The following is a 57,671-nucleotide window of genomic DNA, read 5'->3' as shown; positions in this document are numbered from 1 at the left end:
GAGCGCCCAGTACCGACCGGCACCCGCCGGCCGCACCCAGCCCCCTGCCGAACGCGCAGGTGCGGCGCTGGATCGAGATCAACGGCACCCGCCATCAGATCTCCCGCCCGACGCTGGTGCTGGGACGCAGCACCGACGCCGACGTGCGGATCGACGACCCCGGCGTATCGCGTCGGCACTGTGAGATCCGGACCGGAACGCCCTCGACGATCCAGGATCTCGGGTCCACCAACGGCATCGTGGTGGACGGGCAGCACACAACCCGCGCTACGCTCCGCGACGGCTCGCGGATCGTCGTGGGCAGCACCACCATCGTTTACCGGCAAGCCGAAGGGTGAAGCGGGGGCAATGTCAGAGCTGACCCTGACGGTCATGCGGCTAGGATTCCTGGCTGTTCTGTGGCTGTTCGTAATCGTGGCCGTCCAGGTCATTCGCAGTGACCTGTTCGGAACGCGCGTCACGCAGCGCGGCTCACGCCGCACCGCAAGCGACGCACGACCGCCACAGGCACGCCAGAATGCCGCGGCACCGCCGCAGCAACGCCAGCAGCCCGGCCGCCAGCGCCGGGGGGCACCCACAAAGCTGGTCGTCTCCGAGGGCACCCTCACCGGCACCACGGTGGCGCTCCAGGGACAGACCATCACGCTGGGCCGGGCCCATGACTCAACGATCGTGCTGGACGACGACTACGCGTCCAGCAGGCATGCCAGGATCTACCCCGACCGTGACGGCCAGTGGATCGTCGAGGATCTCGGGTCCACCAACGGCACGTATCTCGACCGGACCCGACTCACCACCCCGACGCCTGTTCCGCTGGGCGCGCCGATCCGGATCGGCAAGACCGTCATCGAGCTGCGGAAGTAGTACGACAATGAGCGAGCGGAGCGAGCGAGCCGCGACGGCCCGGGCAACGGACCCGGCCCGGCTCCCGACCGGAGGGTGGGCAGTGTGGCTCGAGACCGGCTGTACCCCGAGCCGACGGGCGAGGTGCGCATGAGTCTTTCCCTGCGCTTCGCCGCCGGATCTCACAAGGGCATGATCCGGGAGGGCAACGAGGACTCCGGCTACGCCGGTCCGCGCCTTCTCGCCATCGCCGACGGCATGGGCGGCCAGGCGGCCGGTGAGGTCGCCAGCTCCGAGGTGATTTCCACGCTCGTCCAGCTCGACGACGACGTCCCGGGCTCGGACATCCTCACTTCGCTCGGTACGGCGGTCCAGCGGGCCAACGACCAGTTGCGCATGATGGTCGAGGAGGACCCCCAGCTGGAGGGCATGGGCACCACGCTCACCGCCCTGCTCTGGACCGGCCAGCGCCTCGGCCTCGTCCACGTCGGCGACTCCCGCGCGTACCTGCTGCGTGACGGCGTACTCACCCAGATCACCCAGGACCACACCTGGGTGCAGCGGCTGGTCGACGAGGGCCGGATCACCGAGGAAGAGGCCACCACCCACCCGCAGCGCGCTCTTTTGATGCGCGCGCTGGGCAGTGGCGACCACGTCGAACCCGATCTCTCCATCCGTGAGGTCCGGGCCGGCGACCGCTATCTGATCTGCTCCGACGGGCTCTCCGGCGTCGTCTCCCACCAGACGATGGAAGAGACCCTCGCCAGTTACCAGGGCCCCCAGGAGACCATCCAGGAGCTGATCCAGCTCGCTCTGCGCGGCGGCGGCCCGGACAACATCACCTGCATCGTCGCCGACGTCCTCGACGTCGACGGCAACGACACCCTGGCCGGACAGCTCAACGACACCCCGGTCATCGTCGGCGCGGTCGCCGAGAACCAGGCCGCCCAGCAGAACGACGGCGGCGCCATGCAGACCCCCGCCGGACGAGCGGCCGGCCTCGGCCGTCCCGTACCGCCGCCCGCGGGCGGCTTCGGCCCGCCCGGCAGCGGTGACGACGTCGGCTACGGCGGAATGCCGGACGGCTCCTTCGACGCGTACACCGACGACGACTTCGTCAAGCCCCGCGGCGGTCGCAGGTGGCTCAAGCGGTCCTTCTACATCGTGCTCGCGCTCGCCGTCGTCGGCGGCGGTCTCTACGGCGGCTACCGCTGGACCCAGAACCAGTTCTATGTCGGCGCGAAGAACGAACACGTCGCGCTGTTCCGCGGCATCAGCCAGGACCTGGCGTGGATCTCGCTCTCGAAGGTCGAGACGGACCACCCCGAGATCGAACTCAAGTACCTGCCGCCCTACCAGCGCAATAAGGTCGAGGCGACCATCGCCGAGGGCAACCTCACCGCCGCACGCGAGAAGATCGGCGAACTCTCCGTCCAGGCATCCGCCTGCAAGAAGGACGCCCAGCGGCGTGCCGCCGCGAAGGCCAGCTCCGACGAGGGCCAAGCCAGTGGCACGGACTCGGACGCCGCCAAGACGTCCGGCACCTCCGACGCCACCAAGACCAAGCCGACCGCAGCGACTCCCACTCCTGGTCCCAGCCTCTCGGAGGAAGAGAAAAAGCTGGTCCCGCAGTGCGGTAAGCAGTAAGCCGTAGGGAGCCTTCAGCACCATGAGCGTTGTCACCAACACGACCACGATCGGCGCGATCGACGCACCGAGCCGTCGCAACACCGAACTGATGATGATGGTCTTCGCCATCGCCATCTCGGTGTTCGCCTACGCCAACGTCGGACTCGCCATAGACGGCAGTCTCCCGTCCGGCATGTTCGGATACGGAGCGGGACTCATCCTGCTCGGAGGCGTCGCCCACCTCGTGGTGCGCAAGTTCGCGCCGTACGCGGACCCGCTGCTGCTCCCGCTCGCCACCCTGCTCAACGGCCTGGGGCTGGTGCTGATCTGGCGGCTGGACCAGTCAGAACGGCTGATCAGGCGTGCGGAAACCTACTACGGGGCGTACAGCCCCGACGCCCCCAAGCAGCTGCTGTACTCGGCGATCGGCGTCGCTTTCTTCGTAGCCGTGCTGATGATCCTCAAGGATCACCGCATCCTCCAGCGCTACACCTACATCTCGATGGCTGCAGCACTGGTCCTGCTGATTCTGCCGATGTTCTTCCCCGCGGTGAACGGCGCGAAGATCTGGATCAGCCTCGGTCCGTTCTCCATCCAGCCGGGAGAGTTCGCCAAGATCCTCATCGCGGTGTTCTTCTCGGGCTACCTCATGGTGAAGCGAGATGCGCTGGCGTTGGCCAGTCGCCGTTTCATGGGGCTGTACCTGCCACGCGGGCGTGACCTCGGACCGATCATCACGATCTGGGCCCTGTCGATCCTGATTCTGGTCTTCGAGACCGACCTCGGCACCTCGCTTCTGTTCTTCGGTCTGTTCGTCGTGATGCTGTACGTCGCCACTGAGCGGACCAGCTGGATCGTCTTCGGTCTGCTGATGTCGGCGGCCGGCGCAGTGGGTGTCGCGTCCTTCGAACATCACGTCCAGGAGCGGGTGAACGCCTGGCTGGACCCGTTCTCCAAGGCGACGATGGCGCAGAGCGACCAGATCGCGCAGTCCCTCATGTCCTTCGGTTCCGGCGGCACGCTCGGCACCGGACTGGGCCAGGGCCACTCGGACCTGATCCTGTTCGCCGCCAACGCCGACTTCATCCTCTCCACCGTCGGCGAGGAGCTGGGTCTGGCCGGAATGATGGCCGTCCTGCTGGTCTACGGCCTGATCATCGAGCGAGGCGTCCGCACGGCGCTGGCCGCGCGCGACCCCTTCGGCAAGCTGCTCGCCATCGGGCTGTCGGGAGCCTTCGCCATCCAGGTCTTCGTGGTCGCCGGCGGCGTCATGGGGCTCATCCCGCTCAGCGGTATGACCATGCCGTTCCTTGCGTACGGCGGTTCGTCCGTGCTGGCCAACTGGGCACTGATCGCCATTCTGATCCGGATCAGCGACACCGCCCGCCGCCCCGCCCCGGCACCCGCCCCGTCCTCGGACGCCGAGATGACCCAGGTGGTCCGACCGTGAACAAGCCTCTTCGCCGGATCGCGATCTTCTGCGGCGTCCTCATCCTCGCCCTGCTCGTACGGACCAACTACCTCCAGTACGTCCGTGCCGACGAGCTGAACAGCCGCGACGAGAACCGCCGCGTCCGCATCGAGCGTTACGCACACGAGCGCGGCAACATCATCGTCGACGGCGACCCGATCACAGGTTCCGTCGAGACCAAGGACGTCGACTTCAAGTACAAGCGGGTCTGGAAGAACGGCCCCATGTGGGCCCCCGTCACCGGCTACTCCTCACAGGCCTTCGGAGCGACACAGCTCGAAAACCTTGAGGACGGCATCCTCACCGGCAACGACGACCGGCTCTTCTTCGACCGGACACTGTCCATGTTCACCGGTGATAAGAAGCAGGGTGGCAACGTCGTCACCACCCTCAATGCCGCCGCCCAGAAGGCTGCCTTCCAGGGGCTCGGCGACAAGAAGGGCGCGGTAGCCGCGATCGACCCGCAGACCGGCGCCATCCTGGCACTCGTCAGCACCCCTTCGTACGACCCCTCTGTCTTCGCCGGCAATTTCGACAAGGACACAAAGGCACGAAAGAAGCTGCTGGACGACAAGGACAAGCCGATGCTCAACCGGGCATTGCGCGAGACCTACCCGCCGGGCTCGACGTTCAAGGTCGTCACCGCCGCGGCCGCGCTGGAGAACGGGCTGTACACCAGCATCGACGAGCCCACCAAGTCGCCGCTGCCCTACCGGCTCCCGCTGACCACCGGCAACCTGGACAACGAGGGCAACATCCCGTGTAAAAACGCCTCGCTCCGGGAGGCGCTGCGGTGGTCCTGCAATACCGTCTTCGGCAAGATCAGCGATGACCTCGGCAACCAGAAGATGATCGACGAGGCCAATAAATTCGGCTTCAACAAGGAGATCTTCACTCCGGTACGGGCCGACGCCAGCGTCTACCCCAAGGACAACCGGCCGCAGAACGCCATGGCCGGGATCGGCCAGGCGTCCAACCGCGCCACGCCACTGCAGATGGCGATGGTCGCCGCCGCGGTCGCCAACGACGGCAAGCTGATGCAGCCGTACATGGTCGCCGAGCGCCAGGCCTCCAACCTGGATCCGATCTACACCCACGAGAAGGAGCAGCTCAGCCAGCCCCTCTCGGGTGAGAACGCCCAGAAGCTCCAGCAGATGATGGAGACCGTCGTCGAGAACGGCACGGGGCAGCGGGCCAAGATCCAGGGCGTCACCGTCGGCGGCAAGACGGGTACGGCCCAGCACGGTCTCAACAACAGCGAGAAGCCGTACGCCTGGTTCATCTCGTACGCCAAGACCGACAGCGGCTCCCCGGTCGCCGTCGCCGTGGTCGTCGAGGACGGTCAGGCCAACCGTGACGACATCTCCGGTGGTGGTCTGGCCGCCCCGATCGCACAGGCTGTAATGAAGGCGGTCATCGACAGCAGGAGGTGATGCCCATCACATCGGGTGCCATATCTGCACATTGGGATACCGGTCAGATATCAGGTCCGGACACCGGGCCGATCAGGTAGTGCGCGGCCGGTAGCGTATGCGCGAGCAGCACACCGCCGGACCACACACCGGTGCGGTCGGGACTGACGGAGAGGGCTGGAACAGTTATGGAAGAGCCGCGTCGCCTCGGCGGCCGGTACGAGCTGGGCTCGGTGCTCGGCCGTGGTGGCATGGCCGAGGTCTACCTCGCACACGACACCCGGCTCGGCCGCACCGTAGCTGTGAAGACGCTGCGGGCCGATCTGGCCCGCGACCCGTCCTTCCAGGCCCGGTTCCGCCGTGAGGCCCAGTCCGCCGCCTCGCTCAACCACCCGGCGATCGTCGCGGTCTACGACACCGGTGAGGATTACGTCGACGGGGTCTCCATCCCGTACATCGTCATGGAGTACGTCGACGGGTCGACGCTCAGGGAACTTCTGCACTCCGGCCGCAAGCTGCTGCCCGAGCGCACCCTTGAGATGACCGTCGGCATCCTCCAGGCGCTGGAGTACTCGCACCGCGCGGGCATCGTCCACCGCGACATCAAGCCGGCGAACGTCATGCTGACGCGCACCGGCCAGGTCAAGGTCATGGACTTCGGCATCGCTCGCGCCATGGGCGACTCCGGCATGACGATGACTCAGACCTCGGCCGTCATCGGCACCGCCCAGTACCTCTCCCCGGAGCAGGCCAAGGGCGAGCAGGTCGACGCGCGCTCCGACCTGTACTCGACCGGCTGCCTGCTCTACGAGCTGCTGACGGTCCGGCCGCCGTTCATCGGGGACTCACCCGTCGCGGTCGCCTACCAGCACGTACGGGAAGAACCGCAGCCGCCGAGCAACTTCGACCCCGAGATCACGCCCCAGATGGACGCGATCGTGTTGAAGGCTCTGACCAAGGACCCCGACTACCGCTACCAGTCGGCCGACGAGATGCGCGCCGACATCGAGGCCTGCCTCGACGGCCGGCCGGTCGCCGCCACCGCGGCGATGGGCGCGCCCGGTTACGGCGGCTACGACGGATACGGCAACGACCAGCCGACCACCGCACTGCGTGCCGCGGACCAGAACGGCGCACCCACGTCCATGCTGCCACCGGTCAACCCGGACGACGGTGGCTACGGCTACGACGACCGACCGGACCGCAGGCGCCAGAAGAAGAGCAACATTTCGACGATCCTGCTGATCGTCGCGGGCGTCCTGGTGCTGATCGGCGCGATCCTGATCGGCCGGGAGGTTTTCAGCGACAACAACAACGACAGCGGCAAGGTCGATGTGCCGAACATGGTCGGTTTGACCGTGCAGCAGGCGGAGAAGCGCGCCGAGAACGCCGACGTCGTCCTCAAGGTCGGCTCGAACGAACCCTGCGAGGACCAGCCCAAGGGCAAGATCTGCAGCCAGAGGCCGCCCACCACGGACGGCAAGATGGCGAAGAAGGACACCGTCACGGTCGTCGTCTCCACCGGCGCGCCGAAGGTCGAGGTCCCGGACGTCACGGAGAAGTCCGAGGAGAACGCCCGCAAGTACCTTGAGGAGAAGGGCTTCACGGTGAACGTCACCACCGTCGAGTCCCAAAAGACCGCGGATACGGTCATCGAGCAGGACCCCAAGGGTGGCACAAAGGCCGAGAAGAACTCCGAGGTCACCATCACGGTCGCCAAGCAGGCCACCCAGAACGTGCCGCCTGTGACCGACCGGGACTACGACGCCGCAGTGGCTCAGCTCAAGGCCGTGGGTTTCGAGAACATCCTCCGGACCGACGAAGATTCGGAAAAGCCGGCCAACACGGTCATCAGCCAGACCCCGCCCCCGAACTCGAGGCAGCCGCTGACCGCCCAGATCGTTCTGACGGTCTCGAAGGGCCCGCAGCAGCCGGCGCAGGTCCCGGTTCCCGAAGTCAGGACCAGCAAGCTCTCCGAAGCCAAGCAGAAGTTGGCGGAGGCCGGCTTCACGAATATCCAGTTCGCGAACGGCAGCTCCCAGGACGACAACGCCATCGTCTCCGGCATCGACCCCCAGCCGGGCACCCCCGTGGATCCGAACGCTCCCATCACACTCACGACGGTGGGCGGCAACGGAAACGGCAACATCTTCGGCGGCCCGTCCGGCTCACGCCGGCACTGACCCCGAATCGTCCCGACTGCCAAAGGGCCCCGGCACCGCAACGGTGACCGGGGCCCTTTGCTGTGTCCTGCCACGATGCCTCCGGCCCGGCATACCGCACATGCAGCCGTAAACCGATCGTGTCTTCATATGTGCTGATTCGTTGATCAGGTGGGGCGGGGTATCGGACTCCGGCCGCACAGACGGCTAGACGAAGGGTCAAGAGCGTGATCAATGAGGTCGCCCTGGTGGAATCACAGGCGCTGCGTCAGAGCTTCACCGAACGCACAGAGGCACTCGACCGAATCAAAACGCTGTCCTTGCTACCGAACGGTGTGCACGTGACCACCGCCATGGTCGCCACCTACTTCGAGGTGGCGGAAACCGTCGTCAACAACCTCCTCAGCCGTCATCGAGAAGAGCTCGAATCGAACGGCCTGAGGGTGATCCGGGGCGCTGATCTGCAGAAATTTAAGAAACTCATCCTGAGTTCCTATCCGGAAAGTTATCCACAGCCCCGTTCGAGCATGGCCCTCTGGACCCGGCGGACCGTTCTGAACGTGGCCATGCTGCTCCGGGACAGCGAGGTCGCGCGTCGCGTACGTACGTATCTGCTCGACGTCGAACACTTCTCTCGGGCCCACCCCTTGATCGTGGACACCCCGCAGCGTGCCAATGACGTCGAATCACTCGACGCCCGCATCACGCGGCTCGGTGAGGAGAGCTTCACCCGCCTTCTCGGCACCACCGTCGTGCCCGTACTGAACGCGCTCATCGAGACCTCCGGCGAGCAGCGGCGGGAACTCATCGGCCTTCGCGAAAACGTCCAGCAGATCGAACGGAGGCTCGTACGGCACGACGCCCAGTTGCGTCGGCTTCAGCACGCGCAGGAGCAGCGTCCGCTCACCGGAGTCATGGCCTCGATCGACGCCATGAACTGGCGGGAGTTCGAGCAGCACATCGCCGGGCTGCTGCGCCGGGACGACTGCACCGGTATCGAGGTACACGGCGGGAGCGGCAACCGCGGGGCCGACATCACCGGGTACACCGCCGACGGACGCCGGCTGGTCGTCCAGTGCAAGAACTTCGCCCCGTACCGCTCGGTGTGGAGCGGCGAGATGCAGAAGTTCGTCGGCACCAGGACGCTGCACCGGGCGGACGTGGCCGTGTACGTGGCGACCTGCCCGTTCTCCCGCGAGGCGCTCGACATCGCGATGCAGGTCGGCGTCACAGCCGTCCATCGCGGCCTGCTGGAGGCCTGGAGCGCGGGCGCGAGGCTGCAGGTGCTCAAGTAGGCCCGCAGGCCAGGACAGCACAGGGCCCGAAGTCGCAAGGAATGGTTGCGACTTCGGGCCCTGTTCAGCATATCGGCTAACGCAGCTCTGCCGGCTTCGTGCGGTCCTTGTCCACCCTCTCCGTACGCACCAGCTCGCCCCACACGATGTAGCGGTACTTCGACGTGTAGACCGGTGTGCAGGTCGTCAGCGTGATGTAACGGCCGGGCTTCTTCGCGCCCGATCCCTTCGGCACCGCCTGCAGTACATCGACGTTGTACTTGGACGTCTCGGGAAGCTCCTTGAAGACCTTGTAGATGTACCAGGTGTCCCTGGTCTCGAAGACGACCGCGTCTCCCGTCTTCACCTTGTCGATGTTGTGGAACTTGGCACCGTGCCCGTCGCGGTGCGCCGCCAGGGTGAAGTTGCCCAACTTGTCCCAGGGGAGAGCCGACTTCACCGGGTCCGTGTAGTAACCCGCGATGCCGTCGTTGAGGTTCTCGGTGTCGGTGCCCTTCTTGACGAGCACCTCGCCGTTCTTCATCGACGGAACGTGCAGGAAGCCGATGCCGTCCTTGGTGTCCAGCGCACCCGGTCCGCCCGCCCAGCGGTCGCGGACGGTGTGGCCCTGCTTGGTGGCCTCGCGGTCGGCGAGCACGTTCGTCCACCAGAGGGAGTAGACGACGAAGAGTCCCAGCACCAGGCCTGCGGTGATCAGCAGTTCGCCGAAGAAACTGACCGCTGTCGCGACGGGGTGGCGTTCTCTGCGCCGCGGCGGGGGCGCGGACTCCCCGATTCGCTCTTCGTGCTCGGTCCTCGCTGTCACCGCACCCGTCCCTGTCGTGATGATGTTTCAGCCGACGAGCGCGTCGGGCTTGCCCTTGCTGCGCGGTCGTTCGTCGACCATCTTGCCCCAGACGATCAGACGGTACGTACTCGTGAATTCCGGCGTACAGGTCGTCAGAGTGATGTACCGGCCCGGCCCGGTGAACCCCGAACCGGGCGGCACCGGGCCGATCACCGAGACGTTGGACGGCGAAGTCTGTGGAAGGGTCCTCGTCGCCTCGTACGTGTAGTACGCGTCCCGCGTCTCGACCACGATCAGGTCGCCGGGGCGCAGCCTGTTGATGTAGCGGAACGGCTCGCCGTGCGTATTGCGGTGGCCCGCCAGCGCGAAGTTGCCCTTCTTCGCGGACGGCATCGCGGTACGCAGCGTGCCCTCGCTGTAGTGACCGACCATGCCCCGGTCGAGGACCTTCTCCTTGCTGATGCCCTCGGCGATCGGAGCGACCACATCCAGTTTGGGGATGTGGATGATGGCGAATCCCTGCCCCGCCTCGAACGCACCCGGGTTGCGGTCGCCCTTCGCCCAGTCGTCCTGGATCTTGTGCGTCTCCTTGCCGGCGTACTGGTCGGCACGCACATTCGTCCACCACAGCTGGTACGTGACGAACAGCAGCATCAGCACACCGAGCGAGATGAACAGCTCTCCGACGACCCGGCTGGCGACAACGGCCGGGCTGTCCTTGGCCGCGCGCGCCGCGCGCCGTGCCTCGACGCGCGACATCGGCTTGGCGGGCGCCGCGGATGCCGTGGCCGACGCCGTGGTCTCCGGCCGCGGTTCGGCACGTCGGCGGCCACGCCCCTTCGCGGCGCGTCGGCGCTCGGCACGGCCTCCGGTACGCGGTTCCGGATCGGCCTTCTCCGGGCCTGTATCCGGCTCCGAGCCCAGGTCCGGCTCCGGCACGGGAACCGGCTGCCGGGCCGTCAACGCCTGATCGGCCAGGTGGCGGGGGTCCGCAGTCCGCAGTCCGACCGTCTCGTCGTCCGGCGGGAGGGGAACGGGGGCGGGCACGGGCTGCGCCCGGGGTACCGGCGCGGGCGCCTGCTGCCCGTACCAGTCCCGTTCGAACCCCTCGGGGTCGTACCACTCCTGCGGCGTCTGCTCGGGCGTCTGCGCCCCTTGTGGCGCCTGTGAGTGTGCCAGTCCTTGCGTCTGCGCCAGGGACGGCTGATCCGGCGCCCGGTGCAGTCCCCGCCCCGGCTCCTCCGCCGGAATGCCGTCGGAACCGGACCACTGCGAGGCATGCTGCCCGGGCAGCGGATCGTTCAGCGGATCCGCCAGCTGGTCGACCGCCGCCTCGAACGCGCCTGCGGCCTCGTACGCTCCATGCTCGTACGGGCCGTCCTGTCCGGCGTCGTGTTCGGGACGGAGTGCGGTCACGCGGCGGCCTTGCCCACCACCGGCGCGAGCCCCGCCGACCTCGCGACGGCTCCTGTGTCGCCGCACTGCGCCAGCCAGTTGGCCAGCATCAGGTGGCCGTGCTCGGTCAGCACCGACTCCGGGTGGAACTGCACGCCCTCCACCGCCAGTTCCCGGTGGCGCAGCCCCATGATGATGCCGTCGGCGGTACGCGCCGTCACCTCCAGCTCCGCCGGGACCGTGTCGGGTTCGGCGGCGAGCGAGTGGTAGCGGGTCGCGGTGAAGGGGGACGGCAGTCCGGTGAAGACCCCGGTGCCCTCATGGGTCACCAGCGAGGTCTTGCCGTGCAGCAGCTCCGGGGCGCGGTCCACCACACCGCCGTACGCCACGGCCATCGACTGCATTCCGAGGCAGACCCCGAAGACCGGGACGCCCGTGGCCGCGCAGTGGCGGACCATCTCGACGCAGACGCCCGCCTGCTCGGGGGTGCCGGGGCCGGGCGACAGCAGGACCCCGTCGAAGCCGTCCTGGGCGTGTGCCGTGGTCACCTCGTCGTTGCGCAGCACTTCGCACTCGGCACCGAGCTGGTAGAGGTACTGGACGAGGTTGAAGACGAAGCTGTCGTAGTTGTCCACGACGAGGATGCGGGCGCTCACTGGCCGCCCCCCGTTCCGGTCGAGCCGTCCACCGTCACGTCGCCGAACGGAAGCAGCGGCTCCGCCCACGGGAAGACGTACTGGAAAAGCGCGTAGACGACAGCCAGCGCCAGCACGAGCGAGATGAGCGCACGCACCCATGCGTTGCCCGGCAGATGCCGCCAGATCCAGCCGTACATGCTGTCCCCTCCATTCGGTACGGGACCAGACTAAAGGGCCGGGGCACGAGCGTGGGTCAGCTGTGGAAAGCTGCGGGCCTGCCGTCGCTCACAGGCTGGGTCGCGTCGAGGTGCGCCCAGGCGATCAGCCGGTGGCTGCTGCCCCATTCGGGGTCGCAGGTGGTCAGCGTCAGGTAGCGGCCCGGCCCGTCGAAACCGGACCTGCGGGGTACGGGGTCGATGACCCCGATGTCGCTCGGCACCGTCCGGTAGGGCTTCTTGTCGATGCGGTACGTGAACCACGTCGTCCCGTCCGTCAGCAGCACCGCGTCGCCCGGGCGCAGCTTCGGGAAGTCCTTGAACGGGTCCCCGTACGTGCGGCGGTGTCCGGCCACCGCGAAGTTGCCCGTCGCGCCGAGGCGGGCGCTCCCGCTGTAGTGGCCGAGTCCCTTCTGCAAGGTCCTGACCTCGGTGTTCTCCAGGACGGGCCACTCCCACCCCTTGCCGAAGCGGGGGATGTACAGCATCGCGAACGGCTTGCCGTCCCGGTACGCCGCGGGGGCGGGCGGCGCCGACGGACCCGGGGAGGTGCCCGGAGCGGGGGCGGACACCGTGCCCCGCGCCCACTGGTTCTGCAGGGTGTCGATCTGTCCCTCGGTCGCGTCGGCGGCCTTCACGCCGGTCCAGAACAGCACGTACACCACAAAGAGCACGATCAGGGCGCCGACGGTGATGCAGAGTTCACTGAACGTCCTCACGATCAGTCGCACCGACACCGTGTCGGCCTCCCCACAGCTGCTCGCTACTTCACCGGCTCCGCATAGTGGAGATCCACTGTGCCCGAGTAGCCGGGAAGAGTCACCGCCTCGTGCTCGTCGACTTTCCAGCCGAGCCCGTACGCCTTCACATACAGCAGGTAGTTGCTGATCGCCGGGGAGTCGTCGAGTGCCCGCTTGAGCGCGGCCGGGTCACCCACTGCGGTGATCTTGTACGGCGGGGAGTAGACGCGGCCCTGGAGGATCAGGGTGTTGCCGACGCAGCGGACCGCGCTGGTGGAGATGAGCCGCTGGTCCATGACCTGGATGCCCCGGGCGCCGCCCTGCCAGAGGGCATTGACGACCGCCTGCAGGTCCTGTTGGTGAATGACCAGGTCGTTGGGTTGCGGGTCGGGGTAGCCGGGGTTCGCGGTGGCCCCCAGCGGTGCATCATTGAGCGTGACGGACACGGACCGGCCGGAGAGCTTTGTGGTGCCCGCGGCCCGCGTCAGCTCCTTGAGCCGGGCGTCCTCCGCCTCGGTGCTGCCGTGGTCGCGCCGTACAAGGGTGTCGATGTCCTCGCGCGCCGTGGCATTGGTCTCGTCCAGGTGGGCGTTCTTGCCGCTGCGCTGCTGGATGAGGTCGGAGAGCTTCAGCAGCGAGGAGTCGGTGCGGATGTTGGTGCCCTTGGCCGTGTTGGCGCTGGTGACGAAGATCAGTCCGGCGAGCGCGAAGACGGCGGCGGTGAGCACCCGGACCGGGTGCCGGAAGGCGCGCCGGACCGGCCCTCGGGAGGAGTCGGCAGAATTGCTCAACGTACCCTTATCTCCTTCGACGCCACGGAAGCACTACGCTAACGGACGCCCGGGGGAGGCAGCATCCCCCTCGCGCCCCGCCCCGGCGCAAGCCACAGTTCCCTGCGCGGTCACGCAGCGCATCGACAGGAGAGTTCCTCGTGCCGAAGTCACGTATCCGCAAGAAGGCCGACTTCACGCCCCCTCCGGCGAAGCAGGCAACCAACATAAAGCTGACCAGCCGCAGCTGGGTGGCGCCGGTGATGCTGGCGCTCTTCCTGATCGGTCTGGCCTGGATCGTCGTTTTCTATGTGACCGACGGCGATCTGCCGATCACGTCGCTGGGGAACTGGAACATCGTCGTGGGCTTCGGCTTCATCGCCGGCGGCTTCGGCGTCTCCACGCAGTGGAAGTAGGGCCGCAGGGCGGCTGATCCCACAGCGGAGCCCGGTTCCGCAACCCTTGCCCCGAGTTACCCACAGCGTTATCCACAGGCAGGGGAAAAGGTCAGACGATCTGTGGATAACTCCCTGGCCGTTGACGCCGATGTGACTGCAGCCTCCCTCATCGAGGGATGGCACGCCCCTTGTCCCTGCTGGAAAAACCCAGCTCAGCGACAAGGGGCACAGTTGTTCCCACAGAATGCACAAGATCCGGCACGCGCTGTGGACAAGTGACGCTGTGGACAGCCGGCCGAGCGAAGATCTACGGGAAACCGGGCCGGGTCCGTGGCGGCGTCGGCTCAGGTGAGCGCGGCCGTTCTGGCGACGACGATGGCGACCACGGCCACCAGGACCAGGGCGCAGGTGCCGTACTGCACCAGTGCGCGCCGCTCACGGGGGGCGTGCACCATGGCGATCGCGATCAGCGTGCCCGCGATCAGACCGCCGACATGTGCCTGCCAGGCGATCCCGCCCCAGGGGTTGAAGGTGATGACCAGGTTCACCGCGAGAAGCGCGAAGACCGGGCGCATGTCGTAGTTGAGCCGGCGCATGAGCACGGCGGTGGCGCCCAGCAGGCCGAAGATGGCCCCGGAGGCGCCGAGCGACGGCTGATTCGGTGCGGCGAGCCAGTAGGTGAGAGCACTGCCCGCCAGGCCGGAGAGCAGATAGAGCGCGAGGTAGCGGGCGCGGCCGAGCGCCGCCTCCAAGGGGCCGCCGAGCCACCACAGTCCCAGCATGTTGAATGCGATGTGCCACACCTCCTGGTGCAGGAACATCGACGTCACCAGCCGGTACCACTGGCCCTCCGCAACACCCTCCGGCGGGCCGCCGTAGTAGAGGTTGGCCCGGCCGAAGAGCGTCAGGTCCTGGAGCAGCGACCCCTTCACGTGCACCACGATGAACACGGCGACATTGAGAGCGAGCAGGATCTTGGTGATGAGCCGGGGGTCAGCCGTGACGGGGGCGCCGGCGACCGTGCGCGGCCGGGCGGCGCCCGGGCCGTGTCCCGTACCGGCTCCCTGGCGGACGCAGTCCGGGCACTGGAAGCCGACCGAGGCGTTGACCATGCACTCGGGGCAGATCGGGCGGTTGCAGCGGGTGCAGCGGATGTGCGTACCGCGACCGGGGTGGCGGTAGCAGTTCAGCGAGCCGTCCGTGGCGGCGGGCCGGTCCTGGTCTCCCGGCGGCTGCTGGTCCATCGGTCCCATGATTTCCCGGTCCCCTCGGTCCTCGTCGTGGCGGCAGCACGCACGACGCCGCCCTGCTCATCCGCTATGTAACAAGTACGGACGACCAGGGCGGTTGGTTCCCGAAAGGAGAATCAGAACGTGATCACGAGATGACCAGTAGTGATCATCGGTTCTCGATGACGACCGACTCGATCACGACGTCCTGCAGCGGGCGGTCTGTGCGCGCGTTGGTCTTGGTGGCCGCGATGGCGTCCACGACCTTCTGGCTGGCGGGGTCGACGACCTCGCCGAAGATGGTGTGCTTACCGGTCAGCCAGGCAGTCGGCGAAACCGTCACGAAGAACTGCGAGCCGTTGGTGCCCGGGCCGGCGTTGGCCATGGCCAGCAGGTACGGCTTGTTGAAGCCGAGGTCGGGGTGGAACTCGTCACCGAACTCGTACCCCGGGCCACCGGTGCCGTTGCCCAGCGGGTCGCCGCCCTGGATCATGAATCCGCTGATGACGCGGTGGAAGACGGTGCCGTCGTACAGCCGGTCCGTGGACTTCTTGCCGGTCTCGGGATGCGTCCACTCACGCTCGCCCCGGGCGAGCTCGACGAAGTTCTTGACCGTCTTGGGCGCGTGGTTCGGCAGAAGCCGGATCTCGATGTCGCCCTGATTGGTCTTCAAGGTGGCGTAAAGCTGCTCGGCCACGATCTGCCTTCCGTGAGTCTTCGGTGACGTCGGGTCCGCGAGGCGGGATGTCGGGTCCGCGGTGACGTTCCACCGATCCTCGCACGGACCTTCCGCTCCGGCGCCCGGCCGCCACCCCGAACGCTCTCCGCTCACCTTCTTGCCCGATAGGGCGCCCGCCGCGCCGAGGCCGTGTCCGCCCCCTTCGCCTGCGGCTTCCCCGAAGCCTCTTGCGTGCCGCTCCCCGCAGGAACAAATGCGGCCAAGTGCGTGACCAACCGGCGCGGGCTGTACCGAACCGTGGCATTGTCGTCGGCAAGCTCCCCTTGCACCGCATTGCCCGAAAATGTCAGCCATAACCCGGATGACCTGGATGACCCGGATGCCTGCCCCGCATGCCGTACAGGCCTTCGGCAGGCATGATCTCGAAATGGGTGGAAAGGCGGAGTACCTACCCGCCACCAAGGAGGAGGATCCCGTGACCCGCATCGACAGCGTGCGCGCCGCAACCGACTCGGCCAAGGACAGCGTGCAGCACGCCGCGGAAGTGGTGGCGCCCTACGCCGACTCGGCCAAGGACCAGGCCGCACATCTTGCGTACGAGGCCCGCACACGGCTCGCGCCGAAGGTGTCGAAGGCAGCCAAGCAGGCCCGCGTCCAATACGGCGCGCATCTCGCGCCACGTATCGAACTCGCCCGTGCCCATGTGCCCCCCAAGGTCGACGAGGTGGCCCAGCTCGCGGCGCTCCGCACCCGGCAGGTCGCGCGCAGCGCCGCGGACTACACCGTTCCGCGTGTCGAGCACGCGATGGCCGTCGCCCAGCCCGTGGCGGAGGAGGCCTCGGTCCGCAGCGCCGCCGCGCTGGCGGCACTGCGCGGACAGGTCACCGCGAAGGAGATCAGGCAGCTCGCCAGGAAGCACGAGCGGCGGGCGAAGACCGGCCGGTTCTTGAAGGGGTTCGCCGTGGCCGGCATCGTGGCGGGTGCCGTCTACGCCGCCTGGAGGTGGTGGGACAAGCAGGCCAACCCGGACTGGCTGGTCGAGCCGCCCGCTCCCACGGAGGTCTCCGACCGCGCACCGCTGACCTCGGTCGACGGCAGCGGTCCGTCTTCGCTCGACCCGGAGGCCGAAGCGGAGAGCAAGGGGACGGACGGTCCGGAGGGTGTGGACGGCACCGATCGCGACGACCGCCGCTGAGCAGTCCCCGCACGGCGGAGCGGGCGTCGGAAGCAGGCCTTGAGGTCTTCCGACGCCCGCTTCGCCGTCTGCGGGACGCGGGGGCGGAAGCGGAAGCGAGGGCGGCAGCGGACGGAAGCGGACGGCTCGCGAGGTCGGCCGCACGACGTCATCGGGGTGTTTTCGGGACGCCACCCACGCGGCGGGTCAGTTCGCGGGCGGTCTGCGCGACGTGCCCGGCGATCTCCTGGCGTTCGGCGGTATTCCCCGGCCGGCTCGGGAACGTGACGCACACGCCGGCGATCGGATGGGCGTGGTGATCGAACACGGGGGCCGCAATGGAGGACAGGCCGACGGTGATTTCGCCCTCCTCGGTGGCGTACTGCCGACGGCGCACCTCGGCCAGCAGGGCACGCAGCGCGGTCAACGAGGTGGGCCCCGCGTCGTTGCGCTGGACGAAGGTCGACCGGTCCGGAAAGAGCGCCCGTACCTGCGCGGCCGGCAGATGGGCCAGCACCGCGCGGCCGCTGGCGGTCAGCTGGGCCGGCAGCCGCACGCCCACCTCGCTGACCAATGGGGCGCGGCCGGGGGCCCGTTCCTCGATGACGTAGATGACCTCGCGGCCGTGCAGCACCGCGAGGTTGGCGTTGTGCCCGGTGCGGTCCACGAGCCTGGCCAGCGGCACTCGGGCCAGCCGCTGGAAGGGCTCCTGGCGCGCGTACCCGGAGGCGAGCTCGAAGGCGCTGACGCCGAGACCGTAGCGTCGCTCCTCGGGCAGGTGGGAGACGAAGCCGTCGGCGGCCAGGGTGTCCAGCAGGTGGTAGGTCGTCGAGCGGGGCAGCCCGACGTCGCGGCTGATGGCCGCCGCGGGCACCGGGGCGGCCTGGGTCGCCAGATAGCGCAGCACGGCCAGGACCTGCGCGGCAGCCGGGACGATGCTCATGCTCCGACGATAGACCCGGCGTCGCGTGGACCAGGTGTCTGGGATCCCAGACAAGGAGGCAGCAGGTGTCTGGGATCCCAGACACAACCTTCGGGCAGCCCGTCGCGGTACGGCCCCGCAACCGGCTTCATGGAGACATGACTGTTGATGTTGGTGTCGGCCCGCTCTCTGCCGACGATGTTGTGTCCGTTGCCCGCCTGGGAACTCCGGTGGCCCTGTCGCCGGAGGCGTTGAAGGAGATCGCCCGCAGCCGTGAGGTGATCCGGGGCCTGGCCGACGAGGTGGTGCCGCACTACGGCGTCTCCACCGGTTTCGGGGCGCTGGCCACCCGCCACATCCCTGGCGAACTACGCGCGCAGCTGCAGCGCAGCCTGGTGCGCTCGCATGCCGCGGGTTCCGGCCCCGAGGTCGAGCGCGAGGTCGTCCGTGCGCTCATGCTGCTGCGTCTGTCGACGCTGGCGACCGGCCGTACCGGTGTGCGCACGGAGACCGCCGAGGCCTATGCCGCACTGCTCAACGCCGGCATCACCCCCGTCGTCCACGAGTACGGCTCGCTCGGCTGCTCCGGTGACCTGGCCCCGCTCGCCCACTGTGCGCTCGCCGTCATGGGCGAGGGCACGGTCCGCGACGCCGACGGCACGCTTCTGCCGGCCGCCGAGGCGCTCGCCGCCGCCGGGATCACCCCGGTCGTGCTGGAAGAGAAGGAGGGCCTCGCGCTGATCAACGGCACCGACGGCATGCTCGGCATGCTGGTGCTGGCCGCCCACGATCTGCGCCGGCTGCTGCGCACCGCCGACATCGCCGCCGCCATGAGCGTCGAGGGCCAGCTCGGTACGGACGCCGTGTTCGCGGCCGACCTCCAGGCGCTCCGCCCGCACCCGGGCCAGGCCGACAGTGCCGCGAACCTGCGGGCCCTGCTCGCCGACTCGGGCATCGTCGCCAGCCACCGCACGCCGGAGTGCACGCGGGTGCAGGACGCGTACTCGCTGCGCTGCTCGCCGCAGGTGCACGGCGCGGTCCGCGACACCCTCGCGCACGCCGAACTGGTGGCCGCCCGCGAGCTGGCGAGCGCCGTCGACAACCCGGTGGTCACGCTGGACGGCCGGGTGGAGAGCAACGGCAACTTCCACGGCGCACCGGTCGCCTGTGTGCTGGACTTCCTCGCCATTTCCGTAGCCGACCTGGCCTCGGTCTCCGAGCGCCGTACGGACCGGTTCCTGGACCCGGCCCGCAACCACGGTCTGAACGCCTTCCTGGCGGACGACCCGGGCGTCGACTCCGGCCACATGATCGCCCAGTACACGCAGGCCGCGATCGTCTCCGAACTGAAGCGACTGGCCACCCCCGCCTCCGTCGACTCCATCCCCTCCAGTGCCATGCAGGAGGACCACGTCTCCATGGGCTGGTCCGCGGCCCGCAAGCTGCGCCACGCGCTGGACGGTCTCGGCCGTGTACTCGCGGTGGAGGTCTACACCGCGGCCCGCGCGCTGGACATGCGCGCCCCGCTGACGCCGTCGCCCGCCACCGCGGCGGTACGCGACGGCCTGCGCGAGACGGTCGAGGGCCCCGGACCCGACCGCTGGCTCGCTCCCGAGATCGAGGCCACGGTGCAGTACGTCGCCTCCGGCAGTGCGATCGCCGCCGCGGAGTCCGTCACCGGCCCCCTGGCCTGAACCACCTGTGCGCGCGGCCCGGCGAGTGACTCGCGGGGCAGCGCGCACAGGTATCACGGGGGCGTGCACAAGGCCCCCACCGCGCGGGGGCGGTGCGCCGGTGCGCGCCGTCCCCGCGGGCGGTCACACCGTGCGGGGCGCCGTGCTCCGTGAGGTCACCATGCGGTGGATCAGGCGCGCGCCGGCGCGCGCCGTGCGCTGGTCGACATCGAGGTCCGGGTTCAGCTCGGCGATGTCGCACACGGCGAGCTTGCCGCTCGCGGCCACCTTGGCGCAGACGCGCTCGATGACGTCCATCTGCACGCCGTAGGCGGCGGGGGCGCTGACGCCCGGTGCGACGGCGGCGGGGAGCACATCGAGGTCGATGCTCAGATGCACGACGTCACAGCTCGCGAGGAAGTCGTCGACGAACTTCTCGATACGGGGCAGGTCGAGCAGCCCGCACGCGGTGTCCGGAAGGTAGCGCACCCCGAGCCTGTCGGCGGTGCGGAACAGCCGTTCCGTGTTGCTCGGCTGGCTGACGCCGAGCACCCAGTAGTTCAGCTGCCGCCCGTACCGTTCCTCGCTCTGCGCCATCTGGAGGAACGGCGTGCCGGAGCTGGGCAGGGCGTCGTCGCGCAGGTCGAAGTGCGCGTCGAGGTTCAGCACCCCTGGGCGGCCGCCCTCGCGCAGCACGCGCGTCCGCGCCAGTCCGCGGTAGCTGCCGTACGCGACCTCGTGGCCGCCGCCCAGCACCATCACCTGCTGGCCGCGGTCGACGAGCGCGGCGACCGCACGGCCCAGGCGCTGCTGCGCGGCCTCCAGGTCGCGCCCGGCCACCTCGACGTCGCCGGCGTCCAGCGCGCGCAGCGGTCCCGGCAGCGCCATCGACGCGAGGGCGCGGCGCAGGGCGCCCGGACCGGCCGCCGCGCCCCGGCGTCCCTTGTTGCGGCTCACGCCTTCGTCGCTGCGGAAGCCGACGAACGCCACGTCCCCCGGTTCGGCCCGGTCGGGGTCGAGGTGGACGGCGCGGTGCCAGCGCAGGTTGTCGGCGCCGGCCCCGTCGTCCCGGCCGGTCCACGGCTCGGGCTCCACGTCGGTGAGGCCCATCCCGGTTTCCGTCCCCGTACTCACGACTTCCGTGGTCACCGTGTGCACGTCGCGTCGGCCTCCGTCATCGGGATCCGCACCCCGCGTTCCCCGGCGACCGAGGTGGCATGCTCGTAACCGGCGTCCACGTGCCGGATGACGCCCATGCCGGGGTCGTTGGTCAGGACGCGGGCCAGCTTCTGTCCGGCCAGCTCGGTGCCGTCGGCGATGCAGACCTGACCGGCGTGGATGGAACGGCCCATGCCGACGCCGCCGCCGTGGTGGATGGAGACCCAGGAGGCGCCCGAGGCGGTGTTCACCAGCGCGTTGAGCAGCGGCCAGTCGGCGATCGCGTCGGAGCCGTCGAGCATGGACTCGGTCTCGCGGTACGGCGAGGCGACGGAGCCGGAGTCGAGGTGGTCGCGGCCGATGGCGAGCGGTGCGGACAGCTCACCGGAGGCCACCATTTCGTTGAAGCGCAGGCCGGCGCGGTGCCGGTCGCCGTAGCCCAGCCAGCAGATGCGGGCCGGCAGCCCCTCGAAGGCCACCCGCTCGCCGGCCATCCTGATCCAGCGGTGCAGGTGTTCGTTGTCCGGGAAGAGCTCCAGGAGAGCCTTGTCGGTGGCCTCGATGTCCTTGGGGTCGCCGGACAGCGCGGCCCAGCGGAACGGGCCGAGGCCCTCCTCGAACAGCGGGCGGATATGGGCCGGAACAAAGCCCGGGAAGTCGAACGCGCGCCGGTAACCGGCCTTGCGGGCCTCGTCGCGGATGGAGTTGCCGTAGTCGAAGACCTCGGCGCCGGCGTCGAGGAAACCGACCATGGCCTCGACCTGCCGGGCCATCGACGCGCGCGCACGGTCCGTGAAGCCCGCCGGGTCCTTGGCGGCCTCCTCGTGCCACTGTTCGAGGCTCACGCCGACGGGGAGATAGGCCAGCGGGTCGTGGGCCGAGGTCTGGTCGGTGACGATGTCGATGGGTGCGCCCGTCTCCAGCAGCTTCGGGAACACCTCGGCGGCGTTTCCGGCCAGCCCGATGGACAGCGGCCGGCGTGCGTCGCGGGCCTCGGTCGCGAGCCGCAGCGCGTGGTCCAGGTCGTCCGCGGCGACGTCGAGGTAGCGGTGTGCGATCCGGCGCTCGATGCGCGTGGGGTCGCAGTCGACGCAGATCGCGACGCCGTCGTTCATCGTCACCGCGAGCGGCTGGGCGCCGCCCATGCCGCCCAGCCCGGCGGTGAGGGTGATGGTGCCGGCCAGGGTGCCGCCGAACTTCTTGCGCGCGACGGCGCCGAAGGTCTCGTAGGTGCCCTGCAGGATGCCCTGACTGCCGATGTAGATCCACGAGCCGGCTGTCATCTGCCCGTACATGGTCAGGCCCTGGGCCTCCAGCGACCGGAACTCCTCCCAGTTCGCCCAGTCGCCCACCAGGTTGGAGTTGGCGAGCAGCACGCGCGGCGCCCACTCGTGGGTGCGCATGACACCGACCGGCTTGCCGGACTGGACCAGCAGCGTCTCGTCGTCCTTGAGCGTCTTGAGGGTGCGGACGATGGCGTCGTAGGCGGCCCAGTTACGGGCGGCCTTGCCGGTCCCGCCGTAGACGACCAGATCCTCCGGGTGCTCGGCCACCTCGGGGTCGAGGTTGTTCATGAGCATGCGCAGGGCACCCTCCTGCTGCCAGCCGAGGCAGTTCAGTTCGGGGCCGCGCGGGGCGCGTACGCCCGGTGCTGTCAGGGAATTTCCGGTCATGCTGCACTCCTGGGGGGAGGGAGACGTAGAGGCTGTTGCGCCTGCCATGACACGTGACCGGCGGATGCGGAGCCAGCGACGCCCCGCCGGTTTCTCGGATCCGAGACCCTGACCGGCGGCCGGCCGCCGTGGAGGCGGCCTCCTCTAGGATTCCGGTGCGGGCGCCGTGTGTCGGGGGTGCCTCCCGCCGGAGGCGGGCGGAGCGGCAATGGCTGACGAGGATGGTGAATGGCTTGGTCGTCGAGGCGGCGGAACTCGCCCGGCTGTACGGGCAGCGGGCGCCCGGCTCCGCTCCCGCGTACCAGCGGGTGAAGGACCTCGTGGCCGAGCAGGTCACCGCCGGCCACTGGGCCGAGGACGACGCTCTGCCGTCGGAGAGCCAGTTCGTCGAGGCACTCGGCCTGTCCCGGATGACGATCAACCGTGCGCTGCGCGAGCTGGCCACGGAAGGCGTGATCCGCCGGGTCATGGGAGTGGGCAGCTTCGTCGCTCCGAGAAAGGGCAGCTCAGCCCTTGCGGGGGTGCACAACATCGCCGACGAGGTGCGCCGCCGGGGTCATCACTATCGCGCGCGGGTGCTGTCCGTACGCGAGGAGCGGGCCGATCCGAAGGCCGGCGCCCAGCTCGGTCTCGGTGCGGGAGGGGCGGTCTTCCACTCCCGCGTGGTGCATTACGAGGACGACGTGGCGATCCAGCTGGAGGACCGTTACGTCAATCCGGCCTTCGCCCCCGGCTATCTGGAGCAGGACTTCACCCTGCAGACTCCGTTCGCCTTCCTGTCCAAGGTCGCGCCGCTCGGCAAGGGCGAACACATCGTGGAGGCGGTGCTGGCGTCCGCGGAGGAGTGCGCGATTCTCGGTGTCGCGCCGTCCGAGCCGTGCTTGCTGATTCAGCGCCGCACCTGGTCACGGGACGCCCTCGTCAGCGTCGCGCGGCTCCTGCACCCCGGCTCGCGCTATCGCCTCGAAGGCGCGTTCGACACGCACTGACCGCTCGGGTCCCCCAGGGCCTTTCGTTCGGATCACGCCGGATCAAGCCCCTGGGCCCCGGGGGCCCGGCCGGAGACGGCCGCGGTGAGCCGGGCGGCGCCCCGCACCAGGATGTCCCGCACCTGGTCCACGTCGTGCCGACAGTGGTGCCGGCGCCAGGTGCTGCTGATCGCCGCGACCGGCCGCTCGTTGTGGTCGAACGCCGCCACGCCCATCGAGCGGAACCCTTCGGAGACCATCTCGACCTCCTGCGACCAGCCGCGCTCACGCTCCTGTGCAAGGGCGCCCGCCAGCCCCGCCAGCGTGCGCGGGCCCCTGCCGGTGCGGGTGGTGAGGTCGCCGGGCCGGGGGAACAGAGCCCGCAGCTGCGCATCGGACGCGTGGGCGAGGATGGCCCGTCCGTTGGCGGTGAGATGGGCCGGCAGCCGTACGCCGATGTCCGTGACGAGCGTGATGTCGACGTCCCCGGTCCTGCCCGAAGGCGGCCGCTCCTTGAGCAGATAGACCGTCTCCGCGCCGTCGAGGATGCCCATGTGCACCGTCTGGCCCAGGCGGTCGGCCAGGGTGCGCAGGATGGGGCGCGCGAGCCGCTCCAGGGGCTCGTGCCGCAGATAGGCGGAGCCGACCTCGAAGGAGGTGACCCCCAGGCCGTACGCCTGGTCCTTCGGGACGTAGGTGACGAAGCCGCGGTCGGCCAGGACGGAGAGGATGTGGTACGCGGACGAGCGGGGGATGCCCAGGTCACGGGCGAGCGCCGCGGCCCGCACCAGTCCCGGGCGCCCGGCAAGGTACACAAGGATGTCCAGCGCCCGCCCGACGGCCGGCGACGCACTCGACGCCACTGCGCGTTCACTCACCGGACCACCTCTTGACGCTCCTGTATATGCAGGAATATACAGGCCTCTCCGTTCGCCGCACAGGTGTGCGTCCACGGATCACGTGGCCGGTGACCAGTGCCCCGCCGCGCACTCTGAACAGAGAGGCAATCGTTTGAGCACCGACACTGCGGGCCTGAGCAGGGGGCTGCGGTCCCGGCACATCCGCTTCATCGCACTGGGATCCGCGATCGGCACCGGACTCTTCTACGGCTCCTCCGAATCCATCAAGGCCGCCGGGCCCTCGGTCCTCCTGGCGTACCTGATCGGCGGCGCGGCGGTCTTCCTGGTGCTGCGGTCCCTGGGCGAGATGGCAGTGCGTTCCCCGTGCGCCGGCTCGTTCGGTGAGTACGCGACGAAGCACCTCGGCCCGCTCGCCGGTTTCACAACCGGGTGGACGTACGCCTTCGAAATGGTCATCGTCTGCATCGCGGACATCACGGCGCTGGGCCTCTACATGGGCTTCTGGTTCCCGGACGTCCCGCGCTGGACCTGGATGCTCGCCGCCATCCTCGTCATCGGCGCACTCAACCTGCTGAGCGTCAAGGTCTTCGGCGAGCTGGAATTCTGGCTCTCCCTGCTGAAGATCGTCGCCATCATCGCGATGATCGCGGCCGGCATCGCCGTGATCGTCTTCGGTCTCGGCAGCAGCGACGGCCACCACGTCGGCGTATCGAATCTCTGGAACAGCGGCGGTTTCTTCGCGAACGGCGCCCACGGATTCGTGATCTCGTTCGCCGTGGTCATGTTCGCCTTCGGCGGCACGGAGATCATCGGTGTCACCGCCGGCGAGGCCGAGTCCCCGGAGAAGACCATCCCGAGCGCGGTCAACTCCATCCCCCTGCGCATCATTCTCTTCTACGTACTGACCCTCGCGGTCATCATGTCGGTCAACCCCTGGCAGAACGTCGACACGTCGGGGAGCCCCTTCGTCGAGATCTTTGCCGGTATCGGCCTCAAGTCCGCGGCCACCGTACTGAACGTCGTGGTCCTCACCGCCGCCCTCTCGGCGATCAACAGCGACATCTTCGCCGCGGGCCGCATGATGTACGGCATGGCCCAGCGCGGGCAGGCGCCCGCGGTCATGCGGCGGCTCACCCGCAACGGCGTGCCGTGGATGACCATCGTCATCATGATCGGAGCCCTGCTGTTCGGCGTCCTGATGAACTACCTGATGCCCGACAACATCTTCCTGATCATCTCCTCGATCGCGACATTCGCCACGGTATGGGTGTGGCTGATGATCCTGCTGACCCAGGTGAAGGCGCGGTGGCAGATGACGCCCCAGGAGGCGACGGCCCTGAAGTTCCCGGCCCCCTTCTGGCCGTACGGCCAGCTGGCCGCCATTGCCTTCATGATCGGCATCATGATCGTTCTCGGCTTCTACGACAGCACCCGGATCGCCCTGGTCGTCGGCGTCGTATGGCTGGCGCTCCTCACGGCCGTCCACCACCTGTGGATGCGGCCGCGGCGCCCTCGGCCGGAGCCGCCCACCGCCGCGGAAGCGGAAAGGGAGGCCGTTCCCGCGGCGGCACCGCGACGGGGATAGCCGCAGCCACCCGTCGGCGGCCCGCTCGCGACCCGGAACACACCGCTCATCCGTCTGCTCCCCGCCGGATCTGCCGCAGCAGTCCGGCGAGGGTGAGCAGCCACGCGAGGACAGCGATCCACAGAAAAGCGCGACCGGCCGTCGCGATCTGGTGGATGCCGGTGGCCGAGGCGGAGGTGAGGGAGACGACGGCGACCATGCCCAGGGGGAAGACCGTGGACCGGCGGCGAATGTCGTAGTGCGGGCGGGGGCGGGCGAGTTCGGCGGCGGCCAGGACGAAATACCAGGCGAACGCGAGCGCGAGCAGGGCCGGCATCGCCGCGCGAAGCGCGGTGGGGGCACCGCCGGTCCAGACGGGGGACGTCAGGAGTTTCGACCCGGCCAGGGCGGAAATCGCCGCCGCGCCCCCGGCGACCCACTGGTCGCCGCCTCCGGTGACGACCTGCCGGAGAGCGAAGTGGTGGAGCGCCACGAGGTAGAGGAGCACGCCGAGGCAGAACAGCGCGAACCCGGCCCTGGCGAGCCAGGCCCCGTACGCCGGGGCGAGCGTGCCCGCCAGTACGGCGAGTCCTTGGGTGGCGACGCAGGCGAGGAAGACCGCACCCGGCATCCGCCGACGCCAGTGGCAGAGGCCCGCGAGCAGCAGCCCCGGCCACGTGAGCGCCGCGACGGCGAGCAGGGAGGCGGCGAGGACGTACCGGTCGAGCAGGGCGAGATGCCGAGTACGCAGGTCGCGGCGACGACGGTGATGGCGGGCGGAGTGCCGGCCTCCGCGATCCAGCCGGCCCGGTCGCACAGCAGCCGCCGGCCGAAGTCCACGGTGAGCAGCAGCCACAGCCCGACGCTCAACGCGAGCAGGACCGCGGAGAGAACGGGGTGGCCGGCCAGCGACAGACCCACGGAGATGATGCCGGTGGCCATCACCGCGGCCCCGGCGGCGGGGGGCAGTCCGGCCCACCGGTGCGGAAGGCGGTGCTTCGTCACCCGTCCATCGCATCGTGCCCGGAGCGGCGCCACCATCGGGGAGGTCCGCACGGATCGGGCCGCGGCCTGCAGGCCGTCGCGCCCGGCCGCGCGGGGCCCGCCGTCGGCGTCGGTACGTTCAGCGCGCGGGTGCGGGCAGGGTGAGGCGTCCGTCGTGGACTTCGGCAATCTGGTCGACGGCGGTGAGGTGGGCGCGGTCGTGGGTGACGAGGACGGTGGCGGTGGCCTTCTGGTGGGTGAGCCGGGTGATCAGGTCGATGACGGCGGCGCCTCGATCGTGGTCCAGGGCGCTGGTGGGTTCGTCGACCAGGAGGACGGTGGGGTCGTTCATCAGGGCGCGGGCGATGTTGATGCGCTGGCGCTGGCCGCCGGAGAGCTGGTGGGGACGTCGGCCCGCCTGGTCGGTCAGGCCGACGGCGTCCAGCAGCTCCATCGCGCGCGGGCGGGCCGCGGACGGGGAACGGCCGTCGATCCGGGCCATGACCTGGAGCTGTTCGGCCGCGGTGAGGGAGGGCAGCAGGTTGGGCTGCTGGAAGACGATGCCGATCTTGTGACGGCGCAGATCGGTCAGTTCGCCGCGGGTCATGCCGGTGGTGCTGGTGCCGTCGATAGTGACGGTGCCGGCCTCGGGGGTGATAAGGGTGGCGGCGACGGCGAGGAGGCTGGACTTGCCGGAGCCGGAGGGGCCGACGACGGCGGTGAGGCTGCCCTTGGGGACGTCGAGGCCGACCCGGTCCAGGGCGGTGAGGCGGCTCTCGCCGTCGGGGTAGGTCAGGGTGATGTCGGTCAGGTTCAGGCTCATCGTGCGCTCCCCAGGGCGGTCAGCGGGTCGACGGAAGTGATACGGCGGATGGACAGGGCAGCCCCGAGCGCGCCGAGCAGGATCATCACGGCGGCCGGGACGAGGACGGTTGCCGGGGTGAGGAGGAAGGGCACGGACGAGCCGGACACGGCGGCGCCGACAGCGACGGCGAGTCCGGTGCCGAGCAGGGTGCCGCCCGCCAGGAGGACGACGGCCTGGCCGAGGGCGTCCTTCAGCAGGCCGGCGGTGGAGGCGCCCAGGGCCTTGAGGACGGCGACATCACCGCTGCGCTGGATGGTCCACACCGTGAAGAAGGCGCCGATGACCAGCGCGGAGATGGCGAACAGGAAGCCGCGCATCAGCTGCAGGGAGCCGTTCTCGGAGGTGTAGGAGCCGATCGCGGACAGCGAGTCGTCCTTGGACACCGTCTTCGTGCCCACGGCCTCGTCGGTCGCGTCCACCTCGGCGCCCGATGTGGTCGTGAGTGCGATGACGGTCGCGGCGGGGCCGTCCGGGCCGCCGGTGGGCGGGGCGGTCCTCTGCCAGGTGGTGAGGCTGGTCCAGACGACGGGGGTGTGACTGAAGGAGGCCTCCCCGCTCGTGGCGGCGACGGTCAGCCGCTGACCGGCGACGGTGACCGTGTCGCCCGGCTTCGCACCGAGACTGTCGGCGGCAGCGGTGGACAGCACCACCGAACGGTCGTCGATCTTCCCGCTGCCGGGGGCCAGGCCGGAGCCGGGCCGGACACCGAAGACGGACACGCCCTCGCTCCGGTCGCCCGCGGTGGCCTTGGTGGTGGAGATGCCCAGCGGCTCGGCGCTGCTCACCCCGGGTGCCTCGGCCCACCGCTGCCACTGCTCCCGGGTGACCGTGGAATTGGAGTACGACACGTCCTGCCCGCTGCTCGGAGCGGCGAAAGCGATCCTGTCCGCGGGCAGGCCCGTGATCGCGGAGATGTTCTGCCGGCCGAGCCCGGCGGTCAGCCCGGACAGCAGCCCGACCAGCAGCGTGATCAGCACGATGACGGTTCCCATCAAGGCGAAGCGCCCCTTGGCGAACCGGAGGTCTCTCCAGGCGACGAACATGTTCCGGCCTGCCCTTTCACTGGTGGATTCGGTACCTCTTCACGTGTGGAATCGGTACGCACCCACCCTCGCCGCCGCCACCGTGCCCAGGCATCGCCCCCAGGATCGGACTTTTGGAATCAAAGGACGGCGCCTGCTCTACACCTTTTGATTGATGCCCGGTATGGGTCGTTTCCGTAGACTGGGTGCCTCATGAGCACCCTCACTCCCACCACCAGGGCCCTGGCCTGGTGCCTGCACCTGCTGGTCATCGGCCTGCTCGCCCTGACCGTGGTCCGGGCCCTGGGCACGGGGGAATCCCGGGCCGGCCTCATCGTCACCGTCTGTACGGCGCTGGGGGTGGCGTACGCGCTGGGCCCGCTGCTGCCCCGTATCAGCGACTCCCGCCGGGCCGCCGCGCTGTGGCTGGGCGTGGTGGGCGCCATCTGGCTGGTTCTGCTGGTCCTGACCGCCGACGCGGTGTGGCTGGCGTTCCCGCTGTACTTCCTCCAGCTCCATCTGCTGCCTCGCCGCGGCGGCCTGATGTCGGTCGTCGCCACCGCCGTCGCGGCGATCACGGCCTTCTCCGCCCACCAGGGCGCCTTCGCCGCGGCCACCGCGATCGGCCCGGCGCTGGGCGCCGCCGTCGCCGTGGCCGTGGTGTGGGGCTACCAGGCCCTGTACCGGGAGAGCGAACAGCGCCGACAGCTGATCGAGGAACTCACCACCACCCGCGCCGACCTCGCCGCCGCCCAGCACACCGCCGGCGTCCTGGCCGAACGCGAACGCCTCGCCCGCGAGATCCACGACACCCTCGCCCAGGGCCTCTCCAGCATCCAGTTGCTCCTGCGCGCCGCCGAACGCGCCCTGCCCGCCCGGCCCGAGGCCGCCGGCCGCTACATCGACCAGGCCCGCCAGACGTCCGTGGACAACCTCGCCGAAGCCCGCCGGTTCGTCGCTGCCCTCACACCGCCCGCGCTGGAAGGCACCACCCTGGCCGGAGCCCTGGAACGACTGTGCGCCACGACCAGCACCCAGCACCCCCTCACCGCCCGCTTCCACCTCACCGGCGAGCCCGTACCCCTGCCCACCGCCCACGAAGTCGCCCTGCTGCGCATCGCGCAGTCCGCGCTGTCCAACACCGTCCGTCACGCACACGCCACCACCGCCGAGGTGACTCTCAGCTACCTCGACGACGAGGTGGCCCTCGACGTCGTCGACGACGGCACCGGCTTCGACCCCACCCGCCTGCCCGCTCCCGATCCGGCCACCGGCGGTTTCGGACTGGCCGCCATGCGCGCCCGCACCCACGCCCTCGGCGGCACCCTCAGCATCGAATCCGCCCCCGGCCGAGGCAGTGCCCTCGCAGCGCAGCTCCCCGCCCACCCGGCACTCCGAACCGACGACGAGGCCCAGCCGTGACCGACACCCCCATCCGTCTGCTGCTCGCCGACGACCATCCCGTCGTACGGGCCGGACTGCGCGCCGTACTGGAGACCGAACCGGACTTCACCATCGTGGCCGAGGCCGCCACGGCCGAGGAAGCGGTCACTCTGGCCGGCGAACTCGACATCGACGTCGTTCTGATGGACCTCCAGTTCGGTCGGGGCATGAACGGCTCCCAGGCCACCGCCGCCATCACCGCCCGCCCCGGGGCACCCCGGGTCCTGGTCGTCACCACCTACGACACCGACGCCGACACGCTGCCCGCCATCGAAGCCGGCGCCACCGGTTACCTCCTCAAGGACGCCCCGCCCGAGGAACTGGCCGCCGCCGTTCGGACCGCCGCCGCCGGGCGCACCACCCTCGCCCCCACGGTCGCCGACCGGCTCATGAACCGCCTGCGCACTCCCCGTACCGCGCTGACCCGTCGTGAGACGGAAATCCTCGGTCTGGTCGCCGACGGCCTGTCCAACCAGCGCATCAGCGACCGGCTCAGCCTCACCCAGGCCACCGTGAAGTCCCACCTGGCCCACATCTACGCCAAGCTCGGCGTCGACTCCCGCACAGCCGCCGTCGCCGCCGCCACCGACCTCGGCCTCATCCGCCGCTGAGGACCGGCGCACGGCGGCCGCTGAACATGGCGCCATGCACCCTGTTCAGCTGTGCAGAGCGAGGTAGGGCGCGATGGCCACGCAAAAAGGGTCCCCTGGCCGCGTTTTCGCAGTCCAGGGGACCCTTCTACCGATGTGGAGCCTAGGAGATTCGAACTCCTGACATCTGCCTTGCAAAGGCAGCGCTCTACCAACTGAGCTAAGGCCCCGAAAAACGGACAGCACCGGACGCTTCAGCGTCTCGGCGACCGCCGCAGACCAGAGTACCGGGTACCCCCCGGAATCTTGCAAAAAGACAGGGACTCCCGGTCCGCGACCACGCTCCGTAAGATGCTCGACGAGGTTCGCAGCAGCGAAGCCGCAGCGAAGGGGAGACGCGCCATGGATGCAGCTCAGCAAGAGGCAACAGCAAGAGCCAGGGAACTTCAGCGCAGTTGGTACGGAGAGCCCCTCGGGGCGCTCTTCCGTCGGCTGATCGATGATCTCGGCCTGAACCAGGCCCGGCTCGCCGCGGTCCTCGGGCTGTCCGCCCCCATGCTCTCCCAGCTGATGAGCGGCCAGCGGGCGAAGATCGGCAACCCCGCGGTCGTCCAGCGCGTCCAGGCGCTCCAGGAACTGGCCGGTCAGGTCGCCGACGGCAGCGTCAGCGCGGGAGAGGCGACCGACCGCATGGAAGAGATCAAGAAGTCCCAGGGCGGCTCCGTCCTCACCGCCACCAGCCAGACCTCCAACACCGGCGGCGCCCCGACCGTCCGGCGCGTGGTGCGCGAGATCCAGTCGCTGCTGCGGTCCGTCGCGGCCGCCGGTGACATCATCGATGCCGCCGACTCCCTCGCCCCGACCCACCCGGAGCTGGCAGAGTTCCTCAAGGTGTACGGCGCGGGGCGCACCGCGGACGCGGTGGCGCACTACGAGGGACACCAGAGCTAGGGCCTGTCCGACAGGTCCTGGGGCACTACCCCCGAGAACCGGGCACGAGCCGGAACAGGAACTGGGAGCGGGCGCAGCGCAATGGGTGAGGTCTTCGCTGGTCGGTACGAACTGATCGATCCGATCGGACGTGGTGGGGTCGGCGCCGTCTGGCGCGCCTGGGACCACCGGCGCCGCCGTTATGTGGCGGCCAAGGTCCTCCAGCAGAGCGACGCACACACGCTGCTGCGCTTCGTCCGCGAGCAGGCGCTGCGGATCGAGCATCCGCATGTCCTCGCCCCGGCCAGCTGGGCCGCGGACGACGACAAGGTCCTGTTCACCATGGATCTGGTGAGCGGCGGTTCGCTGGCCCATGTCATCGGTGACTACGGGCCGTTGCCGCCTCGCTTCGTCTGCACGCTGCTCGACCAACTGCTGTCCGGGCTGTCGACCGTGCATGCGGAGGGCGTCGTGCACCGGGACATCAAACCGGCCAACATCCTGATGGAGGCCACCGGCACCGGGCGGCCGCATCTGCGGCTGTCCGACTTCGGCATCTCCATGCGCAAGGGCGAGCCGCGCCTCACCGAGACCAACTACGTGGTGGGAACGCCGGGTTACTTCGCGCCCGAGCAGATGATGGGCGCGGAGCCCGACTTCCCCGCGGACCTGTTCGCGGTCGGCCTGGTGGCGCTGTATCTGCTGCAGGGGAAGAAGCCGGACGCGCAGGCCATCGTCGAGCACTTCGCCGCGTACGGAACTCCCAGCGCCCCGGAGGGGATTCCCGAACCACTGTGGCAGGTCCTCGCAGGGCTGCTGCAGCCGGATCCCCAGGCCAGGTTCCGTACGGCCACGGGCGCGCGCAAGGCGCTGACGGCCGCGGTCGACATGCTGCCCGAGCCCGGCACCGACGACGAGCCGGTGGAGGTCTTCGACCAACTCGGTCCGCTGCCCGCCGGCTTCGGACCCGACGGACCGGTCACGGCCCCCAGAACAGCCGTGCAGGACGTGCACCCCGCACCCCCCGGCCCCGCGGCTCAGCACCCCGTACAGCAGCCCTACACCCCGCCTCCGGTCCCGATGTCGGAGACGGGCAGCTTCCACCTTCCGCCACCCCCGCAGCAGCCCGCACCGCTGCCCCCGCAGGCACAGGCGGCCACGCCTCCCACTCCGCTCCCGGCGCACACGGCTGCCCCGTTCGTCACGCATGCACCCGATCCTTCGCAGGCCCCCACCGCCCCGGTGCACCACGAGCCGGCTCTCACCCGGGCGTACACCGCCGGGCAGCCGCAGGTCCCCGCTCCGGGATCAGGATTTGCCGCGCACGTGCCGCGGAGGCGTCCGGGACCGCCTACGAAGGTGGCGGTCCCGGTCCTGCTGGTGGCGCTGATCTGCTTCGCCGTGGGTGTCTGGGCGCTGACCCAGAGCTGAGTGCGTCGTCGGGCGGAGCCCCGCCGCCGTACGCGGCAGTGGTTCCGGCCCGGCTACCAGGCCTGCGGCGGGCCTGGGTAGGGCGGTTGTCCGCCCCCGCCCGGTCCGCCCGCGGCCGGACCGTTCGAACCGGGCGCAACGGCCGGTCCCACCGAAGCCGCCACACCCTCCGCAGCCGCGAAGGCCTCCGGCCCCGCCATGGCCGCCGGACCCGTCGGGGCGGCCACCGCGCGGCGCCGTGCCAGCAGCGTCCACACGCCGAGCCCGAGCACCAGCACGGCACCCGCGCTTATCCCGGCCACGCCGACCGCCTTCATGGTGCTGCTCCTGGCAGCCTCGGGACCGCTCCGGCCGCTCTCGGCCATGTCCCTGTCGTCCTGCGTGACCGAGAAGGTCCCCGCGCCCCCCGCGTACGGCGACGTCTTCGCCTTCCCCTCCACCTTGATCTTGAGGATCAGCGGAATCGCCTGGTCACCGTACGAGTTCGCGATCTTCGGGCTGAGCGTCACCGACAGGTAGTACCAGCCGGCGAACCGCATGGCGCTGACGCTGCTGGTGGAGTCGTAACGGTTCTCGTACGCCACCGGAGGCAGCGGATCCAGCGATACGGACGCGGGCTTGCCGGAGTAGGACAGCGGACTCACATCGTCGACGTGGCCGTGGGCCGGGTTGTCCACGGACATCGCGAGAGCGTTGCCGATGTACTCGTCCGAGGCGTTGTTGTTGCTCAGGTCGGCGGTGGCGAAGATCTGCTGGCCCCAGTCCACCGGAACCCGGTAGAAGCGGGTCTGCCCCGGCGCGATGTCGTCGTGCCACTCGCCGGTGCCCAGGCTGGTGGCGTCGTAGTAGCTGGTGCCGCCCGACCGCTGCTGCGGGGCGGCGGTGGGCGGCTCGGGGGAGGCCGACGGCCAGTTCTCCGGTGCCTCGGTCGGCATCGACCCGGCCGATTTCAGCTTCGGTTCCGACTCGTAGCGCAGCTCCAGGTCCCACTCGCCGGGTGACGAGGTCGCCTTGCTCTCCCGCTCGATCAGGACGTTGTACGTGCCCGCTTCCTGACAGGTACTGCTGTCCTTCTCCACGTTCCGGTAGGCGTACGCCGCGATCGGACGCGGGAACTCCGCCGACTCGAACCGGGCGTCCTGCGAGCTGCACTGCCGGTCCGTGCTGTCCCTGATGCTGACCTTGATGCCGTCCCCGTAGGCGACCTCGCCGCCGTCCCTGGGCACGGCCACCGCCGAGACGTACGCGTCCGTCTTCGCGTCGAGGTTCAGGCGGTAGTAGAGCTTCTCGCCGCGCTTGATCAAGCTCTTGTAGACCGATCCGGGCGTGAGCGCCGACGCCTCGGTGCTGACCTCCGCGCCGCTGACCGTCTTCGCCCTGGGATCGAAGGTGTACGCGGCGTCCTCCCCGGCCGCGTACGCCTGCCCCGGCAGCGCCGCCGCCGCGCACATCGCCGCGACGGCGGCCAGCGCCACCCGGCCCCTGTTGCGCTGCCTCATCACGCGCTTCCCCTCGTCGTCCGTGCGGCGCGCCCGCGACGCCCGCGCACGAACACGAGCCCCGCGATCACCACCACCGCGGCGCCCGCCCCGGCAGCGGCCGCAATGCCGGTCCATCCTGCCCCGCCCGTACCGCTGCTGTCTCCGACGCCGCTCGAATTGCCCTTCTTATCCACCTTCTTGGCCACGACACCAGCATGGTGCTGGGGGCCGGCCAGCTCGTCACCGAGCACCGCGACCCGCAGCACCACCCCGATCCGCGCGTTCTCCGCGATCTCGGCAGCCCCCGCCCCCAGCGTCACCGAGATGTAGAAGTCGCCCCCGGCGTGCACGGGCTGGACTGCGGAGCGGTACTCGTACCGATTGGTCCAGGCGACCGGCACCCCGCCCATCCTGACCACCGACGGCCGACCGTTGTACGTGGTCCTCGGGGTGAACTCGCTGCCTCCGGCGAGCGGGAACCGAGCGGGGGTGAAGAGCTGCGTCGCGCCGTACGAGTACGTGGCGGCGCCGTTCCCCACCGTGGGCTCGTTGGCGAACTCCACGTCGTAGCGCACCTGCTGGCCCCAGCCGGCCGGGACCTTGTACCAGAGGGTCTGCGACGGAAGGATCCGGTCGCGCCATACGCCCGGGCCGAGTTCCTCGGCGTCGTTGAAGCCGGTACCACCCCGCACGTCGCGGGGGTCGCCGGCGGGCAGCACGGCGTCCTTGCCGCCCTTGCCGTACTCCGGCTGCGACTGGGCGGGGGTGACCCCCTTCGCCAGCGGCGCCTCCACTCCGTGGACGAGTTCGAGCGGCCAACGCGCGGCGTCGGAGCCCCTCTTGCTCTCCCGCTCCACCACCAGCCAGTACCGCCCGGCCCGGTCGCAGGCGCGGGTGCCCCGCTCCGCCGGGATACGGGCGACCGCCGAGGTCAGCGGGGCCGCGCCCTCCTTCTGGTAGAAGCGCGCGGTGTCCGTCGCGCACGAACTGTCGGTGCCGTGCGCGATGCTGGTGCGCAGCGCGTCGAACGTGTCGACGGCCGCCCCGGGCTGCGGCACCGCCGTCACCGAGAAGTCCGCCGTCGAAACGGCATCCAGACCGACGGCGTAGTACCGCTTCTCACCGGGCCCGATGGTGTCCAGATACTGCCCGGGTACGAGCACGGGCGCCCCCGCACGCGTCGCCGCGCCCTCGACCCGCTCGCCCCGGAAGCGGTAACCGTCCGCGGAGAGCTGGGACGCCCGTTGCAGCTGCCGGGCCAGCGCGGCGGCGTCCGGCGCGTCGTAGTAACGGCCGTTGCCCGCCGCCGCGACGCATTCGAGCTGCTCACGGGCCGCGCCCTTCACCTGGAAGCCCACGGTGTCGATCCGCAGCCCGGTCCCCTCCCCGGCCAGCTGCTCGGCGACCTCGCAGGGCCGCGGCGCACCGCAGTTGTCCTCGCCGTCGGAGATCAGCAGGATCGTGCGCGTTCCGGCGGCCCCTCCCACGGGCCGTGGAAGGTCCTCGGCGGCCCTGCGCAAGGACAGCCCGATGGGAGTGTCACCCCGGGGCTCCACGGCCGCCACGGCCCGCTTCACGGCCGTCCGGTCGAGCCTCCGGACCGGCTGTACGAGTCTGGTGTCCGCGCAGCCCCGGGGGCGGTCGGCGCCGTACACCCGCAGACCGGTCGGATACCCGTCGGGGAGGTTGTCGACGACGGAACCGACGGCCGTACGGGCACTCTCCAGCCGGGTGCGCCCCGTACCGTCGTCGTCCGCCATGGAGCCGGACGAGTCGAGCACCATGACCAGGCTGCCGCCCGGACCGGCGCCCGTCTCCCGCGAAGCGCCGGGTGCGGCCGCCGCGGCCGGCATCGCCCCCACCACCAGGGCGAGCAGCGCCCCGCCGATCCATGCCCCCGCAACCGCAGTGCGGCGGCAGTGATCCCGTGTCCTCACTCGTGCCCCCCGACCGAAAAGCCGACCCTTTTGCTCCCGCAACCTATTGATTTGCTTAGGTGAACTCAAGGGCACAGGTGTCACGGTCCCGCAACAGCACGAAGCCCCGGCCGCTCAGCGACCGGGGCCCGCAATCAGACTGTTCTGTCTCACACACCCGAACCTGCGGGCACGGAGTCAGTCGCCTCCGTCCACAGATCCTGCTCGGCGCGATCCGCCTGGATCTGGCGGTACACGAGGAGCCCGCCGATGGCGGCCAGTGCGACCAGGAGAAGCTTCTTCACCGCGCGACCTCGTCTTTCCTTGACGTAGGGGACTTCTGCCGCCCGACTATACACACCGGCCGATATCGATCGGTGACCTACCTGCGACCCAATTGGCGCCCAGGGAAGAGCGATCACCCGAGAGTCACCCGGGCCGGAGATCACGCCCGCGCGGGCCGCCCCTCACAAGCCCGTCGAGGCCGGTTGCACCAGACGAGTGGTGTTCATCTGAAGATCGGCGGATCCGCGGCGTCGGTCCACGAAATCCAGGGCCGGATCCACATCATCGGAAAGGTAAGCAAACCGGACGACCCGAAAGCGAGGGGCCATGAGCACCTTCAAGGCCAAGAACATCTGGACCGCCCTCATCACCGCCTTCTTCGCCGTCCTCGCCGCACTGGGGCTCATGAGCACCCCGGCGGCGGCCACGGAACAGAACACCCCGGAGCCGACCACCACGAACCACGAGCACATGGGTGCGACGGCGGCAACCGCGACCACTCCGTCGGTCCGCTGGACCCTTCCGCGTGACAGGGCGCTGCCACCCACGATGAAGCAGCGGATCCGTGCCGAAGCACACGGCTCCTCACCCGCCGCCCACCAACTGTCCACGGACACGACGGCCACGGAATCCAGGAACACCGCCCACGCCACCCACGGAGCCCCGGCGGGGGACGCGTCCCTCCTCCCTCCATGAGAGCCGCACAACTGACGTACAGAGCCCCCGGGACCGGTTCACACCGGACGGGGGCTCCTTCGTGCGCTCCACGCCCCACCCGGCTCCGACACACCCCACGCACCCGAACCCGCACCAGGCACACACCGCCCCGCCCACACGCAGAAGACCCGGTGTCTCCGAGGAGATACCGGGCCTTCTGTTGTCACTGTGGGGCTAACAGGATTTGAACCTGTGGCCTCATCCTTATCAGGGATGCGCTCTAACCAACTGAGCTATAGCCCCGCCGCGCTGCGCGCTGACTTCTGAAGATTAGCGCACGTCGGGGCCAGTCCCAAAATCGATACTCCGCGCCCTACTCGTCCTCGGCCAGCGTGAGCTCGACGCCGCCCACGAAGCCCGCCGACAGGTTGTAGATGAAGGAGCCCAGCGTCGCCAGCGCGGTAGCCAGCACCACGTCGATCACCGCGATGACCGAGGTGAAGATGAGGACCCGCGGAAGCGACAGGAACGACTGAAGATCGAAGCCGCCGCTGTCGTTCGAACCGGTGGCCTCGCTGATCGTGCCGCCCACGGTCTCGAAGACGCCCATCGCGTCCATCACCATCCACAGCACCGCCGCCGCCACCACCGTGCAGATGCCGAGCGCGATGGAGAGCAGGAAGCTCACCTTCATCACCGACCACGGGTCGGCCTTGGCCACCCGCAGACGCGCCTTGCGGGTACGCGGAGTCGTCCGCGCCCCCGTCCGCGGCAGCCGGGCCGCCTGCGCGGCGCCGACGCCCTGCGCACCGCCCTGCGTGCCGTGCGGCCGGCCGCCCTGGGTTCCGCCCGCGGGCGAGGGATACGCCTGCGGCGGGTGGTAGGGCCCGCTCGCCTGCCCCGCTGCGGGCTCGCGCTCACCGGGCAACGGCCCGGTCGCGTAACCCTCGTACTGGGGCTGAGGCCCCCGGGTGTCCGTCACAGTGCCCCCTTGGGAGTCCGTGGCAGGGCCACGGGCACCGTTCGCTCCAGCTCCGGAAGCGGCCGAACCGGCGCCCGTGGCTCCACTCACGCTCTACTCCTCGTGCTCCCCAGCCGAAGGCGAGGTGCCTTCGACATTGCCCTCGACCGTGCTCTCGGCAGCACCCGCCCCCGCGGCCTCGGCGTCCTCGGACCCCTCGACCTCTTCGGCCTCACGACCGGCTTCGGCGTTGCGGGCGATACCTACGACGGCATCGCGCTTGCCCAGATTGATCAGTTGGACGCCCATGGTGTCACGGCCCGTCTCCCTGACTTCATTGACTCGCGTACGAATCACACCGCCACCGAGCGTGATGGCGAGGATCTCATCCGTCTCCTCGACCACCAGCGCGCCGACCAGCGAGCCCCGGTCCTCCACGATCTTGGCGGCCTTGATGCCCAGGCCGCCACGACCCTGAACCCGGTACTCGTCGACGGCAGTCCGCTTCGCGTACCCGCCGTCGGTGGCAGTGAACACGAACGTACCCGGCCGGACAACATTCATCGAGAGCAGTTCGTCGCCTTCGCGGAAACTCATGCCCTTGACGCCCGACGTGGCACGGCCCATGGGGCGCAGCGCGTCGTCCGTCGCAGTGAACCTGATCGACTGGGCCTTCTTGCTGATGAGCAGCAGATCGTCCTCGGCCGACACCAGCTCCGCACCGATCAGCTCGTCGTCGGAACCGTCCGCCGTCTCCCGCAGGTTGATCGCGATGACGCCACCGGAACGCGGTGAGTCGTAGTCCTTCAGCGCGGTCTTCTTCACGAGACCGCCCTGCGTGGCCAGGATCAGATACGGCGCGGCCTCGTAGTCACGGATCGCCAGGATCTGGGCGATCCGCTCGTCCGGCTGGAAGGCCAGCAGGTTGGCGACGTGCTGACCGCGGGCATCACGGCCGGCGTCCGGGAGCTCGTACGCCTTCGCCCGGTACACCCGGCCCTTGTTCGTGAAGAACAGCAGCCAGTGGTGCGTCGTCGACACGAAGAAGTGGTCGACGATGTCGTCTTCCTTGAGCTTCGTACCGCGTACGCCCTTGCCGCCGCGCTTCTGCGAGCGGTAGTCGTCCGTCTTCGTACGCTTCACATAGCCGCCGCGTGAGATCGTGACGACGATGTCCTCCTCGGCGATCAGGTCCTCGATGGACATGTCACCGTCGAAGGGCACCAGCTTGGAACGCCGGTCGTCGCCGAACTTCTCGACGATCGCGGCCAGTTCCTCGCTGACGATCTGCCGCTGCCGCTCCGGCGACACCAGGATCGCGTTGTACTCGTTGATCTTCGCCTGGAGCTCGTCGTGCTCGGCCGTGATCTTCTGGTGTTCCAGTGCGGCCAGCCGGCGCAGCTGCATCTCCAGGATCGCGTTCGCCTGGATCTCGTCGATCTCCAGCAGGCCCATCAGGCCCTCGCGCGCCACCTCGACCGTCTGGCTGCGCCGGATGAGGGCGATGACCTCGTCGATCGCGTCCAGCGCCTTGAGCAGACCACGCAGAATGTGCGCCCGCTCCTCCGCCTTGCGCAGACGGAACTTCGTACGCCGGACGATGACCTCGATCTGGTGCGTCACCCAGTGCCGGATGAACGCGTCGATCGACAGGGTCCGCGGCACGCCGTCGACCAGCGCCAGCATGTTGGCGCCGAAATTGGTCTGCAGATCGGTGTGCTTGTACAGGTTGTTCAGAACGACCTTGGCGACCGCGTCGCGCTTCAGCACGACCACCAGACGCTGCCCCGTACGCGACGAGGTCTCGTCACGGACGTCCGCGATCCCGCCGATCTTGCCGTCCTTCACCAGGTCGGCGATCTTCTGCGCCAGGTTGTCCGGGTTGGTCTGGTACGGAAGCTCCGTCACGACCAGGCACTGCCGGTTCTGGATCTCCTCGACCGCGACGACCGCACGCATCGTGATCGAGCCACGGCCGGTGCGGTACGCCTCCTCGATGCCCTTGCGGCCCACCACAAGCGCGCCCGTCGGGAAGTCCGGGCCCTTGATCCGCTCGATCAGCGCGTCCAGGAGCTCCTCCTGGGAGGCCTCCGGGTGCTCCAGGTACCACTGCGCACCGTCCGCGACCTCGCGCAGGTTGTGCGGCGGGATGTTGGTCGCCATACCGACCGCGATGCCCGCAGAACCGTTCACCAGGAGGTTCGGGAAGCGCGCCGGCAGAACCGTCGGCTCCTGGTTGCGGCCGTCGTAGTTGTCCTGGAAGTCGACGGTCTCCTCGTCGATGTCCCGGACCATCTCCATGGACAGCGGCATCATCTTGCACTCGGTGTACCGCATGGCGGCGGCCGGGTCGTTGCCCGGAGAACCGAAGTTGCCGTTGGAGTCCACCAGCGGCATCCGCATCGACCACGGCTGCGCCAGTCGCACCAGTGCGTCGTAGATCGACGAGTCGCCGTGCGGGTGGTACGTACCCATGACGTCACCGACGACACGGGCACACTTGTAGAAGCCCTTCTCGGGCCGGTAACCGCCGTCGTACATCGCGTACAGCACCCGGCGGTGGACGGGCTTGAGACCGTCCCGCACGTCCGGCAGCGCACGCGAGACGATCACGGACATCGCGTAGTCGAGGTAGGAGCGCTGCATCTCCGTCTCGAGCCCCACGGGCTCGACACGCATGCCCACGCCGGCGGCGGCCGGCTCCTCTTCAGGTGTCACAGGGGTGTTCTCGTCGGCCATTGCTGGTCAAAATCCTTTCGAGCGGCGGCTTGCTGGTACGGCCGACTCAGATGTCGAGGAAGCGGACGTCCTTGGCGTTGCGCTGGATGAACGAGCGCCGCGCCTCGACGTCCTCGCCCATCAGCACCGAGAAGAGGTCGTCGGCCTGCGCCGCGTCGTCCAGCGTGACCTGGCCGAGGACCCGGTGGTCCACGTCCATCGTGGTGACGCGCAGCTCCTCGGCGTTCATCTCGCCGAGACCCTTGAAGCGCTGGATCGAGTCTTCCTTGATCCGCTTGCCGTTCTGCTTGCCCAGCTCCACCAGGGCGTCGCGCTCCCGGTCCGAGTACGCGTACTCGAAGTCGTCCCGGCCCCACTTGATCTTGTACAGCGGGGGGCGGGAGAGGTACACGTGCCCGGCCTCGACCAGCGGACGCATGAAACGGAAGAGGAACGTCAGCAGCAGGGTGTTGATGTGCTGACCGTCGACATCGGCGTCCGCCATCAGAATGATCTTGTGATAGCGGAGCTTCTCGATGTCGAAGTCCTCGTGGACACCGGTACCGAAGGCCGAAATCAGCGCCTGGACCTCGGTGTTCTGCAGGATCTTGTCGATCCGGGCCTTCTCGACGTTCAGGATCTTGCCCCGGATCGGCAGGATGGCCTGGTACATCGGATTACGGCCCGACTTCGCCGAACCACCGGCGGAGTCGCCCTCGACGATGAAGATCTCGCACTTCGTCGGATCGTTGGACTGGCAGTCGCTCAGCTTGCCCGGCAACGAGGCGCTCTCCAGGAGCCCCTTACGACGGGTCAGATCACGCGCCTTGCGGGCCGCGACACGGGCCGTGGCCGCCGCGATGCCCTTGCGGATGATGTCTGCGGCCTCGTTCGGATTCCGGTCGAACCAGTCCGTCAGCTGCTCGTGGACCACCTTCTGGACGAAGGTCTTCGCCTCGGTGTTGCCCAGCTTGGTCTTCGTCTGCCCCTCGAACTGGGGCTCGCCCAGCTTCACCGAGATGATCGCCGTCAGACCCTCGCGGACATCCTCACCGGTGAGGTTGTCGTCCTTCTCGCGCAGCAGCTTCTTGTCCCGCGCGTACCGGTTGACCAGGGAGGTCATCGCCGCGCGGAAACCCTCCTCGTGGGTGCCGCCCTCATGCGTGTGGATCGTGTTCGCGAAGGAGTAGACACCCTCGCTGTACTGCGTGTTCCACTGCATCGCGATCTCGGCCGAGAGGAGACGCTCCTTGTCCTCGGCCGCGATGTCGATCACCGACTGGTGAATGACGTCGCCCTTGCGGGAGTTGAGGTACTTCACGAAGTCGACGATGCCGCCCTCGTAGTGGTACGTGACCGTACGGGCCTGCTGCTCCTCGGCGACCTCGGCCACCTCGGCGACATCCGCGCCCGCCGTCGCCTTCGCCGACTCGCGCTCATCGGTGAGCCTGATCGTCAGACCCTTGTTGAGGAACGCCATCTCCTGGAAGCGGCGCGACAGGGTCTCGAAGGAGTACTCGGTGGTCTCGAAGATGTCCCCGTCGGCCCAGAACGTGACCGTCGTACCCGACTCGTCGGTGGCCTCGTTACGGGCCAGCGGAGCGGTCGGCACGCCCAGCTTGTAGTCCTGGGTCCAGCGGTAACCGTCCCGGCTGACCTCGACGGAGACGCGTGAGGAAAGCGCGTTCACCACGGAGACACCGACACCGTGCAGTCCGCCGGAGACGGCATAGCCGCCGCCGCCGAACTTGCCGCCGGCGTGCAGCACGGTCAGCACGACCTCGACCGCCGGCTTCTTCTCCGACGGCACGATGTCGACCGGGATACCCCGGCCGTTGTCGATCACACGGACCCCGCCGTCGGCGAGGATCGTGACGTCGATCGTGTCCGCATGCCCTGCCAGGGCCTCGTCGACCGAGTTGTCGACCACCTCGTACACGAGGTGGTGGAGGCCGCGCTCACCGGTCGAGCCGATGTACATGCCAGGTCGCTTGCGGACCGCGTCCAGGCCCTCGAGGACGGTGATCGCGCTGGCGTCGTACGAGGGGGTGACCTCGCCGGAAGCGGATGCCTCGGCCGAGGCGATCACCTCGCCGCTCTCACCGGGTGTGGACGGAATGTTCTCGTTGGGGTTGCCGGAATCGGCCACGAAGCGCCCTTTCTGGCACAGCACAGGCCGTTCTCCGGACAGTCGGGAGCGGCTGCGTCGTTCGGCTTGTATCGACGACTCCCGCAACGGTGCGGGATTATTGACCAGTCTACCGGTAGCGCCGACACGAATGGGGGTTTGCCGGTACCTGAGTACGCATGTGCCGCCCTGGATGAGCGCCTGACGACTCCCCATATTCAGGAAGGGCCCCCAAGAGCCCCACGCGGGCATTGAGCGCTTCGGCCTGTCAACCTTTCGCTACCGTGAGGGACGCCCCACTCCCCCCGTACGGTTTCAACCACCACATACCCGTACAACACGGACGCGACGGACAGCGCCACCGAGAGAACGCCACAGCACCCCGACCGCTTCCCGAACACACCCCCACGCCCCTCTGGGCCACGAAAAACCCCAGCTCAGAGGCGCTCAGCCATACGTATCGCCAGGGCCGGTGCTCCCCGGCGCCCGCAGCGGACCGAACCTGCGCTGCGGACCACCCGGCCCCAACACCTTGATCAACCGCACCGTGCCGTGCCCCAGGTCCGCATTCAGCCGGGCCACCAGCTGCGGCGCCAGCAACCGCAGCTGCGTCGCCCAGGCCGTCGAATCGCACTGCACCGTCAGCACCCGCTCGTCCGGATCCTCGTCGTACCGCAACGGCACACAGTGATTCGCCAGATCCTCACCCACGATCTGCGGCCAACGGCCCATCACCCCACCCACCGCCGCCGGCGTCTCCCAGCCACGCTCAGTGATCAGACGATTGATCGCAGCGCCCAACGGCAACGGATCCCGCCCATCCGCCCGCGCACCCGAACGCAGCCCACCGCCGCGCCTGGCCTGCTTCTTCTGCTGCGCCGCAGCACCACGCGCCCGCGCCTGCTCCTTCGCCGCACGCAACGCAACCCGCGCCAGATCCACCCCCGACGGCTCCGGCTGCTTCCCCTCCACCGGCCGCCCCTGCGACGGCTCCCCAGGAGCCCCGGTGGCCCCGGACACCTCACCGCGGCCGCTCACAGCCGCTCCACCTCACCCGCGGACACCGCATACCGCGCCCCCGCCAGAACCCCCGGAACGTCGTCGTCCACCGCCGCCGTCACCAGCACCTGCTCACCCGGAGCCACCAACTCCGCCAACCGCTCACGACGACGCGCATCCAGCTCCGCGAAAACGTCGTCGAGCACCAGCACCGGCTCATTGCCCTCGCTGCGCAGCAGATCGTACGAAGCCAGCCGCAGCGCCAACGCATACGACCAGGACTCGCCATGGCTCGCGTACCCCTTGGCCGGCATTCCCCGCAGCCCCAGCAGCAGATCATCACGGTGCGGCCCGACCAACGTCACACCTCGCTCGATCTCCTGTTTACGGACCTCCGCCAGGGCCGCGATCAGCTGCTCGTACAGCTCCTCACGCGTACGCGCCGAATCCACCCCCGCACCGACCGAACTCCGGTACTCCAACGCCACCGGACCACCCCCCGGCGCCACATCCCCATATGCCTTGTCGGCCAACGGCTGCAACGCTGCAATCAGATCCAGCCGCTGCGCCAGCAGCTCCGCACCCACCCGGCCCAGATGCTGGTCCCACACATCGAGCGTGGACAGGTCCATCGACCGGCCACCGTGCCTGCGCGCCATCGCCGCCGACTTCAGCAAGGTGTTGCGCTGCTTCAGCACCCGCTCGTAGTCCGAACGCACCCCCGCCATCCGCGGCGAACGCGCTGTGATCAGCTCGTCGAGAAAACGCCGACGCTCCCCGGGATCCCCCTTGACCAGCGCCAGATCCTCCGGCGCGAACAGCACCGTACGTACGATCCCCAGCACATCACGCGGCCTGACCTGCGACGACCTATTGATCCGGGCCCGATTGGCCTTGCCCGGATTGAGCTCCAGCTCGATCAGCTGCGAACGCTCGCCCTGCGTGACAGCAGCCCGGACGACAGCCCGGTCCGCCCCCATCCGCACCAGCGGCGCATCGGAGGAGACCCGATGGCTGCCGAGCGTCGCGAGGTAGCCGACGGCCTCCACCAGATTCGTCTTGCCCTGCCCGTTGGCCCCCACGAAAGCGGTGACGCCCGGATCGAGAGGTACCTCGACCCGGGCGTACGAGCGGAAGTCGGCCAGCGAGAGATGCGTGACATGCATGGTGTACGCCGACCTTCCCGGCTTCCTGCTCCGTGCTCCGTGGTGCGGGTCGGACCTGACGGCCCGGCCCGCTCCTCGTTGCGGTTACTTCGTGTTCTGCTTCTCGTCGATCAACTTCTTGTCGACCGGCTTCTCGCCGATCTACTTCTTGTTCTCGACCGCGTGGCCACCGAACTGGTTGCGCAGCGCGGCGATCATCTTCATCTGCGGGGAGTCGTCCTGCCGCGAGGCGAAACGCGCGAAGAGCGACGCCGTGATCGCCGGCAGCGGCACCGCGTTGTCGATCGCGGCCTCCACCGTCCAGCGGCCCTCACCGGAGTCGGCGGCGAAACCACGGAGCTTGTCGAGGTGCTCGTCGTCGTCCAGCGCGTTGACCGCCAGGTCGAGCAGCCAGGAACGGATGACCGTGCCCTCCTGCCAGGAACGGAAGACCTCGCGCACATCGGTGACGGAGTCGACCTTCTCCAGCAGCTCCCAGCCCTCGGCGTAGGCCTGCATCATGGCGTACTCGATGCCGTTGTGGACCATCTTCGCGAAGTGGCCGGCGCCGACCTTGCCCGCGTGGACGGAACCGAAGTCGCCCTCGGGCTTCAGCGCGTCGAAGACCGGCTGGACCTTCGCCACGTTCTCGGCGTCGCCGCCGTACATCAGCGCGTAGCCGTTCTCCAGGCCCCAGACACCGCCGGAGACGCCGCAGTCCACGAAGCCGATGCCCTTGATGCCCAGCTCGACCGCGTGCTTCTCGTCGTCCGTCCAGCGGGAATTCCCGCCGTCCACGACGATGTCACCGGGCGAGAGGAGACCGGCCAGCTCGTCGATGGTGGCCTGGGTCGGGGCGCCGGCCGGCACCATCACCCAGACGACCCGGGGGCCCTTCAGCTTGCCCACGAGCTCTTCGAGGCTGTGGACATCGGAGACGTCCGGGTTGCGGTCGTAACCGATGACGGTGTGGCCTGCGCGGCGGATGCGCTCGCGCATGTTGCCGCCCATCTTGCCGAGGCCGACGAGACCGAGCTCCATCAGAGATTCCTTAAGCGTTGTGCCGATTCGTACCCAAGGCCGAGCCTACGCCCGGCCGGGGACAGATCGACGGGCATGCTCGGCGCTGAGCGTGCCCGTCGGAAGCTGTCGATGCGGAACCGATGGCCGGATCAGCCGGAAAGGCGGACCGGCATGATCAGGTACTTGTACGCCTCGTCCGCCTCGGCGTCCACGGCCGGGCGGCCGCTGAGCAGCGCGGGCTTGGTGGACGTCGTGAACGAGAGCTGGGCGACCGGGGAGTCGATCGCGCTCAGCCCGTCCAGCAGGAACGTCGGGTTGAACGCGATCGAGATGTCGTCGCCCTCCAGCACCGCGTCGACCCGCTCCACAGCCTGTGCGTCGTCACTGGAACCCGCCTCCAGGATCAGCACACCCTGCTCGAAGCTGAGCCGCACCGGAGTGTTCCGCTCGGCGACGAGGGCCACACGCTTGACGGCCTCGACGAACGGAGCGGTCTCGATGACCGCGACCGAGTTGAACTCGGTGGGGAACAGCGTGCGGTACTTCGGCAGATCGCCTTCGAGCAGCCGCGTGGTCGTACGCCGGCCCGCTCCCTCGAAACCGATCAGCCCCTCACCGGCACCGGAGCCGGACAGCGCCAGCGTCACCGTGTCACCGCTGGTCAGAGCCTTGGCAGTGTCCAGCAGGGTCTTGGCGGGCACCAGGGCGACCGCCGACGCATCCGGGTTCTCCGGCTTCCAGAGGAACTCGCGGACCGCGAAGCGGTAGCGGTCGGTGGAGGCCAGGGTGACGGTCTCGCCCTCGATCTCGATCCGCACACCGGTCAGGACCGGCAGCGTGTCGTCACGGCCCGCGGCGATGGCGACCTGGGCGGCGGCCGAGGCGAAGACCTCACCGGGGACCGTGCCGGTCGCGGTCGGCATCTCGGGCAGCGCCGGGTACTCCTCCACAGGAAGGGTGTGGAGTGTGAATCGCGAGGAGCCGCAGACCACGGTCGCCCGTACACCGTCTGTGGAAATCTCCACCGGGCGGTTGGGAAGGGCGCGGCAGATGTCGGCGAGCAGCCGGCCGGAGACCAGCACCGTGCCGTCCTCCTCGACCTCCGCGTCCACCGAGACCCGGGCCGAGACCTCGTAGTCGAAGCTGGAGAAGCTGAGGGCGCCGTCCTCAGCCTTCAGCAGAAGGCCCGCAAGAACGGGCGCCGGCGGACGGGCCGGGAGGCTACGGGCCACCCAGGCCACAGCCTCCGCGAGTACATCGCGCTCCACCCGGATCTTCACCGGAACCGCCTCCTGCTGTTGCTCGCTCGCCCTGCTGGCCTTCGTCGTCCGATCGCGTCTCCCGCCGATGACAGTGGGAGGACGCCGGGGACCAGTCTGACGTACGGCACCGACACTCGGTGCTGCTCGGGGTCAAGTCGCGACAAGAGGCTCGGAGCGCCCCGGCCCCGAGTTGTGCACAGGCCCCACTTCGAAGCGGATTCCGGGCTAACTATAGGTGGCAGTAGTAGTAGGGCCTGTGGAAACGGTGGATAACGTCGTTTTCGCAGGTCAGGCCCGGTTTTTTGTCCACCGACCCTGTGGGTGGCACCGGTGGACAACCCGGTGTTTCTGTGGACGGACGAAAGTTCTGCACACCCGGTACACAGGGCAAGGGGGTTTCTCCCCAGGGCTGTCCCCAGCTTTACCCAGGTTCCCCACAGCCCAACCGACCCTCCCGGTGTGACGCCTTTCACTCGGCGCAGTGAAAGGCGTCGTCGTGTTGCCGAACAGTGGACAGAGATGTGGAGAAGCCCGATCAAGCTGGGGACAACGCGGCCCGTGCTGTGGGCTGCCGGTGGACAACATCATCGGCTCCCTGTGGACGGAGATCTTGTCCACAGGCTGTGGATCACTGTTGACCACAAATCCCCAGGCCCTTGACCTGGTCTGATGGAGTATCGGTAGTCGCCCCTGTGGAAGCAATATGGGACAACTTCTGGGTCCCCAGGCTGTGGAGGGGAAAATCTCCCCAGATCTGTGGAGAACGGACGCCCGGCGGCATGTATTCGAACAGCGCGACCATCCCGGAGCCGCGGAGTCCGGTGTCGGAGGGGCTTCCGAGCAGGTTTCGCAACGGTCTCGGAGGGGGTTGGAGGGACTCCGGCGCGGGCTTCGGCGGCTTCGGTGGACCTTTGGAGAGGCGCGGACGGGGCTTCGTAGGGATTCGGCCGCGGGGCTCCGGACAACGAGGAAGGGCGCCTGCGGAACCCGGTGAAGGTTTCGCAGGCGCCCTTCCGACGCGTACGGGGCGTATACGTGCCGGTGGCCCGTCAGCCGTTCTTGATGCGGTTGGTGAGCTCGGTGACCTGGTTGTAGATGGAGCGTCGCTCCGCCATCAGCGCACGGATCTTCCGGTCCGCGTGCATCACCGTCGTATGGTCGCGGCCGCCGAACTGCGCCCCGATCTTGGGCAGTGAGAGATCGGTCAGCTCCCGGCAGAGGTACATCGCGATCTGGCGGGCCGTCACCAGCACGCGGCTGCGCGAGGTTCCGCAGAGATCGTCCACCGTCAGACCGAAGTAGTCCGCGGTCGCCGCCATGATGGCCGTCGCCGTGATCTCAGGAGCCGAGTCCTCGCCACCCGGGATCAGATCCTTCAGCACATGCTCGGTCAGTCCGAGATCGACCGGCTGGCGATTGAGACTGGCGAAGGCCGTGACCCGGATCAGCGCCCCCTCCAACTCCCTGATGTTCCGGGAAATACGGGAGGCGATGAACTCCAGTACCTCCGGCGGGGCGTTGAGCTGCTCCTGTACCGCTTTCTTTCGGAGGATCGCGATCCGCGTCTCCAGCTCCGGCGGCTGGACATCGGTGGTCAGACCCCACTCGAAACGGTTCCGCAGCCGGTCCTCCAGGGTCACCAGCTGCTTGGGCGGCCGGTCCGAGGACAGCACGATCTGCTTGTTGGCGTTATGGAGCGTATTGAAGGTGTGGAAGAACTCCTCCTGCGTCGACTCCTTGCTCGCCAGGAACTGGATGTCGTCGACCAGCAGGATGTCCACGTCGCGGTAGCGCTTGCGGAAGGTGTCGCCCTTGCCGTCGCGGATCGAGTTGATGAACTCGTTGGTGAACTCCTCGGAGCTCACGTACCGCACCCGGGTGCCCGGGTAGAGGCTGCGCGCGTAGTGCCCGATGGCGTGCAGCAGATGGGTCTTGCCGAGTCCTGACTCCCCATAGATGAAGAGCGGGTTGTACGCCTTGGCGGGCGCTTCGGCGACCGCGACCGCCGCGGCGTGCGCGAATCGGTTGGACGCACCGATGACGAACGTGTCGAAGAGGTACTTCGGATTCAGCCGGGCCGCCGGCTCACCGGCGCCGGGCGTGGGTGCGGGCTGTGCGCCCATCGGCCCGGGGGCGCCGCCGGGCCGTCCGGTGCCGGCGCCGCCCTGCCGGTGCTGGGCCTGGAGGTCCTGCATGTCGTGGCGCTCGGGGCGCTGCTGCTCGTAACCCTGACGCTCGGGCGGCTGCGGCCGGTAGTCGTGCTGCGGCTCCTGGGGACGGCCACCGGCGTACGGCTCCCGCCACTGCTCCGCCGAGGTGTCGCGGTCCTGGAATCCGCCGAGCCGGGGCTGCTGCCAGGAGAGGTCCTCCTGGGTGCGCGGCCACGCACCGGGGTCGCGGCGCTGCTGCTGGTAGTCGGGGTAGGCGGGCCGGGCGGTCGGCATGCCGTCGTCCGAGGGCCGGTGCCCGTATCCGTCGTACGCGTCATTGTGCTGACGCTCGTCGTGCTGCGGTCCCTGGTAGCGGTGCTGCTGGGGCTGCTGGGACTGGTGCATCGGGGGCGCGGGCGGGTTCGGAGGTTCGCCCGCGGAGTCGTCGACAGTGATCGCGATGCGGATCGGGCGGCCGCATTCGCGGCTCAGCGTCTCGCTGATCAGCGGCGCGAGCCGGCCTTCCAGTACGCGCTTGCCCCATTCATTGGGGACGGCGAGCAGCGCCGTGTCGGCGACCAGTGCGAGCGGCTGGCAGCGCTCGATCCACTGCTTGTCCTTCGGCTCGATGCCCTGCTGGCCCTCCCCGAGGAGTTGCTCCAGCACTCGTGGCCACACTGCGGCAAGATCGGCAGGTACATCAGCCACAAGGCACGCTCTCTCGCTGGTCCCACGAATGTGTGGTTCTCGGGACGGGATGGTTCGGGATGGGTGAGGACCGGCAGGCAGGAAGAAAAAGAACCGGGGTTCAGCCACGGTAGTCAGGCCGACCCGCGTGGTTCAAGTTGTTGTCCACAGCCTGTGCATAGCGCGGGGTGCGGTAGGGCGGGTTTGACCCGGTGGTGTGGCCGCGCGTACCGTGGCCAGGTCGAGTTGTCGATGGCTGCTGCCGCCTGCCTCCGATGGGCAAAGATCACGATCTGTGATCGTGAAGCGGTGCACTAGAGCGTTTACGCGAGTCTCTCGTGGGCGCACGGTGACAGCCAGGCGATGTCCCGCCAACACACGAGTCATTTCTGGAGCCCCCGAGTGAGCAAGCGCACCTTCCAGCCGAACAACCGTCGTCGCGCGAAGACCCACGGCTTCCGGCTGCGGATGCGCACCCGTGCCGGCCGCGCGATTCTCGCGTCCCGCCGTGGCAAGGGTCGCGCCAACCTGTCCGCCTGATCGCTAACAGGTCATGACGTGCTGCCTACCGAGAATCGGCTGAGGCGGCGCGAGGACTTCGCGACCGCAGTACGTCGAGGACGCCGGGCCGGCCGCCCGCTACTCGTCGTTCATCTACGCAGCGGTGCAACGGACCCGCACGTGACTGGGGAGAGTGCTTCCCCGCCGCGTGCGGGTTTCGTTGTCAGCAAAGCTGTGGGTGGAGCGGTTGTCCGCACAGCGGTGAAGCGCAGGCTTCGCCACCTGGTCCGCGAACGGCTGTCCCTGCTGCCCCCCGGTAGCCTGGTTGTCGTACGAGCGTTGCCCGGAGCGGGTGACGCCGACCATGAACAGCTGGCCCGAGACCTGGATGCCGCTCTTCAGCGGTTGCTGGGAGGGGGCGCGCGATGAAGTACCCGCTGCTGGCTCTCATCAAGTTGTACCAGTGGACGATCAGCCCACTTCTCGGGCCTGTCTGCCGCTACTACCCGTCGTGTTCCCACTATGGATATACGGCGATCGACCGGCACGGAGCGATCAAGGGAACTGCGCTGACGGCCTGGCGCATCCTGCGGTGCAATCCGTGGTCACCCGGTGGCGTGGACCATGTTCCACCACGCAAACGTCCGCGTTGGCACGAACTGCTGCGTACTGCCATACGCGGTGGCAAGGGCGGGGACGCCGCCGCTGATGTGCCTCCCGGGGGGTCGGTTTCCGAATCCCCGAGCCCGGCCGCAGAGACTTCGCCCAATGCTCAAGGAGCTTGATTAGTGGACACGATTGCCAGTCTGTTCAGCTTTATCACCTGGCCCGTTTCATGGGTCATCGTCCAGTTCCACACGTTGTACGGAGCGATCTTCGGCGATGACACGGGCTGGGCCTGGGGCCTGTCCATCGTGTCTCTGGTGGTACTGATCCGGATCTGCCTGATCCCGCTTTTCGTTAAGCAGATCAAGTCGACCCGGAACATGCAGGTGCTCCAGCCGAAGATGAAGGCGATCCAGGAGCGCTACAAGAGCGACAAGCAGCGTCAGTCAGAAGAGATGATGAAGCTGTACAAGGAGACGGGCACCAACCCGCTCTCCTCGTGCCTTCCCATCCTGGCGCAGTCGCCGTTCTTCTTCGCCCTGTATCACGTGCTCTCGGCCATCGCCTCGGGCAAGACGATCGGTGTCATCGACCAGCCGCTGCTCGACAGCGCCCGTAAGGCACACATCTTCGGTGCTCCGCTCGCATCCAAGTTCATGGACAGCGCGTCGGACGTCAGCGCTCTCGGTGCCTCTCTGGTCGACGTCCGGGTCGTCACCGCGGTCATGATCGTGATGATGTCGGCATCGCAGTTCTTCACTCAGCGCCAGCTGATGACGAAGAACGTCGACCTGACGGTCAAGACGCCGTACATGCAGCAGCAGAAGATGCTGATGTACATCTTCCCGCTGATCTTCGCCGTCATGGGTATCAACTTCCCCGTCGGTGTCCTCGTCTACTGGCTGACCACCAACGTCTGGACCATGGGTCAGCAGATGTACGTGATCAACCAGAACCCGACCCCGGGCAGCAAGGCGCAGGACCAGTACCTGGGACGTCTGCTGAAGAGCGTCACCGCTCACGGTGAGGTGCGGGGCAGGACCAAGCGCAATACGGTCAAGCGGATCGTGTCCAAGGGGCCGGACCGCAACGACATCGAGCGGAAGTTCATCACGGGACTGGCCAAGCTGGGCCTTGCCGCCCAGGAGGACGGCACGGTGATCAAGAGCGACACGGCTGTTGCCGAGGCCGAGGGCGGAGCCGCGCAGCGGCGTCAGCAGCCCAAGCGCCAGACCAAGGCCCAGCGTCAGACCGCCGCCCAGCAGGCCAAGGAGACCGGTTCTGCCGAGCCGGAGTCCAAGACCTCCATGGACAAGCGGGACGCATCGCAGGACGACAAGCCCAAGCCGGCGGGCAAGCCCGCGTCCGGCTCCTCACGCCAAGCCAAGTCCGGACAGCGCAAGGGTCCGCAGCGGCCCAAGCACCCGTCCAAGAAGTAAGAAGGAGTCCATCCGTGACGGAAGGCACCACCTCCACGGCCGCTGAGGGCAGCGACACCTTGACCCGCCTCGAGCAGGAGGGCGAGATCGCAGCGGACTACCTCGAGGGTCTGCTCGACATCGCCGATCTCGACGGTGACATCGACATGGACGTCGAGGCGGACCGGGCTGCGGTCTCGATCATCAGTGACTCGGCACGTGATCTGCAGAAGCTCGTGGGCCGCGACGGTGAGGTGCTGGAGGCACTCCAGGAGCTGACGCGGCTTGCTGTGCACCGGGAGACCGGTGACCGCAGTCGTCTGATGCTGGACATCGCTGGGTTTCGGGCCAAGAAGCGGGCCGAGCTCGCCGAGCTGGGTGCCAAGGCCGCGGACGAGGTCAAGAGCACCGGTGAGCCGGTGAAGCTGGACCCGATGACGCCGTTCGAACGCAAGGTTGTGCACGATGCGGTTGCGGCCGCCGGTCTGCGCAGCGAATCCGAGGGCGAGGAGCCGCAGCGCTTCGTCATCGTTCTCCCGGCCTGACCGGAGCCTTGTTCTGTCGGCCCCGTCTGTTCACAGGCGGGGCCGATCTTTGTCAGCCTGATAGTCAGCCACCCACAGTGCGGTAGTGCGGTATGGAAGGACGGTTCCCGTGACGGCGGAAGTAGAGCTTCCCCAGGCGCCTGAAGGCGCGCGGGCGGTTTTCGGCGAGTTCTTCCCGGAGGCTGTCCGGTACGCGGAACTGCTGGCGGATGCGGGGGTGAAACGGGGACTGATCGGTCCGCGTGAGGTGCCGCGGCTTTGGGAGCGGCATCTACTGAACTGTGCCGTGCTCTCCGAGGTCGTTCCCGAGGGTGTCACGGTCTGCGATGTGGGCTCCGGTGCGGGCCTTCCGGGTATTCCGCTCGCACTGGTGCGTCCGGACCTCAAGATCACCTTGCTGGAACCCTTGCTTCGGCGGACGAATTTCCTTCAGGAAGTCGTCGAACTGTTGGGGCTGAGCCATGTGACGGTTGTGCGCGGTCGTGCCGAGGAGGTCCTGGGGACCCTTCAACCGGTTCACGTCGTCACGGCTCGGGCTGTGGCGCCGCTCGACCGGCTGGCCGGCTGGGGCGTTCCGCTGCTGCGTCCGTACGGAGAGATGCTGGCGCTCAAGGGGGACACCGCCGAGGAGGAGGTCGTCGGTGCGCGAGCGGCCTTGAGCAAGCTTGGTGTGGTGGAGACCGAGGTGCTGCATGTCGGCGAGGGCATCGTCGACCCGATGTCCACAGTGGTGCGTGTGGTGGTCGGGGAGAGTCCGGGCGGTGTGAGGTTCGCCGCAAAAAGGGCCAAGGCCGCGAGGACGAGCCGTACGAGGCGCCGTCGCTGATCCAGTTCGGTCACGTTGCAGAATCGGTCGTTACATACGGTTTATGCCGCCTATTGGTGATGCTCCTGGTAAGCAGTCGTACGTGCCCCATGCGGAGTGTCGTGCCCCTGTAGCTACGCTGCGGGGGCATCGTGTTTCACGTGAAACGTCGCTCTCTGCTGCATGGGATCATCAGCCGCGGTCGTGCTGCTGCCGCGCCGCGGCATCGCAAGCCCGTTAGAGCTATGGAGTTGTCCACAGAAGTGGATTCATCCACAGAAGAGCGGGCCTCGCTGGTTCATGACCCCGAAAGCATGGCAGGCTCTGTGCATTGTGAGCCTGAAGTCGAGGAGAGTGAATCCTTGCGGTCCGACGCCAACATCGCGGGACCGATGACCGACCCGGTCCCCGGTCCCCGAACCGAATCGGCGGGGGAGGGTGTTTCACGTGAAACACCGCCGCCGATGGATGACACACCCATCGGTCGCGCGGCCCAGCTGGCGGTCGAGGCCCTAGGCCGCGCCGGCGAGGGCCTGCCCCGTCCTGACCGGACGCGCGTCATGGTGGTGGCCAATCAGAAGGGTGGGGTGGGCAAGACGACCACGACGGTCAACCTTGCCGCCTCGCTCGCGCTTCACGGCGCACGTGTCCTGGTGGTGGACCTCGACCCGCAGGGGAATGCCTCTACGGCTCTGGGTATCGATCACCATGCCGAAGTTCCCTCCATCTATGACGTCCTGGTGGAGAGCAGGCCGCTCTCCGAGGTGGTTCAGCCCGTTCCGGACGTCGAAGGTCTCTTCTGCGCCCCCGCCACGATCGATCTCGCCGGTGCGGAGATCGAGCTGGTGTCCCTGGTGGCGCGGGAGAGCCGACTGCAGCGGGCGATTCAGGCGTATGAGCAGCCGCTGGACTACATTCTGATCGACTGCCCGCCTTCGCTCGGTCTGCTGACGGTCAATGCCCTGGTTGCCGGCGCCGAGGTACTGATCCCCATTCAGTGCGAGTACTACGCGCTGGAGGGGCTGGGGCAGCTGCTGCGGAATGTGGACCTGGTGCGGGGGCATCTCAACCCCGACCTTCATGTGTCGACGATTCTGCTCACCATGTATGACGGCAGGACCAGGCTCGCTTCGCAGGTCGCGGAGGAGGTGCGCAGTCACTTCGGTAAGGAGGTGCTGCGGACGAACATTCCGCGGTCGGTGCGGATTTCCGAGGCACCGAGCTATGGGCAGACCGTGCTGACCTATGACCCGGGTTCGAGCGGGTCGCTTTCGTACCTCGAAGCAGCGCGTGAGATCGCGTTGCGGGGTGTCGGGGTGCAGTACGAGGCCCAGCATGCCCACCCGGGCAGTGGGAACAGCCAGCAGAGCATTTCGGAGGGGATCCAGTGAGTGAGCGTCGAAGAGGGTTGGGGCGTGGGCTAGGTGCCCTGATCCCCGCCGCTCCGCAGGAGAAGCAGGTGCCGTCCACGGGGGTGGGATCGGCCTCTCCCGGGGCGGGTCCGGTGATGACGGCAGAGCGGGGGGTGGCTGCCGCGAAGGTGGCCACTCTTGCGTCCGCTCCGGTCGTGCCGGAGCCGAGTGCGCCGGTTTCGGAGCCCGAGGCGGCCGCAGCATCGGTGGGAGCCACCGGGGCGTACTTTGCCGAGGTTCCTCTCGGCTCCATCACCCCTAATCCGCGTCAGCCCCGTGAGGTGTTCGACGAGGATGCCCTTGCCGAACTGGTCACCTCCATCAAGGAGGTGGGCCTTCTCCAGCCCGTTGTCGTGCGGAAGACGGGTCCGGAGCGCTATGAGCTCATCATGGGTGAGCGGCGCTGGAGGGCCTGCCGTGAGGCGGGTCTGGAGCGGATCCCGGCCATCGTCCGGGCCACGGACGACGAGAAGCTGCTCCTGGACGCACTTCTGGAGAATCTTCACCGGGCTCAGCTGAATCCGTTGGAGGAGGCGGCCGCCTATGACCAGTTGCTCAAGGACTTCAAGTGCACGCATGACCAGCTGGCGGACCGGATCGGGCGTTCCCGTCCGCAGGTGTCCAACACACTGCGTCTGCTGAGACTTTCGCCTCCGGTGCAGCGCAGGGTCGCGGCCGGGGTGTTGTCCGCGGGTCATGCGCGAGCGCTGTTGTCCGTGGACGACTCGGAGGAGCAGGACAGGCTGGCACATCGCATTGTGGCCGAGGGGCTGTCGGTGCGGGCGGTCGAAGAGATCGTGACCCTCATGGGGTCCAGGCCGACGAGTCCTGCCAAGGCCAAGGGGCCGCGGGCCGGTGGACGGGTGTCGCCGGCGCTGTCCGATCTTGCTTCCCGGCTCTCGGACCGCTTCGAGACCAGGGTGAAGGTCGACCTCGGGCAGAAGAAGGGAAAGATCGTCGTCGAGTTCGCGTCGATGGAGGATCTGGACCGCATTCTCGGCAGTCTGGCACCGGGTGAGGGGCGGGTGCTGGACCGGGAACCTTCTGAGGACGCTGCCGAGGACGACGAGGGCTGACCTCTGCCGGATGAGTGTTGGGGTGGGCTGTGTTCCGATGGATACCGGAACACAGCCCACCCTTTGCTTTCTCTCGGTGTCGGCTTCATCCCTGGGTGGATACGATGCGTTCTGGTATGGCACATCCGTTCTGAGCCACCTCGGTGGAGGGAGGGCCATGCGATCAGTGAGCCACTGCCGACTGGTGGCAGTGGGGCTGGGCTTGGGGGCTGCTGTCGGAGGGTTCGTCGGCAGTCTGCTCCTGGAACGGAGTGCACTGACCGTCGCACGCGATGCGGCGGGCGAAGGAAGCGAGGAACAGCCTTCATGGGGCGCCGGCTCGTACCGCTCACATTGGACAATCTTTCCGATCTCCCGAAGCGCTGCCGCTCGTGTGTCTTCTGGGAGCTTGATCCGGTCAGCGGCGAAGCTGCAGTAAAGGCAGGAACGCCTGAGCTGGAGAAAGAGGCATGGATCTCGGCCGTTCTGCTGGAGTGGGGTTCGTGCGGCCGCGTCGTCCATGTCGATGATGTGCCGGTGGGCTTCGTTCTCTACGCACCACCGGCCTATGTACCGCGTTCGACGGCCTTTCCTACGAGCCCCGTCTCCCCCGATGCCGTGCAGTTGATGACTGCCTGGATCATGCCCGGGTACCAGGGGCAGGGGCTGGGTCGAGTCATGGTGCAGACCGTCGCCAAGGACCTGCTGCGTCGGGGATTCAAGGCGATCGAGGCTTTCGGTGATGCTCGGTGGAAGGAGCCTGCCTGCGTGCTTCCCGCGGATCATCTCCTCGCGGTCGGCTTCAAGACCGTACGGCCGCATCCTCTCCATCCGCGGCTGAGGCTGGAACTGCGGACTACGCTCTCCTGGAAGGAAGACGTCGAGTTGGCACTGGATCGATTGCTGGGTGCCGTCCAGAAGGAACCGGCGCTGCGGCCACTGTGATCCGAATGAACATGACCACGTGAAACGGGTCCATCCCCCAGGGGATGGACCC

52 protein-coding genes, 2 tRNA genes and 1 pseudogene (1 of these 55 running past the window's edge) are annotated in these 57,671 nt (G+C 68.6%); 26 read left to right on the top strand and 29 right to left on the bottom strand.

The genetic code is table 11. The annotated features are described in order from the left end of the window. From ACFU8Q_RS00275 to ACFU8Q_RS00245, 7 genes are all read left to right on the top strand, one after another. Positions 1-338 carry the 3' portion of an FhaA domain-containing protein gene (locus ACFU8Q_RS00275; protein ID WP_384446145.1) on the top strand. The gene continues 535 nt to the left of window position 1, outside the view, so only the last 338 of its 873 coding nucleotides appear in the window; the start codon falls outside the window, past its left edge; the stop codon is at positions 336-338. A 10-nt stretch (positions 339-348) separates the two neighbouring features. Beyond that, entirely contained in the window at positions 349-864 is a 516-nt protein-coding gene (locus tag ACFU8Q_RS00270; protein WP_384446143.1) for an FHA domain-containing protein, read from the top strand. Positions 865-993: 129 nt separating this feature from the next. Next, on the top strand, positions 994-2,490 hold the full coding sequence (locus tag ACFU8Q_RS00265; RefSeq protein WP_384446142.1) for a Stp1/IreP family PP2C-type Ser/Thr phosphatase: 1,497 nt from the start codon (positions 994-996) through the stop codon (positions 2,488-2,490). A gap of 22 nt (positions 2,491-2,512) precedes the next feature. Continuing rightward, the gene (locus ACFU8Q_RS00260; protein ID WP_384446140.1) at positions 2,513-3,922 is read left to right on the top strand and encodes an FtsW/RodA/SpoVE family cell cycle protein; all 1,410 of its coding nucleotides are present in this window, start codon (positions 2,513-2,515) and stop codon (positions 3,920-3,922) included. Beyond that, positions 3,919-5,376 (top strand): peptidoglycan D,D-transpeptidase FtsI family protein, encoded by a 1,458-nt coding sequence (locus ACFU8Q_RS00255; protein WP_384446138.1) that lies wholly within the window; start codon positions 3,919-3,921, stop codon positions 5,374-5,376. Before ACFU8Q_RS00260 ends, ACFU8Q_RS00255 begins: the two co-directional genes overlap by 4 nt. 167 nt (positions 5,377-5,543) lie before the next feature. Then, on the top strand, positions 5,544-7,538 hold the full coding sequence (pknB, locus tag ACFU8Q_RS00250) for a Stk1 family PASTA domain-containing Ser/Thr kinase (RefSeq protein WP_384446137.1): 1,995 nt from the start codon (positions 5,544-5,546) through the stop codon (positions 7,536-7,538). Between the two features lie 206 nt (positions 7,539-7,744). Beyond that, positions 7,745-8,812 (top strand): restriction endonuclease, encoded by a 1,068-nt coding sequence (locus ACFU8Q_RS00245; protein ID WP_384446135.1) that lies wholly within the window; start codon positions 7,745-7,747, stop codon positions 8,810-8,812. Between the two features lie 76 nt (positions 8,813-8,888). Here ACFU8Q_RS00245 and ACFU8Q_RS00240 read toward each other — a convergent pair whose 3' ends face one another. Genes ACFU8Q_RS00240 through ACFU8Q_RS00215 form a run of 6 tightly spaced genes read right to left on the bottom strand, consistent with a single transcriptional unit; the run spans position 8,889 to position 13,378 of the window. Beyond that, entirely contained in the window at positions 8,889-9,617 is a 729-nt protein-coding gene (locus tag ACFU8Q_RS00240; protein ID WP_384446133.1) for a class E sortase, read from the bottom strand. A gap of 27 nt (positions 9,618-9,644) precedes the next feature. Continuing rightward, a complete protein-coding gene (locus ACFU8Q_RS00235; protein WP_384446131.1) occupies positions 9,645-11,015 on the bottom strand; it encodes a class E sortase in 1,371 nt (456 codons plus the stop codon). After that, entirely contained in the window at positions 11,012-11,650 is a 639-nt protein-coding gene (locus ACFU8Q_RS00230; protein WP_384446129.1) for an aminodeoxychorismate/anthranilate synthase component II, read from the bottom strand. Before ACFU8Q_RS00230 ends, ACFU8Q_RS00235 begins: the two co-directional genes overlap by 4 nt. Next, positions 11,647-11,829, bottom strand: a complete 183-nt coding sequence (locus ACFU8Q_RS00225; protein WP_266747294.1) for a hypothetical protein — start codon at positions 11,827-11,829, stop codon at positions 11,647-11,649. Before ACFU8Q_RS00225 ends, ACFU8Q_RS00230 begins: the two co-directional genes overlap by 4 nt. Positions 11,830-11,885: 56 nt before the next feature. Further along, entirely contained in the window at positions 11,886-12,584 is a 699-nt protein-coding gene (locus tag ACFU8Q_RS00220) for a class E sortase (protein WP_384446127.1), read from the bottom strand. A gap of 26 nt (positions 12,585-12,610) precedes the next feature. Further along, positions 12,611-13,378, bottom strand: a complete 768-nt coding sequence (locus tag ACFU8Q_RS00215) for a DUF881 domain-containing protein (RefSeq protein ID WP_384446125.1) — start codon at positions 13,376-13,378, stop codon at positions 12,611-12,613. 140 nt (positions 13,379-13,518) lie between these two features. On the opposite strand from ACFU8Q_RS00215, the gene crgA reads away from it, so the two are divergent. Then, positions 13,519-13,773, top strand: coding sequence for a cell division protein CrgA (crgA, locus tag ACFU8Q_RS00210; RefSeq protein WP_384446123.1), 255 nt, complete (start codon positions 13,519-13,521; stop codon positions 13,771-13,773). 326 nt (positions 13,774-14,099) lie between these two features. Here the strand turns inward: crgA and ACFU8Q_RS00205 are convergent, their stop codons facing one another. Both ACFU8Q_RS00205 and ACFU8Q_RS00200 read right to left on the bottom strand, forming a co-directional pair. Continuing rightward, positions 14,100-14,999 (bottom strand): rhomboid family intramembrane serine protease, encoded by a 900-nt coding sequence (locus tag ACFU8Q_RS00205; RefSeq protein ID WP_384446121.1) that lies wholly within the window; start codon positions 14,997-14,999, stop codon positions 14,100-14,102. Between the two features lie 154 nt (positions 15,000-15,153). After that, a complete protein-coding gene (locus ACFU8Q_RS00200; protein WP_384446119.1) occupies positions 15,154-15,681 on the bottom strand; it encodes a peptidylprolyl isomerase in 528 nt (175 codons plus the stop codon). Positions 15,682-16,138: 457 nt separating this feature from the next. On the opposite strand from ACFU8Q_RS00200, the gene ACFU8Q_RS00195 reads away from it, so the two are divergent. Next, positions 16,139-16,858, top strand: coding sequence for a DUF5324 family protein (locus ACFU8Q_RS00195; RefSeq protein WP_384446233.1), 720 nt, complete (start codon positions 16,139-16,141; stop codon positions 16,856-16,858). Positions 16,859-17,006: 148 nt separating this feature from the next. Here the strand turns inward: ACFU8Q_RS00195 and ACFU8Q_RS00190 are convergent, their stop codons facing one another. Then, complete coding sequence (locus tag ACFU8Q_RS00190) at positions 17,007-17,780, bottom strand: IclR family transcriptional regulator (RefSeq protein WP_384446117.1); 774 nt, start codon at positions 17,778-17,780, stop codon at positions 17,007-17,009. 137 nt (positions 17,781-17,917) lie between these two features. On the opposite strand from ACFU8Q_RS00190, the gene hutH reads away from it, so the two are divergent. Beyond that, positions 17,918-19,453, top strand: coding sequence for a histidine ammonia-lyase (gene hutH / locus ACFU8Q_RS00185; RefSeq protein WP_384446115.1), 1,536 nt, complete (start codon positions 17,918-17,920; stop codon positions 19,451-19,453). Between the two features lie 123 nt (positions 19,454-19,576). On the opposite strand, the gene hutG is transcribed toward hutH, so the two are convergent. Further along, complete coding sequence (gene hutG, locus ACFU8Q_RS00180) at positions 19,577-20,566, bottom strand: formimidoylglutamase (protein ID WP_384446113.1); 990 nt, start codon at positions 20,564-20,566, stop codon at positions 19,577-19,579. A gap of 11 nt (positions 20,567-20,577) precedes the next feature. Next, a complete protein-coding gene (gene hutU, locus ACFU8Q_RS00175; RefSeq protein ID WP_384446111.1) occupies positions 20,578-22,263 on the bottom strand; it encodes a urocanate hydratase in 1,686 nt (561 codons plus the stop codon). 221 nt (positions 22,264-22,484) lie between these two features. On the opposite strand from hutU, the gene hutC reads away from it, so the two are divergent. Next, positions 22,485-23,252 carry a histidine utilization repressor gene (gene hutC, locus ACFU8Q_RS00170; protein WP_384446109.1) on the top strand — a complete coding sequence of 256 codons (768 nt, stop codon included), beginning with the start codon at positions 22,485-22,487 and terminating at the stop codon, positions 23,250-23,252. Positions 23,253-23,284: 32 nt separating this feature from the next. Here hutC and ACFU8Q_RS00165 read toward each other — a convergent pair whose 3' ends face one another. Then, entirely contained in the window at positions 23,285-24,109 is an 825-nt protein-coding gene (locus tag ACFU8Q_RS00165; protein ID WP_384446108.1) for an IclR family transcriptional regulator, read from the bottom strand. A gap of 133 nt (positions 24,110-24,242) precedes the next feature. Here ACFU8Q_RS00165 and ACFU8Q_RS00160 point away from each other — a divergent pair, with 133 nt between their 5' ends. Next, a complete protein-coding gene (locus ACFU8Q_RS00160; protein WP_384446106.1) occupies positions 24,243-25,676 on the top strand; it encodes an amino acid permease in 1,434 nt (477 codons plus the stop codon). A gap of 46 nt (positions 25,677-25,722) precedes the next feature. Here the strand turns inward: ACFU8Q_RS00160 and ACFU8Q_RS00155 are convergent, their stop codons facing one another. The 4 genes and pseudogenes from ACFU8Q_RS00155 to ACFU8Q_RS00140 form a co-directional block, all read right to left on the bottom strand. Continuing rightward, a complete protein-coding gene (locus ACFU8Q_RS00155; protein WP_384446104.1) occupies positions 25,723-26,286 on the bottom strand; it encodes a hypothetical protein in 564 nt (187 codons plus the stop codon). 137 nt (positions 26,287-26,423) lie between these two features. After that, positions 26,424-26,597 (bottom strand): annotated as a pseudogene (locus tag ACFU8Q_RS00150) (hypothetical protein); the annotation flags it as partial. A gap of 181 nt (positions 26,598-26,778) precedes the next feature. Further along, positions 26,779-27,462, bottom strand: coding sequence for an ABC transporter ATP-binding protein (locus tag ACFU8Q_RS00145; protein WP_384446102.1), 684 nt, complete (start codon positions 27,460-27,462; stop codon positions 26,779-26,781). Then, complete coding sequence (locus ACFU8Q_RS00140; RefSeq protein WP_384446100.1) at positions 27,459-28,547, bottom strand: ABC transporter permease; 1,089 nt, start codon at positions 28,545-28,547, stop codon at positions 27,459-27,461. The genes ACFU8Q_RS00145 and ACFU8Q_RS00140 overlap by 4 nt, the downstream gene beginning before the upstream one ends. A 192-nt stretch (positions 28,548-28,739) precedes the next feature. On the opposite strand from ACFU8Q_RS00140, the gene ACFU8Q_RS00135 reads away from it, so the two are divergent. After that, positions 28,740-29,948 carry a sensor histidine kinase gene (locus ACFU8Q_RS00135; RefSeq protein WP_384446098.1) on the top strand — a complete coding sequence of 403 codons (1,209 nt, stop codon included), beginning with the start codon at positions 28,740-28,742 and terminating at the stop codon, positions 29,946-29,948. Further along, entirely contained in the window at positions 29,945-30,580 is a 636-nt protein-coding gene (locus ACFU8Q_RS00130; protein WP_384446097.1) for a response regulator, read from the top strand. Before ACFU8Q_RS00135 ends, ACFU8Q_RS00130 begins: the two co-directional genes overlap by 4 nt. Before the next feature lie 136 nt (positions 30,581-30,716). Here the strand turns inward: ACFU8Q_RS00130 and ACFU8Q_RS00125 are convergent. Next, a tRNA-Ala gene (locus ACFU8Q_RS00125) sits at positions 30,717-30,789 on the bottom strand. A gap of 172 nt (positions 30,790-30,961) precedes the next feature. Here ACFU8Q_RS00125 and ACFU8Q_RS00120 point away from each other — a divergent pair. Both ACFU8Q_RS00120 and ACFU8Q_RS00115 read left to right on the top strand, forming a co-directional pair. Further along, on the top strand, positions 30,962-31,510 hold the full coding sequence (locus ACFU8Q_RS00120) for a helix-turn-helix domain-containing protein (protein ID WP_384446095.1): 549 nt from the start codon (positions 30,962-30,964) through the stop codon (positions 31,508-31,510). An 81-nt stretch (positions 31,511-31,591) separates the two neighbouring features. Further along, entirely contained in the window at positions 31,592-32,920 is a 1,329-nt protein-coding gene (locus ACFU8Q_RS00115; protein WP_384446093.1) for a serine/threonine protein kinase, read from the top strand. Positions 32,921-32,973: 53 nt separating this feature from the next. On the opposite strand, the gene ACFU8Q_RS00110 is transcribed toward ACFU8Q_RS00115, so the two are convergent. The 3 genes from ACFU8Q_RS00110 to ACFU8Q_RS00100 form a co-directional block, all read right to left on the bottom strand. Next, complete coding sequence (locus ACFU8Q_RS00110; protein ID WP_384446091.1) at positions 32,974-34,419, bottom strand: hypothetical protein; 1,446 nt, start codon at positions 34,417-34,419, stop codon at positions 32,974-32,976. Then, complete coding sequence (locus ACFU8Q_RS00105; protein WP_384446231.1) at positions 34,419-36,254, bottom strand: VWA domain-containing protein; 1,836 nt, start codon at positions 36,252-36,254, stop codon at positions 34,419-34,421. The genes ACFU8Q_RS00110 and ACFU8Q_RS00105 overlap by 1 nt, the downstream gene beginning before the upstream one ends. A 233-nt stretch (positions 36,255-36,487) precedes the next feature. Beyond that, positions 36,488-36,622, bottom strand: coding sequence for a DLW-39 family protein (locus ACFU8Q_RS00100; protein WP_003958712.1), 135 nt, complete (start codon positions 36,620-36,622; stop codon positions 36,488-36,490). Positions 36,623-36,929: 307 nt separating this feature from the next. On the opposite strand from ACFU8Q_RS00100, the gene ACFU8Q_RS00095 reads away from it, so the two are divergent. After that, on the top strand, positions 36,930-37,298 hold the full coding sequence (locus ACFU8Q_RS00095; RefSeq protein ID WP_384446089.1) for a DUF6344 domain-containing protein: 369 nt from the start codon (positions 36,930-36,932) through the stop codon (positions 37,296-37,298). Positions 37,299-37,488: 190 nt separating this feature from the next. Here the strand turns inward: ACFU8Q_RS00095 and ACFU8Q_RS00090 are convergent. The 9 genes from ACFU8Q_RS00090 to dnaA form a co-directional block, all read right to left on the bottom strand. Beyond that, positions 37,489-37,562, bottom strand: a tRNA-Ile gene (locus ACFU8Q_RS00090). Between the two features lie 70 nt (positions 37,563-37,632). Next, positions 37,633-38,241: a DUF3566 domain-containing protein gene (locus tag ACFU8Q_RS00085; protein ID WP_384446087.1), complete on the bottom strand. Its 609-nt coding sequence runs from the start codon at positions 38,239-38,241 to the stop codon at positions 37,633-37,635. Positions 38,242-38,334: 93 nt separating this feature from the next. Beyond that, entirely contained in the window at positions 38,335-40,959 is a 2,625-nt protein-coding gene (gene gyrA / locus ACFU8Q_RS00080; protein ID WP_384446085.1) for a DNA gyrase subunit A, read from the bottom strand. Positions 40,960-41,005: 46 nt separating this feature from the next. Then, entirely contained in the window at positions 41,006-43,111 is a 2,106-nt protein-coding gene (gyrB, locus tag ACFU8Q_RS00075) for a DNA topoisomerase (ATP-hydrolyzing) subunit B (protein WP_384446083.1), read from the bottom strand. A gap of 402 nt (positions 43,112-43,513) precedes the next feature. Beyond that, the gene (locus ACFU8Q_RS00070; protein WP_384446229.1) at positions 43,514-44,086 is read right to left on the bottom strand and encodes a DUF721 domain-containing protein; all 573 of its coding nucleotides are present in this window, start codon (positions 44,084-44,086) and stop codon (positions 43,514-43,516) included. Between the two features lie 14 nt (positions 44,087-44,100). Continuing rightward, on the bottom strand, positions 44,101-45,231 hold the full coding sequence (gene recF / locus ACFU8Q_RS00065; RefSeq protein WP_384446081.1) for a DNA replication/repair protein RecF: 1,131 nt from the start codon (positions 45,229-45,231) through the stop codon (positions 44,101-44,103). Between the two features lie 141 nt (positions 45,232-45,372). Continuing rightward, positions 45,373-46,251 carry a phosphogluconate dehydrogenase (NAD(+)-dependent, decarboxylating) gene (gnd, locus tag ACFU8Q_RS00060; RefSeq protein WP_093895043.1) on the bottom strand — a complete coding sequence of 293 codons (879 nt, stop codon included), beginning with the start codon at positions 46,249-46,251 and terminating at the stop codon, positions 45,373-45,375. A gap of 131 nt (positions 46,252-46,382) precedes the next feature. Beyond that, entirely contained in the window at positions 46,383-47,513 is a 1,131-nt protein-coding gene (gene dnaN, locus ACFU8Q_RS00055; RefSeq protein WP_362192482.1) for a DNA polymerase III subunit beta, read from the bottom strand. 1,031 nt (positions 47,514-48,544) lie between these two features. Further along, entirely contained in the window at positions 48,545-50,353 is a 1,809-nt protein-coding gene (dnaA, locus tag ACFU8Q_RS00050; RefSeq protein WP_384446079.1) for a chromosomal replication initiator protein DnaA, read from the bottom strand. A 381-nt stretch (positions 50,354-50,734) separates the two neighbouring features. Here dnaA and rpmH point away from each other — a divergent pair, with 381 nt between their 5' ends. The 9 genes from rpmH to ACFU8Q_RS00005 all read left to right on the top strand — a co-directional run bounded on the left by rpmH (position 50,735) and on the right by ACFU8Q_RS00005 (position 57,619). Next, on the top strand, positions 50,735-50,872 hold the full coding sequence (rpmH, locus tag ACFU8Q_RS00045; protein ID WP_030930485.1) for a 50S ribosomal protein L34: 138 nt from the start codon (positions 50,735-50,737) through the stop codon (positions 50,870-50,872). Between the two features lie 18 nt (positions 50,873-50,890). Beyond that, a complete protein-coding gene (rnpA, locus tag ACFU8Q_RS00040) occupies positions 50,891-51,262 on the top strand; it encodes a ribonuclease P protein component (protein ID WP_384446077.1) in 372 nt (123 codons plus the stop codon). After that, a complete protein-coding gene (yidD, locus tag ACFU8Q_RS00035) occupies positions 51,259-51,618 on the top strand; it encodes a membrane protein insertion efficiency factor YidD (RefSeq protein WP_384446075.1) in 360 nt (119 codons plus the stop codon). Before rnpA ends, yidD begins: the two co-directional genes overlap by 4 nt. A gap of 3 nt (positions 51,619-51,621) precedes the next feature. After that, complete coding sequence (gene yidC / locus ACFU8Q_RS00030) at positions 51,622-52,878, top strand: membrane protein insertase YidC (RefSeq protein ID WP_384446073.1); 1,257 nt, start codon at positions 51,622-51,624, stop codon at positions 52,876-52,878. Between the two features lie 14 nt (positions 52,879-52,892). Then, positions 52,893-53,402 carry a protein jag gene (locus ACFU8Q_RS00025; RefSeq protein ID WP_384446071.1) on the top strand — a complete coding sequence of 170 codons (510 nt, stop codon included), beginning with the start codon at positions 52,893-52,895 and terminating at the stop codon, positions 53,400-53,402. A gap of 109 nt (positions 53,403-53,511) precedes the next feature. Beyond that, a complete protein-coding gene (gene rsmG, locus ACFU8Q_RS00020; RefSeq protein ID WP_384446069.1) occupies positions 53,512-54,228 on the top strand; it encodes a 16S rRNA (guanine(527)-N(7))-methyltransferase RsmG in 717 nt (238 codons plus the stop codon). A gap of 293 nt (positions 54,229-54,521) precedes the next feature. Next, on the top strand, positions 54,522-55,598 hold the full coding sequence (locus tag ACFU8Q_RS00015) for a ParA family protein (RefSeq protein ID WP_384446227.1): 1,077 nt from the start codon (positions 54,522-54,524) through the stop codon (positions 55,596-55,598). Beyond that, a complete protein-coding gene (locus ACFU8Q_RS00010; protein ID WP_384446068.1) occupies positions 55,595-56,695 on the top strand; it encodes a ParB/RepB/Spo0J family partition protein in 1,101 nt (366 codons plus the stop codon). Before ACFU8Q_RS00015 ends, ACFU8Q_RS00010 begins: the two co-directional genes overlap by 4 nt. 306 nt (positions 56,696-57,001) lie before the next feature. Then, complete coding sequence (locus tag ACFU8Q_RS00005; protein WP_384446066.1) at positions 57,002-57,619, top strand: GNAT family N-acetyltransferase; 618 nt, start codon at positions 57,002-57,004, stop codon at positions 57,617-57,619. Positions 57,620-57,671: the final 52 nt, after the last annotated feature.

The sequence above is a fragment of the Streptomyces sp. NPDC057543 genome, assembly GCF_042801895.1.
Classification (GTDB): Bacteria; Actinomycetota; Actinomycetes; order Streptomycetales; family Streptomycetaceae; genus Streptomyces.
The sequence above is the reverse complement of the archived record's forward strand: the minus strand, read 5'-3'. Positions and strand labels throughout refer to the sequence as shown.

Coding starts and splice junctions, on each gene's coding strand:
- ACFU8Q_RS00270 (WP_384446143.1), top strand. CDS start 349: ATGTCAGAGCTGACCCTGACGGTCATGCGGCTAGGATTCCTGGCTGTT.
- ACFU8Q_RS00155 (WP_384446104.1), bottom strand. CDS start 26,286: ATGCCGGGTGCGGTCTTCCTCGCCTGCGTCGCCACCCAAGGACTCGCC.
- ACFU8Q_RS00265 (WP_384446142.1), top strand. CDS start 994: ATGAGTCTTTCCCTGCGCTTCGCCGCCGGATCTCACAAGGGCATGATC.
- ACFU8Q_RS00120 (WP_384446095.1), top strand. CDS start 30,962: ATGGATGCAGCTCAGCAAGAGGCAACAGCAAGAGCCAGGGAACTTCAG.
- pknB (WP_384446137.1), top strand. CDS start 5,544: ATGGAAGAGCCGCGTCGCCTCGGCGGCCGGTACGAGCTGGGCTCGGTG.
- ACFU8Q_RS00105 (WP_384446231.1), bottom strand. CDS start 36,254: ATGCCGGCCGCGGCGGCCGCACCCGGCGCTTCGCGGGAGACGGGCGCC.
- hutC (WP_384446109.1), top strand. CDS start 22,485: ATGGTGAATGGCTTGGTCGTCGAGGCGGCGGAACTCGCCCGGCTGTAC.
- yidD (WP_384446075.1), top strand. CDS start 51,259: ATGAAGTACCCGCTGCTGGCTCTCATCAAGTTGTACCAGTGGACGATC.
- recF (WP_384446081.1), bottom strand. CDS start 45,231: ATGCATGTCACGCATCTCTCGCTGGCCGACTTCCGCTCGTACGCCCGG.
- ACFU8Q_RS00205 (WP_384446121.1), bottom strand. CDS start 14,999: ATGGACCAGCAGCCGCCGGGAGACCAGGACCGGCCCGCCGCCACGGAC.
- ACFU8Q_RS00260 (WP_384446140.1), top strand. CDS start 2,513: ATGAGCGTTGTCACCAACACGACCACGATCGGCGCGATCGACGCACCG.
- ACFU8Q_RS00190 (WP_384446117.1), bottom strand. CDS start 17,780: ATGAGCATCGTCCCGGCTGCCGCGCAGGTCCTGGCCGTGCTGCGCTAT.
- gnd (WP_093895043.1), bottom strand. CDS start 46,251: ATGGAGCTCGGTCTCGTCGGCCTCGGCAAGATGGGCGGCAACATGCGC.
- ACFU8Q_RS00135 (WP_384446098.1), top strand. CDS start 28,740: ATGAGCACCCTCACTCCCACCACCAGGGCCCTGGCCTGGTGCCTGCAC.
- ACFU8Q_RS00225 (WP_266747294.1), bottom strand. CDS start 11,829: ATGTACGGCTGGATCTGGCGGCATCTGCCGGGCAACGCATGGGTGCGT.
- ACFU8Q_RS00115 (WP_384446093.1), top strand. CDS start 31,592: ATGGGTGAGGTCTTCGCTGGTCGGTACGAACTGATCGATCCGATCGGA.
- ACFU8Q_RS00110 (WP_384446091.1), bottom strand. CDS start 34,419: ATGAGGCAGCGCAACAGGGGCCGGGTGGCGCTGGCCGCCGTCGCGGCG.
- gyrA (WP_384446085.1), bottom strand. CDS start 40,959: ATGGCCGACGAGAACACCCCTGTGACACCTGAAGAGGAGCCGGCCGCC.
- ACFU8Q_RS00015 (WP_384446227.1), top strand. CDS start 54,522: ATGGCAGGCTCTGTGCATTGTGAGCCTGAAGTCGAGGAGAGTGAATCC.
- ACFU8Q_RS00095 (WP_384446089.1), top strand. CDS start 36,930: ATGAGCACCTTCAAGGCCAAGAACATCTGGACCGCCCTCATCACCGCC.
- ACFU8Q_RS00145 (WP_384446102.1), bottom strand. CDS start 27,462: ATGAGCCTGAACCTGACCGACATCACCCTGACCTACCCCGACGGCGAG.
- hutH (WP_384446115.1), top strand. CDS start 17,918: ATGACTGTTGATGTTGGTGTCGGCCCGCTCTCTGCCGACGATGTTGTG.
- ACFU8Q_RS00140 (WP_384446100.1), bottom strand. CDS start 28,547: ATGTTCGTCGCCTGGAGAGACCTCCGGTTCGCCAAGGGGCGCTTCGCC.
- hutU (WP_384446111.1), bottom strand. CDS start 22,263: ATGACCGGAAATTCCCTGACAGCACCGGGCGTACGCGCCCCGCGCGGC.
- ACFU8Q_RS00005 (WP_384446066.1), top strand. CDS start 57,002: ATGGGGCGCCGGCTCGTACCGCTCACATTGGACAATCTTTCCGATCTC.